Genomic DNA, 40655 nt, shown 5'->3' on the forward strand with positions numbered 1-40655 from the left:
GTTGAACTGTTTCTAGTTGTTGTTCTAACTGTTTTTGTAACTGTTGATAATCTTCAGTTGAAACCATTTCGCCTAACTGTGTTTCTAACAGTTGAACTGTTTCTAGTTGTTGTTCTAACTGTTTTTGTAACTGTTGATAATCTTCAGTTGAAACCATTTCGCCTAACTGTGTTTCTAACAGTTGAACTGTTTCTAGTTGTTGTTCTAACTGTTTTTGCACCTGTTGATAATCTTCAGTTGAAACCATTTCGGCTAACTGTGTTTCTAACAGTTGAACTGTTTCGAGTTGTTGTTCTAACTGTTTTTGTAACTGTTGATAATCTTCAGTTGAAACCATTTCGGCTAACTGTGTTTCTAACAGTTGAACTGTTTCGAGTTGTTGTTCTAACTGTTTTTGTACCTGTTGATAATCTTCAGTTGAAACCATTTCGCCTAACTGAGTTTCGAGTTGGGAGAATTTAGCGAGTTGTTGTTCTAACTGTTTTTGTACCTGTTGATAATCTTCAGTTGGAACCATTTCGGCTAACTGTGTTTCTAACAGTTGAACTGTTTCTAGTTGTTGTTCTAACTGTTTTTGTACCTGTTGATAATCTTCAGTTGAAACCATTTCGGCTAACTGAGTTTCGAGTTGGGAGAATTTAGCGAGTTGTTGTTCTAACTGTTTTTGCACCTGTTGATAATCTTCAGTTGAAACCATTTCGGCTAACTGAGTTTCGAGTTGGGAGAATTTAGCGAGTTGTTGTTCTAAATTGTTAATCGTGTTTGCTTGTTCGTCTGACTGACGTTGAAGCGTTTGATAGCGTTCTTGGAGTTGAACAAAAGCAGTCGTATCTTGATTTTCAGAGGGGTGACTGACTGAGCTTTCGACTTGGGGAGCAACTGAGTTTTCATCGGAACTCACTGCTAAATTGACTGTTTTTGCTTCTGTATTTGTCTCTAGTGTAATTGTTGTTTCATTACCGCTCCCAGAAACATCAAACTGACCTCTAGCAATACGTTCAACAAACTCAGATCGAGATAAACCAAGCTCTCTAGCAATGTCACCCAATCGCTTTGCTCCAGTTGGAGTCAGAGATACCCCGACTTTTACCTTGCTTTCTGAATACAAGGTTGGAACACCGCGTTTTTTCTTTCTTGACATTGCTTTCTCCTCAGCATTTTAACTTTAATACTGTATTCAAAGTATAGTTGCTGATGGGGATCAAAGATTTCTAAGATTTGTAACAACGAGAGAGTCATTTCTTAACCCGAACAAAAGGTTTCCAATTGGATTGAGTCGGTTTAGGCTTGACTGGAAACACTTGCAGCGCATCGTTGGCGACAGACACTTGAACTCGCATTCCAATGGATAAAGCCGCTCCTGCTTTGGTTCGAGCCACAAGTTCTCGTCCAGAGGGAACTTGTAAACAATAGTGAAGTTCTCGTCCTAAAAATTGACGATCTCTTATGATAACAGGTGCATCTTCATCCGGTTGGAGAATAAAATCTTCTTGACGCACCATCAGTTCAACTTGCTCTAAATTGTTGCCATTGCCATTAATTACATTACTATTAATCGCAAAACATCCCAGTTCAGTTTCCCAAACATCACCCCGACGTTGAGCGGGGATAAAGTTAGCCTGGGTGACAAATTCAGCGACAAACCGAGAAGCAGGTTGCTGATAAATTTCTTCAGGAGTGCCACATTGTTCTAAACATCCAGAACGCATCACCGCCACCCAGTCGGAAATCGAAAGCGCTTCTTCTTGATCGTGAGTCACAAATATGGCTGAAGTTCCCGCCGCTTTGATAATTTCTCGCAACTCTTGGCGGAGTCGATGACGAACTTGAACATCAAGATTACTCAACGGTTCATCGAGAAGCACTAAAGCTGGACGAGGCGCCAACGCCCTCGCTAAAGCCACTCGTTGCTGTTGACCCCCGGAGAGTTCGTGAGGATAACGTTCTCCCAAACCCGACAACCCCACTAAAGCGATCGCCTCAGCCACTCGCTGTTTCACTTCGCTACTTGACTTTTTATTGCGACTTTGTAAGCCAAAAGCGACATTTTTCTCTACACTCAAATGAGGAAATAGCGCGTAGTCCTGAAACACCATGCCCACATCTCGCTGTTCTGGAGGGAGCCAACAGTCGGGACTGGCAACGACTTGTTCAGCGATTTTAATCGTTCCGGCTTGCGGTTGCTCAAATCCAGCAATCATTCTCAATAGTGTTGTTTTCCCGCAACCCGACGGCCCTAACAACCCTAAGATGTCCCCTTGGTCTAATGTCAACGTCACCTTTTGAACCGCCGGGATATCTTGGCGCGAGAACTGCTTGCTGACTTCTTCTAGATGTAAAATAACAGACTGACCCATGTTTAACTTGATTAACCCAACTCCTCTATCTAGATTAGCTTATTGCCATTTTAAATCAAAAACTCCCTATTAATACTACTCTCTTTTTAAGATATCTTCTCATTAATATTCTGTAAAGTTTTGTAAACTGTGTTACAAGACCTGAGAAACCGGGTTTCTCAACCCAAAATTAGGCTTTGACATCCTCTCCGCCGTAAACGACGGAGATTCCAAATATCACTATTTGGGCTTCCTCTTTCTACGAGTTGACTTACAAGGGTTGGGTTTCCCCGTCCAAGCAGAGGTCAGTCTCTCGGGAGGCGTTAATTTCCATCTGCCCGACGGTATTTGATAACTGTTTAAGTGCAGATTTTAGAATGTTTTTGGCGGCATTTTCGTCTCGGTCTGCTACATACCCACAGTGAGGACATTTATGAGTTCTCGTACTGAGAGTTTTGACAACCTTTTCACCGCAATTTGAGCAGTTTTGAGATGTGTATGCAGGTTCAACGGCGATCACCGGAACCCCATAAATTCTCCCAAAATATTCCAACCATTCTCTAAATCTGTACCAAGCCGCATCATTAATTGACTTGGCTAGATGATGATTTTTAACCAGATTGCGTATCCGTAGGTTTTCTATTGCTACCAAGTCGTTAGACTGTATGACGTGTTGGGCCTGTTTACAGACCCAATCATTACGTCTGCGCGAAACCTTGAGATGCGACGGCGCTCTATGTGCGGACGCAGGTTCCGCACCCGCACCTCCCCTTCCTAACCGATTTATGGCTTTTTTACGGTTTTGACTTCCCTTTTTTTTTCGAGATAATCGACGTTGCAGTTTTTTAATTCGTCGCTCATCTTTTCTTAGAAAGCGGGGATTGTCTACCTGTATCCCGGTGGAATCGGTGTAGAAATGGTTTAAACCAACATCCAAACCTGTTTGTTTGTTACTGAGTTCTTTGTTTTCCTCTCTGGTGTGGTCTATCAAAAATTGGGCATAATATCCATCGTGCCTTCTAATCACCCTAACTCGTTTAATTTGTTGGAGTTGATAGAAGTGCAAGTCTCGACTACCCCAAAGCTTAAATGTCCCTGCTTGAAACTTGTCGGAAAAGGTTAAATAGCGTCTATCTTCTGAAAGTTTCCATCCCGATGTCTTATACTCAACAGATGCTCTAACTTGATATTTTTTAAACTTGGGAAATCCTTTTCTACCGGATATTTTTTGCCGACAATTCTTATAGAACCTCTCAATGGATGCCCATGCTCTTTCTGCGTGGGCTTGTCGAGCCATAGAATTGAGTTGGTTTACCCAGGGAAAACTAGGATTGTCTGACAGCAGTTTGCAGTAGGCATAAGCATCGTTGCGACTTTGAACTTGACCATTTATCCATGCTTTGATGATGCTGTTGCGAACAAACCTACCAGTACGGATAGCTTCGTCTAACTTTCTGTACTGGTATTGGGTTCCTTGCAGCTTCATTTCATACACAAGCATAGATTATCGGCATCAAGCCACGATAAACTATTGTAGCAGAAAATAATCCGTCGTAAACGACGGGGCTTTAAACCTGCTTCTCTTGGTAAGCTGATGGGAGTTACCAGAAACCGGGTTTCTGATATTGTTAACCAAATTGAGTAAAAAAATGTTTCGGGTTTTTCGCTTTAACGCTTGGACAGCTTTTGTAACGGTTATCGCCCTGCTGATCGCCAGTCCAGTTTTATTTGTTCTCAGCAGTATTTTCACCAATTCTAGCCAAGTTTGGGGTCATTTGGCGGCGACGGTTTTACCGGGTTATCTCAAAAACTCATTGCTTCTGATGTTAGGTGTGGGTTTAGGAGTTTTTCTCATTGGTGTAGGAACGGCTTGGCTGGTAACAATGTGTCGCTTTCCGGGAAGTCGTTGGTTTGAATTTCTCCTATTACTTCCCTTAGCAGCGCCAGCGTATATATTAGCCTATGTCTACACCGAATGGTTAGAATTTTACGGCCCGGTTCAAAGCAGTTTAAGGGCTATTTTTGGTTGGACTGCGGTGGGAGATTATTGGTTTCCGAGTATTCGTTCTATTGGAGGGGCGATCGCTCTTTTAATCTTAACCCTTTATCCCTACGTTTATCTATTAGTAAGGGTATCCTTTTTAGAACAAGCAACCTGTATGTTAGAGGCGAGTCGTTCTCTCGGTTGTAACCCCTGGCGGAGTTTTCTAACCGTTGCTTTACCCCTAGCTCGACCTGCAATTATGGCGGGTTTAGCCCTAGCCTTAATGGAAACGTTAAATGATTTTGGCACCGTTCAATATTTTGGCGTTGATACGTTTACAACTGGCATTTATCGCACTTGGTTCGGCATGGGAGAACGAGTTGCAGCCGCTCAACTGGCTGCCGTTTTGATGCTGTTTATCTTAGGATTAATTTTACTAGAACTTTGGTCACGTCGTCAAGCTAAATATTATCAAAGTAACAGCCGATTTAAACAGTTAAATCCCTTTCAACTTAAAGGCATCAGAGCAGCTTTAGCATTTTTTGCTTGTTTTATTCCGGTATTTTTAGGGTTATTGCTGCCGGGAATATTACTGCTTAAAATGACACTAGAAAATCTACAAACTCTCTTTGATAAACGCTTCTTTGAGTTTGCCGTAAACAGCTTACTGGTGGCGACAATTACCGGAGTTTTAGCGATAGTGATTGCTTTAGTAATGGCTTATGGAGTCCGACTCAAACCCAGTCTAGGAATGCGGTTATCGGTGCAAATTTCGGCGATGGGTTATGCTATACCTGGTTCAGTCATTGCAGTCGGAACCTTAATTCCTTTAGGTCGGTTTGATAATGCTATTGATAGCTTTATGCGCTCAACATTTGGCATATCAACGGGGTTGTTATTGAGTGGAACCATTACCGCTTTAATCTTCGCCTATTTAGTGCGATTTTTAGCCGTTTCTTTTGGTGCCGTGAACTCGAGTTTGAGTAAAATTAAACCCAGTTTAGATGATGCAGCCCGCAGTTTAGGTCACAACCCAACCAGTACCTTAGTCAAAGTTCATACCCCGATAATGTGGGGCGGTTTATTAACAGCAGGAATGCTAACGTTTGTTGATGTAATGAAAGAATTACCTGCAACTTTAGTCGTTAGACCGTTTAATTTTGATACCCTCGCAGTACGAGTTTATAATTTAGCCGCAGATGAACGTTTAGCCGAAGCCGCAGGGCCAGCTTTAGCTTTAGTTGCAGTGGGAATGCTTCCGGTGCTTTTTATGAGTTTAAAAATTGCTCAATCTCGTCATAATTCTGTTGATTTATAGTTGTCTAGCAAGTGAGAAGAAGCAGATATTGATCTGGATAAATTCACCACAAAGACACAAAGACACGAAGATTTTATCTGGGTGTTGTCTATGTTGAGTTAGACAAGAAAGATTTATAGATAGAAATTGAGGTAAACTAAAGTAGGATGGGTGAAAATCAATAACTAAACTGGCCCATTCTGTTGCGCCTAATTTTTACCGATTTGTAATCAAAGAGAGAAACCGGGTTTCTCCTACGAAACCGGGTTTTTGGAGATTAACGTTAGGTTTGGGGATATGTTACTGATTTTTACCGATTTGGATGGAACGTTACTCAACTCGGATGATTATGGCTATGAGGCGGCTTTACCTGTCCTTAAACAACTGCAAACTCTGAATATTCCGGTTATTCCTGTTACTAGCAAAACTCGCTCTGAAGTTGAAGTTTTACGCGAAAAAATGGGATTAACAGATGCGTTTATTGTGGAAAATGGGAGTGCGGTTTTTATTCCGATTTCTCAACAAAATTTAGCTTCTCCCCAAACTCAAAATTGGGGAGATTATGATTTAATGCAGTTTGGCTTTAGTTATGCAGAATCTCGTCAAGGACTCAAGGCTGTAGCAGAGGCTTTAAATCAACCGTTAACAGGGTTTGGGGACTTAACTGAAGCCGAAATTCATCAGTTAACAGGTTTAGCCCCAGAAGATGTAAAACGCGCCAAAGATCGGGAGTTTACTGAACCTTTTATTACCCCGAAAAATTTTACCAGTTTAGAGATTGAACAAACCGTAAACCAGTTAGGATTTCAGGTGGTTGTGGGGGATCGTTTTTCTCATTTAATTGGTCAAGAAGCGGGGAAAGGAAAAGCCGTGCAATGGTTAATTCAACAATACCAAAATCATCAACCGGATGCTAAAATAATTACAGTGGGTTTAGGAAATAGCCCCAATGATTTACCGATGTTAGAAGTTGTCGAAATTCCCGTTATTATCCCTGGGAAAAAATGCCCTCATCCGGGTTTAGAAAATCGGGGTTGGGAAGTCGCCAGCGCATCGGGTTGTCAGGGCTGGGCGAATGCAGTGAGAGAGATTTGCAACTCTTTGAATATTTACTTAAATTAGCGATTAAAATGGCTTGGCTAAACAACTTTCTGCATTAAATTGAAAGCGATTAGCGGCGTTAGTTTCACCGTATAAATTAAACGTAAAAGAAGGTTCATCGCCAACCGCTTCAATATGATGAATGGCATCAGACGTAAAGCTAATAATTTCCCCTTCCTTGAGAATTTTTTCTCCGACTTTTTCGATTTGATCGGGAAAATCTGTAGACGGTTGACGCTTCCAAAAGACATTTTTTTGTTGTCCTTTTAACACTGCGACAATTCCCCAAGTGCCATGATTATGAATGGGAGAACCTCGACCCGGTAAAACCGTTTCTGTTTGTACAGTGAGGGGAAATCCTATCTCATCATACAACATAATAATTGAAGTTCCTGTTTTAGTACAGGGTTCAGGAACTTGGGTTCTCAACCAATAGGAATTGGTGATTAATTGACGAACTAAACGACGTAAATCGGGTAAAAAATCAATCTCTGTCTCACCTTTTTCAGTAGATTGATTAATCCCATCTTCAATTTCAGTCAGAAACCGATGTAAGCGATACTCACTTTTAAGTAAATCCCAATCTCTGGCTGATTCACAGGGTAAACACTGACCATCTTCCCTCACCAGCCAATCCCGATTATTCATAGAATTTCCTTTCAAAAAATAAATAAAAACTTCAGGTGGCTGTTAACAGTGAACTGTTTTCAACAATTAGTTTAGGTTAACGTTTCCTCACTCTTATATCTTAAGACGATAATCTTCAGATGCCTAATTTTTTTACAATCATTTTACGAATCGTTTCAGCCGTTGCGGGGGCTAATAAAACGCCATTGCGATAATGTCCGGTTGCTAACAAAATATTTTCATATCCTGACAAATATTCAATAATCGGTGCAGGTTTTCCATCAGGACGCGGACGCAACCCCGACCATTGACGAATGATTGTTGCTTCCGATAACGCCGGACAAAGCCGAATTGCCCCTTCTAAAACGGGATTAATTTGGGTTTGATCGACTACAATATGATCATCATTCCCTGGAAATTCAACCGTTGCACCCACCCAATATTCAGCATTTCCAAGGGGTACAATATGCACATCATCCCCAGTAATGACAGGTTCTAACTCTCCCAAAGGTTGAGACAATTTTAACTGTACAGCTTGTCCAAGAACCGGACGAATGTTAATCGATTTTTGATGATTTTCTGTGGGAAGAATCGGCGTTGTTCCCAGTCCTGCGGCGATAATGATCCAATCAACATTTATTTCTCCAGCCGTCGTAAATAGTTGCGGACAAATGCGTTGAGTTTCGGTTGTATTAACCGTTTGAAAGGCTTCTACTTTGACCCCAAACTGAAAGTTAACGCCGTTGTGTTCAGCAGCATCAACTAATGCTAAAGTTAAGGCAGTCGGATCAACTTGTCGATCTTGAGGAGAATAAATAGCTGCAATAATATTTTCACAGTTAATTTGAGGATAGTTCGATTTAATTTGAGCCACATCTAACTGTTGTAAATGCCAGCCTTGAGTTTTGCGAATGTTAATGACTTCTTCCCATTTCTGCAAATCTTCTCCCACAAAACACAACATTAAAATGCCTTGACGGTTAAACAAAATCGAACGACCTGTAATATTTTCCAGTTCAGGAATTAACGTTTCATAACGCTTGATACTGGTTTCTCGCATTTGCCAAGCCCGGCCTTTTGTTTTGTGGCTAATCGCTCCCATTAATACCCCTAAAGCCGCTCCTGTGGACGCTTGGCCGGGTGGCTGTTGATCAAGAACTGTTACCGTGAGTTGAGGAATTTGGCTCAGTTCATAGGCAATAGTCGCCCCAACAATTCCACATCCAATCACAACAACATGAGTCATATTATTTTAAATTTTGCTGTATTTTTAATTAAAAATATCAACAATTAACCGCAGAGTCAAACCGATCAATACAGGAGATTCCTATTTCTTGTATTCACCGATATTCATCTGCGGTCAAAGGTTTAATCGTGTTTTACGCTTGAGGAACTAAATCCAAGAAAGCATTGAGATCTTCCAATGCCCCTTGATAATTCAATGAAGCTTGAGAAAGATTTGCTTTTTCTGCCGCTTCTCCAATTTGAAGTAAATGTTCAAACACTTCTCGGCTTAATTGTCGGGCGGGAGGTTGATCATCTGGGAGGAGATTTTTGATTAAATAGTTCATCTCCTGAAGCAAACTTCCCATAGGGCCATGAACAAAATTATTCACCTCAACCCATTTCCGATTATTAATGTAAGCAGGTAATTCACTGGTCATGCGATCGCGCAACCCGATAAGATCAGACTGGTATTTCTGAATTTGTTGGAGTTGAGCCTCGCTGTAAGTTGGGGGTTCTTTAACTTGTGGAGAACCACAACCGACGATAAACGCCATGACAAACGCCAATAGGCAAGACAAAATAGAACGATAACGTTTCATAGCTCAAATTTTTATCAATGTGACATCCTCTACCCGATCTATTGTTGCAGAAATTGCGATCGCCGTGAATAGGAAATAGTTTACACTCACCTAATGTAGGGGCGGGTTCTGTCAAAATGTCTGTCTCTCACTGACAAGCTGCATAAACCTGCCCCCTGACACTCACCAGTGAATGCAGGGGTGGGTTCTGTCAAAAATGTATGTTTCTCACAAATAACCTAAATCTACCCGCCCCTACATCAATTAGGTAGGTTGATATAAATTGTTTGTGGGAAAACACCCATCTGTTGAGAACCCTCCTACATCAGTGATAACGGTTCACTGTTTTGGGGTTTTAAACTGCTTTTCAACTATACTAACCACCAGATCTCTGGGAACAAAGCGTGAGATATTGGCAATAATGTGATTTCCCAAACCCCCTGTGACTAAAGTTGACTGATTTTTCTCTAACGCCTTCAGTGCTTCTACAACCACTTCCTTCGCTGTTACCAGTTTTCCACCTCCCCCCAAGCTTGAGGGAAACTCAGCCGCCTCAAAAAAGTTCGATTCTGTTGGCCCAGGACAAAGCGCTAAAATATGAATGCCTGCATCTTGATTTTCTGCCCATAAAGCCTCGCTGAAATGCAGAACAAAGGCTTTTGTGGACGAATAGATCGACATATAGGGAATGGGTTGATAGCCGGCGATGGAGGCAACATTAATGATCGATCCTGAACCTCGTTGTTGCATCGGTTTCAAGAACAGGTGGCTCAGTTCAACCAATGCGATAACATTGAGTTGGATAATCTTGACCTGTTTTTGTAGATCTCGTTCGACAAACAGGCCGTAATCTCCTAAACCTGCATTATTTACTAAGAGGTCTATTGTGATTCCTTTTTGAGTCACTTCGTCAAAAACGGCTTGGGTTGATCCGGGTTCGGTGAGATCTTTGGCAATAACTTCGGCTTTGATCTGATGTTTTTCCTGAAGTTGTTGGGCGAGTTGATCGAGTTTTTCTTTTGAACGTGCCACTAAAACAAGATTAGTTTTACGGGAGGCTAACTCACGCGCAAAACTTTCACCAATACCAAAGGAAGCTCCTGTAATTAATGCAGTTTTCATTAGATTTGAGTTTTTCAAGTTCGCTTTTAAAAATTTTAACACCCTAACAATTGAGGAATTTTACCTAAGAAACACGATGACAGACACATTCTTGAGAAATAAACAATGGTTTTTTGATCGTTGGGCGCCCAGTTATGATTGTTTGCTGACAACGATATTTTATCAAGCGGTTCATAAGCGGTTGTTAGACTATGCTGAACTCGGCGATCAAGCCAATATTCTCGATCTCGGTTGTGGGACAGGGCGCCTGTTGGATCGGATCGCCAAACAATTTCCCACCGTAACCGCAACCGGAGTCGATCTGTCGAATGAGATGATCTATCAAGCGCGATCGCGAAATCTTTACCCCCAACGCCTGAGTTTTACAACAGCAAATGTGGAGTCTCTCCCCTTTGCAGAACATCAGTTTGATGCGGTATTCTGCACGATTAGTTTCTTACATTATCCTCATCCTCAACAAGTTTTTGCAGAAATTAACCGGATTTTACGTCCGGGTGGGTGTTTTTATTTAGCAGACTATCAGGCTAACGATCAAACTCGCCAAGCCCTAGTTCCTGTTTCTCCGGGTGGACTGCGGTTTTATAGTCGAGTACAACGGGCTGAATTTGGTCAAACAGTGGGATGGTATTGTCAAGGTCATTATCATTTGTTGGGGCCGATTTTGCTGACAAAGTTTCTGAAATTTAATGGAGAAAATAACACAGGATTAAGACCTTGATAAAAACAGAGAAAATTATGCTAAAGTCCAAATAATATCCTCAATTTCTTTCTTTAAAAACCAGGAGATCCCTCAATGACTACTCCGGCTCGTGTTGTTAAAATCGCCGCCAATGAAGTTGGATATACTGAATATCCCCCCGGTAGTAATTCCACGAAATATGGTCAATGGTATGGAATGGATCACGTTCCTTGGTGTGCAGTATTTGTCTCCTATTGCTGTGATCAAGCCGGGATTTCTTTACCCATTCGGACAGCAAAAGGATTCGCTTATTGTCCAGATGGAGTGCGATGGTTTCAATATAAAACTCAGTGGTACTCTCAACCGCAAGTCGGGGATTTAGTGTTTTATTGTTGGCGAGGCGATGGCATTGCCGATCATATCGGTATTGTTGAGTCGGTGAACCCGGATGGCAGTATTATTAGTATTGAGGGAAATACAGGAACTGGCAATGATTCTAACGGCGGACAAGTGATGCGGCGGCGGCGTGATCCAGGGTCGTTTTTAGGTTTTGGTCGTCCCTATGCGATCGCTTTACCGATTCCTCAACCGTCTATTTCCCAACCTCAAAAAGAGCAAGAAAAACCGACCATAACTCCTCCTCCCAAAAAACCCTCAGAAGGCGCAAAAACTGCACCGGAATATCATACTCAATTGATTAATCAATTGCTTGGAAAAGAAAAAGTTAACTAACGGAAAGTCCAGTGTCTAGCGTTGCCGAAATTTTAGCCTTTTGGTTTGGAAGTCCCGAAGATTCAAATTATGGGAAACCTCGAAAAGTTTGGTTTCAGAAAAATTCAGCTTTTGATGAACAAATTAGAAGCCATTTTTTAGCAGATTATGAATTAGCCGCCCAAGGTCAACTTGATTTTTGGAAAGAATCACCCGACAGTTGTTTAGCGTTAATTTTACTCTTTGATCAATTTCCGCGTAATGTATTTCGAGGTCAAGCCCAAGCGTTTGTTACAGATACGAAAGCTTTGGAAATGGCAAAATACGCCGTCAGTCAAGGGTTTGATCGGCCAATGTTACCTGTACAACGTTGGTTCATATATTTACCGTTTGAACACAGTGAAAATTTAGCCGATCAAGAAAAATCTGTTGAGTTAATGCAACAACTGAGTGATGATCCTGATAGTCAATCATCGATTAATTATGCCATTCGTCATTGGGAAATCATCAAACAATTTGGACGTTTTCCCCATCGAAACGCAATTTTAGGACGAGAAAGCACACCCGAAGAAGAAGCATTTTTACAACAACCCGGCTCTTCATTTTAAGATGAAATCCTTAAATGTTTGGTTCCGATAATTGATAGGGAGACAGACAGTAGGAGTAATTAATGAAGTCACCCCTACAACTGTTCACTGTCAAACTGTTCCCGCCTATCAAAAAACGCGCCTTTTGTAGAAAATAGACGCGCTTACTTTGAAAGAATTCGCTTTTTTAAAGCTGTTAATTTTGGTTCTTAAGCAGCTTTTTTCTTGGAACCAACTAGGCGTTCAATACTCATCGCACCGACCCCTAAAATCACCAAAGCCATACCGATAATTTGCTTAAGCGTTAACGCTTCACCAATAATCAAAAAGGCAAATAAAGCCGTTAAAGCAGGGCCAGATGTACCAATAATTGAAGCCAACGCCGCCCCAGCAGAACGAATTGCAAAGTTATTCAACAGATAGCTACAAAGGGTGAGAACACCGAGAACAACTCCACCGATGATTAAACCTTGCCAAAGACTGACATCAACATCCATCCCTAAACTATCAGGTAGGAACATTAAACTCACACAACAGAAGACAAAAATAGAAGCGAAATTCACCAAACTAAACGGAATCGGATGCAATTTTCCGGCTGCCATTTGTGTGAGTAATACATATCCGGCAAAGGCAATCCCCGCACTCATTGCAGCAATAATCCCCACTTGAGTATTCCCCAAGGCTGCCCCAAAAAAGCTAGGAAGACAGAGAATACCCCCGGCTAAAATGATCACCATTGCAGCTACACGAATAAACGTTGGGCGATCGCCAAAGAGTCCCCAAGAAGCCAAAACCGTAACGATAGGATAGATAAAGAAAATTGTAATTGCAATCCCAGTCGGAATCTCTCCGATCGCAATATAGATACACACCTGAGACAAAAACAAAAAGAATCCACTACCGATTACCGTCAAAATCAAAGGAGTATCACGAGACTGAATAAAGCGTTTCATGTCACTCCAGACTGCCGGATATAAAAATGTCGCCACAACAGGCATCAAAGCCATGACCACAATCATTCGCAGCAGTAAAATTAAGAGGGAATTGCCAATTCCGGGCGAGATAATTCCCTCAATCTCAAATAAGCCAAAAATCTGACGGGGAGCAGGGCCTATGAGAATAATTTTGAGACAGACGTTAAACAACGACAATGCAATCGCCGAGAGCAACGCCAAAAATAAACCTAACTGCACAGGGGAACTGGAGTGACTCGCTTGAGTCGGCGGTTTAGAGCCTTTTACCCCGCTTGGTTGAGGACGCACAGGTTCGATAGGCGTTTGGGTTGACGGTTCAGGTTTCCTTTCCCCATCAGCGATAGGAGAACGATCAATTTGTTCTCGCAAGCGGCTAACAACAGTCTCTAACAACATCTCAACCTGTTGTTCGAGGCTTTGCATATGAGATAACCTCTGGGACAAATCGCTTTGGTAACTGCTCAATTCCTGTTGCAGTTCGCGAAACGTATCATTGAGGCTAGTATCTAATACAGCCTCCAACTCCTGAGTGCTTAAATCCGACTTGAGAGATCCCTCCGGTAACAACCCCGATGGGTCTGTTGTCAGCAGGGGCGCGTCAGAAGAGGTTCTCAGACGATTAATCCGTGCAACTAGCTCCCGTTGGAGGTTACTGGCTAAAACTTGAGCAAGCTGTTTCAGCCAGACCTGTTGTTGGGCGTATTGCCGTTCACTCAAAGCTTGGTGGTGTTGGGTTTGTAACTTTTCGTATTGATACTGGAGTTGTTCAATATTTTCAATCAGACGGTTTTTGTCTTTCTGAAGCCGTTGAATATCGGCAGACAATCCCTGTCTGAAATTTTGATTGAATGTTTCGAGTTGCCCAATTAAGGAACTCAAGACAGCTTCGGGTGATTGAGTTTCTCCTGATGATCCAGAAGGTGGCGGTTGATTCTCCTGTATGCCCATTAGCAATTAACCTCTAAATTGATTTCCAGGTTGTAGCTCATCGGCCGCCAGCAGCTCTACGCTGTCCCGCAACTTGTTTCACACAAGGGGTACAAGTAAGAACAGGCAATAATGGCGGGGCGGGATTTGTATTTCCCGCAACTCACTTCAAACTTGGGGTGAAACTGTCACCATCTAATCGTTAGGATACCCTCACGCCATGCCGACTGTGATCGTTTGCCCAACACTGTCCCTACTGACGCCTTGAATTAAAGCGTGTTCGTAGCAGGTCAGAGTGCTGCATCCCGGAGTACCTGATGCCTGGAAGTTGGGGTCTCCCGCAGGAGACTAAGGCGTTCGAGGGCGGACTTTCAACCTATAATAACCCTTAAGGTGCAGTCTTTACAGTGAACAGTTATCAGGGAACACTTATCAGTGAACAGTAACCCAGCGAATGACTACAAAAATTAGACCAGCTAGGGCTGTGGCACTCGGAACAGTGATTAACCAAGCCAAACCAATTGAACGCACGGTGTCTAAGCGAACTGAGCGCCAACCTTGAAGCAATCCAATCCCCAGTACACCCCCGACTAAAGCATGGGAGGTGGAGACAGGTAAACCCAATTTAGAAGCCAGTAATACGGTTGTAGCCGTCGCTAACTCTGCACAAAAACCAGCACTCGGAGTTAGGGAAATAATATTCTCTCCGACTGTCAAAATGACGTTTTTGCCCCAGATGGCTAAACCCGTAACAATTCCAGCGCCCCCTAAGACTAAAATCCACACCGGAACGTCGAAATTTTCCATCGGTATCGAACCTGTATTATTGATGTGAAGAATTACAGCTAGGGGTGCTACTGTATTTCCCACATCGTTCGAGCCATGAGCAAAGGCGACAAAACAAGCACTTAACACCTGAAATTGGGCAAGCAGACGTTCAACGGTGTGTTCTTGAGGGATTTCTGAGCGATCGCTGATCGTCTGTTCGGGTTCTGCAATTTTCGCTTCTAACTGTTGCCAACTCACCCATGTTAAACTTCCGGTTCCCACTAAACCGATAGCAATAGCAAAATCATGGGCGGGGAGTTGCCAACCCCACTGCTGTTGAAAAATACTCTGTATTGAAACACTCAGTTGCGGTAATACCAATACCCCAAATACACTCAAAAGACCAGCACTCAGCCAAGGTATCCACTCTCGGAGTTGTTTGAGGGGTTGACGATGATTGAGAATTCCTTGTCTGATCAGGCTGTAAAATAGAGCCGAGATCGTACCACTCATTAAAGGTGTAATTAGCCAAGTCAAAGAAATGATACCGATGGTTTGCCAGTCTACTGCACCCACTCCGGCGGCAATTGCACTAAAGCCTGCGATCGCTCCGACAACAGCATGAGAAGAAGCAACAGGTAAGCCTTGACTGGTGGCAATTTGCAACCACACTCCTGAAGCGATCAAAACGGATACCATCCCGATCAGCAAGATCTGAGGTTGATGGACAAAGGCTTCTAGATTAAAGATTTCGGTTGCTAATGTTTGGGAAACCCCATGACCAAATAAAACCGCACCTGTAAATTCCAAGATACCCGCCACGATAATCGCTTGTTTGAGGGTGAGTGCTTTGGAACCCACAGAAGTTCCCATCGAGTTGGCAACATCATTGGCACCGAGATTACAAGCAACGTAGAAAGCCAGGAGAGACATCAGGGCTAGGGGCAGAAGTGAGGCGATGGAGTAGTCGAACATAAGATTAAGATTCAGGAGGACTAAAGCGAGTCAAATCCGATTTGATGACGTTTTTCTTTCTTGGGATTGACCAACACTGAAATTCACGACTATAATTTTAGATTGTGAGTTTTGTATGTTACCATGCACGCCCAAGAGATTATCCGCTCCATTGAGATGGCAGAGATTGAGAAGATCAATCAGGAGAACAAGAAAGAACTGCCCCTGATTTACGTCGGCGATACGGTGAAAGTCGGAGTCCGAATTCGAGAAGGTGGAAAAGAGCGGATTCAGCCCTATGAGGGAGTCGTGATCGCCATGCGAAATGGCGGTATTAACGAAACGATTACAGTCCGTCGCGTTTTCCAAGGAGTTGGGGTTGAACGGGTATTTTTGTTGCAGTCTCCTCGGATTGCCAACATCACCATACTGCGTCGGGGTCGAGTCCGTCGGGCGAAGCTGTATTACCTGCGCGATCGCGTTGGTAAGGCGACCCGTGTTAAGCAACGTTTTGATCGTCCCCTTTAAGATTGTAGTGTCTAGTCATAGCCGCGATTGAGTCTACCAACTTTTTCGCAATTTTTGCAGACTGTGCAGCAAATGATGTTATACTGAAGAAAGCGTCAGTAAATTAGCGACAGCGATGCGTCCTTAGTTCAGTTGGTAGAACGCAGGTCTCCAAAACCTGATGTCGGGGGTTCAAGTCCTCCAGGGCGCGCTGAACAATCTCGAGACCCAGGCGGAGTAAAGTTCGTCTGGGTACTTGTTCGGAAATCGCCTGAGCAATGAACCAGCCGCAGCCCCATCTGGCACTCAATCCAATCGGTTAAACCCACTCCCCGAAAAGACTTCAGATTCGTTTGAGATTGATAGCTTGCCGCAGCCCATTTGAGGTGCTATGATAAGCTATTTGAGTTTGTTCAGCCAAACCGAGAAGCGGTCACATTCGAGTAGTGCAAGGGGAAGTTACCGTGGCAAAAAAAGATGAAGCAGGGACTAATCAATCCCCATCGGGGTTTAACGCCGTTGATTTTTTAAAACAAACAAAAGAGGAACTCGATAAAGTCGTCTGGCCTAGTCGTCAGCAGCTTTTTAGCGAATCAGCCGGCGTATTGCTGATGGTGATGCTCTCAGCAACCCTAATTTACCTCGTGGATAACATCTTTCGTTGGGCATCGGGGCAAGTGTTTGGATAACGTTTGCATTTCTTCCAATCAAAGTAGTCGAGACCCATGACAGATTTAGAAGACACACAAGAATATGCAGCAGGCGAACTTCGCTGGTATGCTGTTCAGGTGGCGTCAGGCTGTGAAAAACGAGTCAAAGTCAACTTAGAACAACGGATCAAAACGTTGGACGTTGGCGATCGCATTATTAAAGTTCAGATTCCCCATACCCCCACCATCAAACTCCGTAAAGATGGCTCTCGCCAACAGAGTGAGGAAAAAGTCTTTCCGGGCTATGTGTTGGTGCAGATGAAGTTGAAGTGGAATGGTGATTTTAGCCACTGGGATATAGACGATGAAGCCTGGCAGGTCGTCAAAAACACCCCTCATGTGATCAACTTTGTCGGAGCGGAGCAGAAGCGGAGTAGCAGCCGAGGACGTGGCCATGTCAAACCGTTGCCGCTGAGTTCGACAGAGGTGGAGCGCATCTTCAGGCAGAGCGAACAAACCGAACCTGTTGTTCAGGTGGCAATGGCAGCAGGCGATCATATTATTGTTCTATCAGGCCCCTTCAAAGACTTTGAAGGAGATGTGATTGAAGTGAGTCCAGAGCGCAATAAACTTAAAGCATTACTCTCGATTTTTGGGCGGGATACGCCAGTTGAACTCGAGTTTAATCAAGTGGAAAAACAAGGCTAAATAATGGCAAAAAAGATAGTAGCAGTCATTAAGTTGGCAATCACTGCGGGGAAAGCCAACCCAGCCCCACCTATAGGCCCTGCTTTGGGTCAACATGGGGTGAACATCATGGCGTTTTGCAAAGAATACAACGCCAAAACCGCAGAGAAAGCAGGTCTAGTGGTTCCGGTGGAAATTTCGGTTTATGAAGATCGCAGTTTCACCTTTATTCTCAAAACCCCACCCGCTTCGGTACTGATCAAAAAAGCGCTCGGCATTGAGAAAGGTTCAGGCGAACCTCAAAGCCGAAAAGTCGGTAAACTTTCCCAAGCCCAACTGCGAGAAATCGCAGAAACCAAAATGCCTGACCTCAATGCCAATGACGTTGAAGCGGCGATGAAAATTATAGCTGGAACGGCTCGCAATATGGGCGTCGAAGTCAGTGCCGATTAATGCAAGTCCGTCAAGCCCATTCTACAACTCGTGATTAACGAGTAGCCTGTCAAAATCACAGGGGGAGAAGCCCGACTTCGTTAAGCACCCCAGGAGTAAATAATGTCCAAAAAAATCTCACGTCGATTACAAGAGCTGTCTAAAAAGGTTGAAGATCGAGCTTACGAACCTTTAGAAGCCATTCAATTGCTCAAGGAAACAGCTACAGCCAAATTTACAGAATCGGCAGAAGCTCATATTCGATTGGGAATCGATCCCAAATACACCGATCAACAACTGCGAACCACTGTGACTTTACCCAAAGGAACGGGTCTGACGGTTCGAGTCGCGGTTTTAGCAAAGGGCGAAAAGGTAAATGAAGCCCAGAGTGCAGGTGCCGATATCGTCGGTTCTGAAGATCTGATTAATGATATTCAGAAAGGAATGCTGGATTTTGATTGCTTAATTGCAACACCCGATATGATGCCCCAAGTTGCCAAACTGGGTCGTTTGTTGGGGCCGAAGGGATTGATGCCTTCTCCCAAGGGAGGGACAGTCACGATGGATGTTGCCCAAGCGATTCAAGAATTCAAAGGGGGTAAATTAGAATTCCGGGCTGATCGGACGGGAATCGTTCATGTGATGTTCGGGAAAACGTCCTTCTCGGCTGAAGACTTGCTCGTGAATTTATGTGCCTTGCAAGAATGTATTGATCGCAACCGTCCCTCGGGAGCCAAAGGTCGTTACTGGCGTAGCGTCTATATTTCGGCAACAATGGGGCCATCTATTCCCGTAGATATTTATACCCTACGAGAAACGAAGATCACGGAGACTGCCTAACTCCGAAGGGGGTCAACTCCAACGCTTGGGACCGATTCAAACAAGTTGGGGTTGACATAAGCGATTCCATATAGGATAATGGTATATTGTCAAAAGTTTAATCGAGATCCACAAACTGAAAATCTGGATTAACCGAAGACAGCAGGTGCGAGTCGCTTAATATCCTGCCGAGGTTAGAGGATCAAAAATTTAGGATTAAAGATCAAGCAGCAGACTGCTTAGGTTTTTAGTGATTAGATTTTAAGTCTTCAACCTCGGCTGATCAAGTCGGGGGTTTTTTTATGGCAAATCAACGTTCCCGACTGGATCTGAAGCTTACAGGCTGTCATTGATTCGACCCGATGTAAGTGGATTGTTATCCACAATGGAGATTTAAGACCAATGGGGAGAAGTGTAACCGAAAAGCAAGAGATTGTTGAAGATCTTAAGCAGATGTTGAGCGAGGCTCAACTGGCGTTAATCATTGACTACACGGGTCTGTCTGTTGCTCAAATCACTGATTTGCGAAACCGTCTGCGGGAGACCGGGAGTACGTGCAAAGTCACCAAAAACACCTTCATGCGTAAAGCAATTGAAGGGAATGAAAGTTGGGAGGCGATGCAGGAATTCTTGAGTGGAAGCTCTGCATTTATCTTTGCTCAAGATGATTTCGGTGCGGCGATTAAAGCTTATCAAGCTTTCCAAAAAGACTCTAAAAAAACCGAACTGCGCGGTGGAGTCATGGAAGGTCGAGCTTTGAGTGTGAATGATGTCAAGGCGATCACTGAATTGCCGACGAAGGAAGAACTGATGGCTAAAATTGCAGGCGCCATCAACTCCATTCCGACCAAACTGGCAGTGGGAACCAAAGCAGTCCCGACCAAACTGGCGGTTGGCATCAAAGAAGTACCCGCCTCGCTGGTGCGTGCGATCAAGGCGGTTTCCGAAAAAGAAGATTCTACGGATGCAGCTTAACCGTTCATCAATTCAATTGTTGTTCATTAATTATTGTTTGTCAGGAGTTAACCCATGTCTGCTAAAACCGACGAAATTTTAGAACAGTTAAAATCTCTTTCTCTGCTAGAAGCTTCCGAGTTAGTCAAGCAGATTGAAGAAGCCTTTGGAGTGGATGCTTCTGCCGTAGGTGGCGGTGGGATGATGATGATGGCTCCGGGTCTGGCGGCTCCGGGTGCTGCTGCTGCTGAACCGGAAGAGGAAAAAACCGAATTTGACGTGATCCTCGAAGAGTTTCCCTCTGATAAGAAAATTGCCATTCTCAAAGTGGTCCGTGTTATTACAGGCTTAGGCTTGAAAGAAGCAAAAGACTTAGTTGAAGCCGCACCCAAACCGATTAAAGAAGCAACAACGAAAGAAGACGCAGAAAGCGTGAAAAAGCAGCTTGAAGAAGCAGGCGCTAAAGTGACTGTGAAATAGTTAGTTGTGATTGATTCGCTTTAAATAACGTAGGAGCGGCGTTGCTCCTACGTCCTGTTCGTTTTCTCAGCCTGACTTCACTCAGTCGCGGGACGGGGAGAGGGGGTTGACAGGCTAGGCTATTTTTGGTAGGATAAGTATATTATATAATCGAGATTAAGCAAAAATATTTTTTTTACAACCATCCGATTATATAATAATACCAGAACACAGGCTCAAAAGTCAAGCGGAAAGGCAAAAAAAAAAGGCCGAATTTCAAGGAAAAAGCATTTTTTTTTGAGGTGAAAGTGAGTTAATCGGGAGCAGGTGAACCGTTGAGTCGATCAAAAATATAACGGGACATTTGAGGAAAAATCTCTTCATCCTGGGCGTAAGCGGAACTATTGGCAAAAATGGCTAGGATATAGATCGCTTTGTCATCCATTGTTCTAACGAAAGCAACTTCCTGACGAGAATGACTGGTATAGCCTACTTTTGAGCCAAAATAAATATTAGTGGGTAAAGACTCACCTAAGAACCCTTCAATAGAGTTGGGTTCCTCATCTTTCCAAGCTTCAGGCTTCAAATCTCGGGTGAGGAGATAGGCAATTTTAGTCGAAGCTGTTTCGGAGATGGATTGTTTAGTGTAGATTTCATACAAGAGTCGAGCGGCTTGATCGGTGCTGAATCGGTTTCCACCTGCTAAAAATGAAGTTTTCCAGAGTTGAAAATCCCGTCCAGTCGGTTGTTCTCCCCAATTAGAAATGGGATAATTTTTAGTAGATAATTTAATCCCACTATAACCAGCTTCTCGGAAAAAGAGATTGACTTGATGACGCTTATTAATCCAAGTGTCTAAAGCTTTTCCCTCTAACTTCTCTCCTGATTTTGTAGCGGTAATGGCATCTAAAATCCGACTGGCTGAATCATTATCGGAAATTCGCATCATATTGGATAAATCAATATAATAGGCGGCTTCATCTTTAATGACACCTGCTTCTGAATAGCCGAGGAAAGCGACTAACCAGAATAACTTAGAAACACTGGCTGGAAATCTCAGAATGGTATTGTTGTAACCCGCAAAGCTATGTGTCGCTGAACGACTGACATCAATTAAAGTAATCGATAAAGACTCAGTGGGTAGTTGTTTGCGTTTGGCGAGTTCAACGGTTTGATCGACAATCTTCTGAAGTTCTTCGCTATAAACGAGCTTGGGAGGCTGGAGAACATTGTAAATTGGGTGTGCATCTCGGCGGTCGGGTTTTACCGTCGCCGAAGGAGTCGATGGTTGAGACAATGACAGAACTGTTTTGACTAGGATAACAGCAGTCGAACCGATGAGTGCGATCGCGACAGCAAGTAATAAAACCCGAGCATAGTTAATCCGAAATCGGGGAGTGCGGTGTTTGGGATGAATCAAAGTAATAATATCCTAAGATTCCAGAAAAACAAACAAAAAGCCAAGAGCAAGGCTCTGGCTTTGTAATATATTAACTCCTGCGACACCCGAATCGATATCTGTCTTGCTGATTTGTGATCAAGCGGCAACAACATTGCTAAAGTCACCCGCTAGATAACGTAAAATCGAGTCAACGGTTTCTTGCTTCAGCCATCCCTTGTGAACTGCCGTTTCTCCAAAACGCATTCCAGTTAGGTGTTGTTCGGCTAAGATCGTTTCAATTTGCTGATCATTGAGTAATTTAGCGGTTTTCAGGTAGTGACCGATAGGCTGTTTACGGGACTCCATTGAAATTTTGGGTAAGTGTTCAGCGAAAAAGTCAACGGTTTCCTGATCGACCAATCCCCAGTGGGATAAAATTTCTCCAAATCGCATATTGCTCTGTTCAGCCTGAGCATCCAAAACCATGCTGACTTGATGAGGAGTGATTAAACCTGCTTCTTGTAAGACTTGACCTAATAATGGCATCTGCCAAGTCGGTGTAGCAGAGGGTAAGAGAGAAAACTGAGGAGCGCGGTAAAGATTGAGACGTTGCTTGATCACTAACCACACGAAGGGAAGATCATCAACTAAATACCGTTTCCAGAGTCGCTTGGGTTCACAGGAGAGCCGATAGAACCATTCAATGCCGAGTTCGCTCATCCACTCTGGAGAACGGGGTTTTTCACCCGCTTCAAAGTCAATGGAAGCTCCGATGGCGAGGAATACTTTAATATTTTTGAGTTTGTGCTTGTGCTTAACGATCCATTTTTCTTGCTTGGGAGCGCCTAAGCCAACGGCCAGCACCGTTGCTCCCGAATGGTTAACGCGATCAATTATTCTTTGGCATTCTACTTCATCTTTCTCAAAACCAAAGGGCGGGGAGTAGGTATCAACAACGATTTCCCGTCCGACAATGCTATTGATTTTTTGTTGGGCGCGAGCTGCTACGCCTTCACCCGCACCAAGAAGGAAGATTCTGGTATTTTCACAACTTCCATAATGTCTGTAAAAAGCAGGGAATAGATCAGAGCCGGAAATTTTCTCGCGAATCGGTTGACCCAGAAGGCGAGAAGCATAATATAAAACTTGACTATCGCAAACCCGGTAATCTGAATTTTGATAAATTTGGTAGAATTCCTCGTCTTTTTGAAGATTAATCAGGTGGTCTACGTTGGGTGTGAACACAACACCACCCTGTTGACCTAACTTCTGGAGAAGCTCTTCTTTAGAAAGATTATCAATATGGGCATTCAGAATTTTAACGGTGTTCATAGGTGAAATTATTGTGAATTATTAAAGATAGATTGATGGCTCAGAATAACTCCGTCAATTAAGCAACCTAAACAGATCTATAAATCTTTTAACTTTTTTCAACATCTATCTTGAGTTATACACGTTAGACAGATATTTGAGAAAGCTTTTAGGTGCTAACCTTTCTGCAAGATTTCACTCAATTTTGGTGCTTTGCATAAGTTAATTATAAGATCATTTATTGTAAAGATACTAGGTGTTTTTGTAAAGTTCCGACCCTTGATCTGTAAAGTTTCGGTAAAGAGCGAGTGATCAATTAGACATTGCGAAGAAACGCATATCATTGGATCTCAGTAAGTAATTGACATCCAGTATACACTTGCATCCGTATATTCCTCCGATTCTACTGATCTTCACGGTTTTGATAGACATCAGACATCCACCGCGATCGCTTTTGAGGGACACAGGGGTACTCCAACGGATGAAGATCCCTTGCATAAATTTGATGGCAATCCCAGATCAAACAGTACACCCTCAAATTCACTTTTATAATGCTAACCCAAGCGAAGCCAAGATGTCCCACTTGCTCTGTGCCTTCTCGGTTAAACTTAAAGCATCTTCGGGTTTCCAGCCCACAACAACAGCCAACTGAGATGCCACTACAGAGGAGAGCGAGCGCTGTGGATCAACAAATCAAAGGCTTAATTGAGCAAGTCTACCAATTTGAACGGACTAGCCCCCAAGCACGCAAAGCCCTAACTCGACTGTTAATTTTCGTCCAGCGACATCCGGATTTATACCGATCCTCCCATCCCGACTATTCGGAGGCTCTTAATCGTACCCTAGAATGGATGTGCAGAAATCTTCAAAGCTTTGAACCCCGTTCTGCTTCTATCGAACAAAGCCTGATTCGCTGGATTAATGGTTATCTTAAATGGCGGGTGCGAGATTTGTATAGTCCAGACAGTTATTATCAACGTCACGTTAGCTTAGATGAACGTATTATTAACAGTGGTCAAGAATCAACGACTCGGATAGATCGATTGGTTGATGAAAATACCATCACAGGTATTGAAGGATGGATCGAAGAAAGTCAAAAAACAAGACGTTTGAGTATTGGGGATGCTGTTTGGGAGTATATCGAACAAGATCCCGAAAATCTGCTCAAAAGTTGTTATCCCAAAAAACAACCCGAATGTCACTGTCAAATTTTAGCAAAACGATTACTTTTGCAACAACCGCCTCAGAAAATTTCTGAGATCGCCCGAGAATATAATATAAGCAATCAAACACTTTACTCTCACTGGAAGCGCAAATGTCTTCCGTTGTTACAAACAATTTCTGATCAAATTAGTCAACGCTTTGGACTTGAAAAATGAATCTGATTCTCTCTTTGACTTTACCTGTTCCCGTCAGCCAAGATGCTCACCGTTTTGCCCGACAATTTGCTCTTGAACAAGCCACACCGGAAAAAGGAAAACAAGTTTATCTCAATACATTAGCGGTTGTGGCGCTGCGAGACTATCTGCGGTGGCTGTCAATTTCTACAGGAATTGATCAAGGTGATTGTTGGCAGCCGGCGAAAAGAGCGATGTTTAATGTAGCTGACTTGGTTTTACCCCATTTAGGCAAACTGGAATGTATTCCAATTTTACCCAACCAAAACTATTTAGAAATTCCGACAGAAGTCGCTGATCAGCGTTTAGGTTATATTGCCGTTCAGTTTAGCGAGGAACTCAAACAGGTTGAATTATTAGGGTTTGTTCCAGCCCAAGAAATCAGCCATCCTCCAGAACAGATTCCACTCAGTAAGCTTCATTCCCTTGATGATTTGATTGATCATCTTAATTGGCATCGCAAATGGGCGAATTTGTGGCAAGATCTTTCTCAACCGGAATGGCAACCTCTCGAACTGTTACCCTCTCCGAATACCAGAAGTTTAAAAGCAACAAGACAACCCATGAGAAATTTTTTAAAACTTGAGTCTTTAGAACAAAGCTTTATTCGAGGAAAGGTGATTGAATGGGAAAATAATAACACAAAGTTAGCCTTTTTGCTAAGGGTAAAAGTCAGTGAACAGTCAACCGAAGAAGTTCATGTTAACATCAGACTTGATTCCTTTAGTGAAGAGTCAACCGAAGAAGTTGACGTCAAAATGGGAGTTAATTCCCGTTACTCCTTGGGAGAAAACACTTATTTGCCTGCGGGCTTGGAGGTTAGTGTACTCGATGAATCTGGAGTCGTTTGTATGCAGAATAAAGCCGGAGAAGCCGATCAGTGGATTGAATTAGAATTCGGGTGTCAACCGCAGGAAAAATTCAGTCTACAAATTCTTTTAAACGAAAATAAGATGATCGAAAATTTTCAGGTTTAAACAATTGAACAGGGGGAATTCTATGACAGTTATCAAGGTTTTAGTTTTTTGGGATCAGGGAGTCAATAAATTTCGAGTTCGGCTGGCTCAGAGTGATGGTCAAATTAATTCACTGGATGGTTATTTGCCTGCTTTACCGCCTCACTTAGAGGTCTCACAACCGCTCGAATCCTCCAATTATCGCCAATCTGCTTATAGTCAATGGCAGTATTCTTATCGTCAGTTTGACGCCGTTCGTAAAGTTTGCAGCCGGATTAATCCCAAAAAAAGCCTCACGGATTCGGAAGCTAGAGAAATCACTTCTCAGCAAAAAGAATCAGTGATTAAGAGTTTAAATGAATGGCTAAACTGTCAGGATTCAAGTTGGCAACCGATTCGAGATGAATTAATTGCGGTTCTCAGCCACTTACAAAAAACTGGACAGGAAGCCCGTCTTTTTCTCGATACAGAACATCCTCAACTGCGTCGTCTTCCTTGGCAAGAATGGGATTTATTTAAACATCGTTTTCCTCAAGCTGAAGTTTCAATTCGTCTGCAAACAAGCCTAACAAAAATTCAACCGATTCGCCAAGACGCTCAAGTTAAAGTGCTAGCTGTAATTGGTAAAAGTGATGGCATTAATACTCAGTTTGATGAAGAAGTGATTAAAGCGTTAGAGAAAAAAAATGCACAAGTCACGGTTTTAAAGCAGCCCCATCGAGAAGAAGTTTCACAAGCCTTGCGAGAAGAAAAAGGTTATCATTTATTTGTTTTTTCGGGTCATAGTTCTTCCCATCCCGATGGAACGATTGGTAGTATTGAATTAAAGGATCAACATTCCCTTGAAATTGAGGAGTTTAAAAGCGCGTTTGGAAAAGCAATTAAACAAGGATTACAACTCGCTATTTTCAATTCTTGTGATGGTTTAGGACTCGCCCACCAACTGGCTGAGTTAGGTTTACCTCGAAGTATTGTGATGCGAGAACCAATTCCTGATGAAGTTGCGGTGAAGTTTTTGAAGTATTTTTTTGAAGAATTTACGAACAAAAAGTCTCTTTTTCATTCTATTCATCTTTCGAGAGAACGACTGATCGAGTATGGTTTTGAAAAGTCTTATCCCGGTGTGTCTTGGCTTCCTACGCTTTGTGTACAGGAAGTAACGCTTTCAACATCACTAACTTGGCAAGATTTTATTAAACAAAAACCACTCCATGAAGCTTGGGTAAAACCGTTGGGGGTAATAGCAAGTTTAGCAATTGTGACGATTGTTGCTCAGACTTTATACAGAGTGGTACGTCAACCTGATCTGATTCCGTTATCCCCTTCGCTAGAAAATAAAATGAGTCAAGGCGAAAAACTTCTAATTTCATCTAATACAAACCCGCATAAAGAAGCAGGAATTGTTGACTACAAGAATCAAGATTTTGGAGGTGCAATAGACAATTTTATTAAAGCACTGAATCAAAATCCTAATGATCCGGAAACCGTCATTTATTTGAATAATGCGATCGCTCAACAAAAAGTCGTAACTAATACGGGAAACAAAGTTGAAATTGCCGTCAGTGTACCCATTAGCAAGGAGCCTAATGTTTCGCAAGAAATGTTACGGGGTGTCGCTCAAGCTCAAACTCAGATTAATTGTGGTTTAAAGGAACTTCAGCAGGCTATTACACAACTGCAAACACAATTTAACTGCTCAAAAGGGATCAATGAAACCTTTTTACAGGTAACAATTGCCAATGATGAATATCAGCCTGAAGTTGCAGAAAAAGTCGCTCAAGCTTTTGCAAAAAATCTAAATATCTTAGCGGTAATTGGTCATTTTTCGAGTGATATGACACTCCGAGCTGGAGAGATTTATGATAAACATAAATTAGTGGCTATTTCTCCCACCAGCACTTCAGTGGAGTTGTCTAATATCAGTAGTCCTTATATTTTTCGGACGGTTCCAAATGATAGAGTTGCGGCTCAACAGTTGTTTGAATATATGCGTAAACAACTCGCAGAATATGCACAAGTAGCGGTTGCTTATGTTCCGGGAAATGCCTATAGTGAATCCCTTTTCAGTGAGTTTGAGAAGTTACTTTCTTCTAATTCTTTTGTTCATAAGTGTGACTTATCGAGTAGTTTTTTTAGTGCAGGAGACTGTGTAGAAAATGCAAAACAGCAGGGTGCTGAAGTCTTATTATTAGTTCCAGCGACGGATGAAACGCTCACTAAAGTCATTGGAATTATCAACAATACCAATGGAGATTTAAAACTTTTAGGGGGAGATTCTGTCTATAACCCGAGAACTTTAAAAGATGCAGGTGAACAGGCTTTCAAGGGAAGTCTTGCAATAGCAGTTCCCTGGCATCGTAGCCCATACTCTGATTTTTCCCAACAAGCTCAAGACTTTTGGAAAGCCTCTATAAACTGGCGAACAGCAACTACATATGATGCCACTCAAGCTATCATTCAAGCCCTAAGTGAAAGCCGGGAAAATTTCAGTCGTCGTCAGCTTCATCAAAAACTTTCGAGTCCTAATTTTTTTGCTAAAGGAGCAGAAGGAAAGATTTATTTTGATGAGTATGGTTATTTTCAATCGACTGAGAATGTGTTAGTAGAGGTTCAAGAGAGTGGAAAAGAAAACTATATCTTTGAAAAAATTGAATAAAACACTTATTTTCCCTCAAGTTTAGAAGTTCACAGTACATTTTAGTTCTTTTTAGAGGTGAGTAGGTTTAGTCAAAACTTGGGAAGAACTCAAAAATACTGAATTTCCACAGGTTAACAGTACAATGTATCCTCATAAAAATCTTCACAGGAGATAGGAATTACATCTTGAAAACCCAAACTTTCGAGATAGGATTTCCAACCTATGGGATGATCTTCAACGTGTAAATTCCCGAGTAAACAAGCAACATTGGCAATCCAAGGAAGGGTTGAAATCCGATATCCCTGCCAATTCACTGCTACGAATAACCAGTCGGGTAGGTTATTAATATCTAATTGAATTGAGGGTTCATAACTTGCCCTAAAATAGTAAATTTTGCCAAGATTTGACATTTTTAACTGATTGAACTCCCGTCAACATTCGTCAAATTAACATTATAAATGACAAGTTACCGAACGTAGGAAGCCCCGTTAATATCAATCGTGGTTCCAGTTGTATGGGGGGATAAACCTGATGCTAAAAACGCCACAACATAACCCACATCTTCGGGAGATGCCATTTCGCCTATAGGAATATCTTTGGTTAGATTTGCTTCTCCATAGGTTTGAATTGCTGTATCAATAATCCGTTCAGTGCGAACAAAACCGGGAGCGATCGCATAGGCTAAAATATTATCTTTAGCGAATCCTCTGGCTATGCTTCGAGTCAGAGAAATCACTCCTCCTTTGGAAGCGGCATAATGAATATAGTCGGGTGTATCGCCTCGAAAAGCGGCACGACTGGCAATATTAATGATGATTCCGCCGCTTTGTTGCTGAAAATGATGAATCGCTTCTCGACACAAATCAGCCACAGCAATTAAGTTAACCTGAAGCGTTTGTTGCCAAGTTTGGTTCCAAGTTTCGAGTTGATCATTAATACTCGCGGGAATAATTATTCCGGCATTATTCACAATTACATCAATTTTTCCTTTCCATGAAATCGCCTGTTTCCATAACTCAATCGCTGCATTTTTCTCCGCTAAATCAGCTTGAACTAAATAACAAGCATCTTCCCCTAAAGCTTGTAAAATTTCTGTAGCTTTCTGCTGACTCTTTCCATAGTGCAGAATCACATCTGCCCCGGCTTGGTTTAATATTTTGACTGTAGCGGCGCCAATTCCCTGACTTCCGCCTGTTACCAAAATCACTTTACCGCTCAAATCAATCATTCTTTTTTACTCACAGGTTGTTGCTCTAAATTTTGATAGAAAGCCAGTAATCATACAATAATTACTGACTTTTTAATCTCCAAAATCAGCTTTGACTGACAGCTAATCGAGTGAATAATCGACGAATTTCTCCCATCCAGAGAACGATAGAAGTTCCGCCAATAATAATCAGCCAGTGTGTTAAAGATAGAGGTACGGTTCTAAACACTTGTCCACCAAACTGTACAATGATAATTTGACCGATTAAAATCAACAGAGCAATGCCAATAAAATTCCAATTCGTGGCTAAATTAGAAAAAACAGACTCTTTCAAGCCAAAACATTTGGCGTTAAACAAATTCCAAAATTGCAACATGACAAACGTTGTAAAAAACAGCGAAAGTTCATAGGGCGTAGTCGCATTATCCCGTTGAATATAAAGCAAAAACCCAGCCAGTAATAGGAGAAAAATCGGCCCAACAGTGAAAATACTGATCGCCATTGGTTTAGAAATAATAAACGCTTGGGAATCTCGAGGCGGCATTTCCATCACCTTTTGACTCGGCGGTTCTGTGGCTAACGCTAAGGCAGCAAAGGTATCCATAATTAAGTTGACCCAGAGTAATTGAGTCACCGTTAAGGGTAAATCAATCCCAATAAACGGCCCTAACAAGGCAATCCCACAAGCAGCGACATTAATAGTTAGCTGAAACAGAATAAATTTCTGAATGTTTTGATAAAGTGATCGCCCCCATAATACCGCTCGTTCAACACTAGCAAAAGAATTATCAAGTAAGATAATATCGCTGGCTTCTTTACTAACAAATGTTCCACTTCCCATCGCTAAACCGACTTGTGCTTGGGATAACGCCGCCGCATCATTTGTTCCATCTCCGGTTACTGCTACGACTTCACCCATTGCTTGTAAAAGTTGTACAATCCGTTGTTTATCTTGTGGACGAGCGCGAGCAATGACTTTAGCATTTTTCAGCACAAATTTGGCAGTTTCATCATCCATCAAACGCAACTGCGAACCCGTGATAAAAGCATCGGGACTCTCATCTTGAGTGGCAATCCCAATTTGTTGAGCGATTTGTTGAGCCGTCAATAAACTATCACCCGTGATCATTTTGACATCAATTCCGGCACTCAAACACAATCGTACCGCATCAGGAACTTCCGGTCTAACGGGGTCAGCAATGGCAACAAATCCCAACCAAATCATGTCTTCATGTTCTTCAAGATTGACATCTTGTTGGTGCATTGTGGGTTCGGCAATATAAGCAAATGCCAGGGTTCTTTTTCCCATTGCTTCGTACAGTCTCAACTCTTCTATGAGTTCTTTTCTTTCTTCGGGTCGAATAACGCTCACGCCTGCTGGAGTCAAAATTTTATCGCAGTGAGAGAGTAAAATATCGGGAGCGCCTTTAATATGCAAAACAGAACGACCTGTAGAGGGAGAAATACCCAAAGTTGTCATGTACTTGCGTTCGGAGGTAAATGCAAGTTGATGGGTGACAACAAACTGTTCGCGACTGGTGACATAATCAACGTTAAAATTGCCTAACCACAATAATAAAGCGCCTTCTGTGGGGTTTCCTAAAGGGTGAGAAGCTTCTCCGGGATGACGTTCTAAGTTGGCGGTACTGTTGGCGGTTATTGCTTCAATGAGTAGCGGATTTTCTTTAAGAGGAGTGTTCCATAAACAAGGAAAATCATAGTTACTAACCTGCATTTGATTGAGCGTTAAAGTCCCTGTTTTATCTGAACAAATCACCGTCGCCGCCCCAATGGTTTCGCAGGCGTGCATTCGTCGTACTAGGTTATTTTGTTTTGCCATTTTATCCATACTGTAGCCCAGACTGAGGGTAACACTCAGAGGCAATCCTTCTGGTACGGCCACTACAATGACAGCAACGGCAATCATAAAATAGGTGAGAAATTCAGCCGCAACAGAGGCGGGTATCCACTGCGTTGGAGAACCGGATATCCAGTTGAACCCGTAGCCGATTCCAATACTTGAAGCAAAAATGAGTAATCCGAATCCAAAGGTTTTTAACCACTCAATCCAGTTATTTTCTGCCAATTCCTCCGGGAGTTCGATCTCATATCCGGCAAATTCTAAACCATCATAAACGATGGGCAACCAAACCGGAATTAAAGCAATTGTTAGACTGATGATTAGGGAGCTAATGATGTACCATTGAGAGAAATTAAGAGCGAGTTCACCTGTGATAATTCCTCTAACAACCAAAGCAATATCAATCAAAATTGCGATCGCTAATCCTAATACACCGATGAGTTTGCTTAAGCCATCAAGTTGTTGATTTAAAGGCGTTTCAACATCGTTAGGATCAGCAACTGAACGAGCCGTTTTACCGATTTCAGTGTGATCACCAACGGCTGTAATTTGAAGAATACCATGTCCATCTGTGACATAGGTTCCCCGAAAAACCTGATCGGGAGGATAGGCTATATCTTCATGCCAATCATCAGAAGTAGCGAAGGCGACTTTGTTGACTGAGGCGGACTCTCCGGTTAAGTTTGCTTCATTAACTTTCATGGAAACTGCATCTAAAATTCGAGCATCAGCCGGAATTTCATCGCCCAATTCAACCAAGACAATATCACCCACTACAATGTCTTTTTTGGGGACGGTTGTATAGCTATCATCTCGAATCACATTGATGGGAACTTCATCATTAATTTGATTGAGGATATTAAATTCTTGATTGGCTTTATATTCATTGATAAAAGCAACCGTTGTTGCCAGTATAATCGCTACAATAATACCAAATCCTTCGAGAGCATTTCCTTCAAAAATACCCACGCTAATGGCGATCACTGCGGCAACAATCAGAATCCGAATAATTGGATCATCAAACTTTTCTAAAAATTGTTTCCAAATGGGATCACGTTCTGGCGGTGTGAGAATATTAACGCCGTGAGTTTGGCGACTTGCCTCAACTTCTGCGGATGTTAGTCCTTTGAGGTGGTTCATGTCTTTTGCCGAATTTGTAAGAGGTTTTCTAGATAACGCTTGAGTGTAAATGCACGACCTTGATATCAATCGCTTCTGATTTAGACAGATCGATGAATCTCAAACCAGGGAGGGTTTTCCAGTTCACAGTCTGAAGGGTCAGTCAGTTATGAATGGATAAAGTGCGGTATACTAACTTGTTTATTCAGCGTAGCAGAATTGCAGAAAAATTGTAACATCGTGAACGTTTTTGCTCTAAGGTCATAGGTATAAATTCCTTATACTTACCATGAGCTGACCTAAAGGGAGAGGAATTCTTTTCAGCCAGTTCAGTCATTAAAGTATTTAAAAATTCAACGTTTTTCGCTCATTAAATTTCAGGTGATTTTTAGCTTTCCACCCAATTTAGCCCTATAGACTCATTCTCTAAATTATTTAATTTTTTGGAAAAATAAACAGTATCATAATTATCAAAATGAGATTTTAACTGGCGCTTAGTCATTGAGCTGTTTCTGATCAAACGCCCTCGATTTATTGAGGAAATTTTTCATCGGGAGAACTTGTAGACTGATGATCTGTCTTCTGATAATCATTTTAAATGATCATGGGAAAATATATTTTTTTGTTAAGTTTTGCATTTTTGTTAAGTTTTTTGGTATGTCCCTCCTTTCCCCAAGTTAACCCGGCTATTCCGGCTGAGTTTAGCTTAATTCAAACTGTTACTGGGATTAAACTTTATCGTAATCCTAAAGGTGATTTTATTCAAGTCATCGACCTGAGTCAAGGAGCATCTATTGAACTACTTTTAGGTGAACCCGTCGGGGAAGGGGAAGCTGCGGCTTATGGGGGTGAAAATCCTCTGTTTCAACGTCAAACGCTGCAACAATTTTGGTTAGAATTTTCTCAAACTTTTGGTGAAAAAGCATTTTCAGTTTATAATGGTCAGTTTTTTAACCTCAAAAACCCCAGCGCGTTGGCTTTTCCGGTTCAAGTGAAGGGAAAATTAATCACGACAGGTTATGCTGGAAATACTGAATTTCCAGGAGAAAAAGTAGTTTTAGGACTTGTAGAAAATTGGGCTGATATTCTTCCATTTTCAGAAGACAGCAATTTTCAAAAAGATTCATTTTCCTTTGATCACGCAATTGTTGGAATTCGAGAAGATGGCGGCACAAAAACCGTTGAATGGTATTCAAAAGAACCGTTAAAAGAACGACCCCGAACATTTATGGGTGTTGCTAACTTTTCCCATATTTTTATTTTAACGTCTCCCGGAAAAACTCAAGGAGATGCCGCTAAAATTTTAAAAGCGTTTGGTGCAGAAAAAGTGATGATGCTGGATGGTGGGGGTTCCACTCAACTGATAATCAAAGGAATAGATTTTGTTTCTTCCAGTGACCCAACACCTCGAACGATTCCCCAAGCCATAGGAGTATTTGAAGGTCAAAAAAAGGGAGAATAATTTTATTTTTCTCCCAAATATAAGATGAATTTTAGTATTTAATTCTTACGATTTTTTAGCCAACTATCAACAGAAAGATAGTTAAAGCTATAACCCGATAACAAGATAAAAAACACGATACAGTAAATTAACTGTGAAGATGCTGTATCCCATTTCTGAAGTAAACACACGCCAAACATTAACGGCAACATTAACGTAAAACCTGCAATAATTGCATTACGAGTCTGTAACCCGATAATCATTAAAACTCCTGAGATTAATTCAACAATGGGAATAAAAAAGGCAGGAATTGAAATCATAAATTCAGGCACTGGTAATCCTTCATACAAAGCCACTTGTGAGGCGACAAAGCCGGGAATATTGCCAATTCGGACTAACCCATGCACCATAAAGTTAATCCCAAATACCAGACGCAAAAGAGTATAAGCTAAGATGATATCCTGACGACGAAGGAGAATAGGAGTTTCGTTAAGTTTCATGGTTCAACTGAGAGTAGATGTTGGTTTTATTGACTGATTTCCCTCAGTTTAGGTTCAAATATGGCGATCGCAATTTATCCCCAACCTATTTTAAGTGTTGATTTAAAAAGGTAATGGTCTTTTTCCAAGCATCTTCAGCCGCTTCTGCATTATAACGAGTACCCGAGGGATTTGCAAAGGCATGATCCGCATTTTCATAGATATAAATTTCGGGTGACTTTCCAACTTGTTTTAAAGCGGCTTCAAACTGACGAACTGTTTCGACTGAAGGATTATTATCGAGTTCGGCAAAAATCCCTAAAATCGGCATTTTTAAAGCTTTAAGCTGATTCGGGTTGGTTTCAATTCCGCCACCATAATAAATCACCGTTGCATCCAACTCTTCAGGAAAGAGTAAGGCGGTATTCAGTGACCAAGTTCCGCCAAAACACCAACCAATACTCGCAATTTTTGGAGCTTTTTTATCTTGAGACAAATATTGATAGGCTTGACGAATATTGTTTTTCAAAGGTTGTTCATTATTTCGGGCTGCTGTGACTAATTCTCTGGCTTTTTCAGGATTGTCTGCAACTTCTCCCCCATACAAATCAACAGCTAAAGCCACATAGCCTTCTCCGGCAAGTCGTGAGGTCATGCTTTTAATATTATCATTTAATCCCCACCATTCATGGATGACAATTAAAGCAGGTAAAGATTCTTTTGCTTCCGTAGGACGAGCGAGATATCCGACTAAATCTTGATTGTTTAAACGTCCGTAAGTGACTGATTCTGTTTCTACAGGTTGACTCGGTTCAACGGCTACGAGGGGAGAAGAAAGGGGAAGATCATGCTGATGAGATCTCCACATTTGAGTAACACCATCTGGGGTGAGGCTATGACTCGCATCACCGGAATATTGACTTCCCCACAGAATTATCCCTAAAAACGTTAACAAAGCCAGTCCTAAGAATTTACGCATGAGAGTTTGATCCAAGTTTTACAGTTCAGAGTTTAGCGCATCCGGCTAATTTTTTCAGGGAATAGCGATGATCCGCAATCACTGAACCCTCGAACATACCCTCACTCTAATATTGATTTAGATAAAAATAAAACCGGGGTAACAATAATTACATCTAGAAACAGAGCTTTGTGTTAATTCTTAAATTAATTTAACAAGAAAAATTTTAATAAACTCAAAACAAAAAAAACTAGACTCAGCCGAATTTTAATGAGATAATTAACTTATACTAATGCTTAGGAGATCTGTGATGATCAAGCCTCGTATTCTCTGGGGAACCTTAGCCTTACTTTTAAGCTTCAGTTTACCCGTTAACGCTCAAAATTGTACCCCTTTAGCAGTGGTCAAAGGGGAAGGAACATCGGTGACAAAACGAGTCTCTCCCCCAAATGCAGGTGTTCTTCCGTTTGTTCCCGTCGGATTTCGGGGAAATTGGGATACTGACTTTGCGATCGCAGGAACTTCCAGCTATCGCTACTTTGTTGGCACAATTCAATCCGCCTCTGAAGACCCTGCTAATTTTAGAGTTCAAATGTTTCTCAAATATAGTGATGGAACAGCCGATAGAGTCTTTAATGAAACCGTGAGATTACAACCCAATGAATCCCAACAAATGACAGGTCGTCCTCGTCCGGGTAATCTTCCTTTTCAAGTTAACTTAAATGTAGGTGGGAAGAATGCAATCGGACATAGTTACACCATTCAGGTTGAAGGTTGTCAATAAAATTGTCCAGAAAAATCAGTAGTTATGTACTCCCTAGAGACGTACTTTGGCGCGTCTCTTCTGTTAATATCCTATAAATTGCATAGGCTGAGTTAGCTTAGAAATAAGTAGAAGTAGTAGAGAGTATGTTGCTGTTGTTCGGTTAATTTACCTTTCAATACTGATGAAAGTGGGTTTAAAAATGACGAATGTATCTAGAGATTTAATTAAACAGTCAATCCGACTAAGTTTAACCTTGTGGGTTTATTTGATACCTTTATCAGATGTTGGAGTGGCTGAGTCTAGTTATAAAAATGTACCTAAGTTGCAACAGTCTGAAACAATTTCCCAAAATGATGAAACCGCTACAGAAGCACAACAGCTTTTTAATGAAGCCGAAAAACTCGCCAAGCAAAGAACTATTCCATGCTAGAGAAATTTATCAGGAAATTTCCGATTCTTCTGATTTTAATAATTTTACTGCGCGTCAAGCCGAAGCAAAACTCTTAAGTGTTACAGCTTCTTATTGGTGGTCAGATAATCAAAAAAAAGCGTTAGAATTTCACAATCAAGCCTTAAAAATTTACCAAGAAATTGGGGATAAACAGGGAGAAGCACTGGCTCTCCGGAGCGGGGGTGATAATTATGGTCGGCTAGAAGATAGACAAAAACAATTAGAGTTTTACACGCAAGCATTGACTATTTATCAGGAAATTGGTGATAGCGTTGGGGAAGCTAATTGAAATCTTCTTTCTTCTATTTAAGTGATATTGATCCCAGTTACATGGCGATCGCTATGAGTTTGCAGACACGCCCTAGTCCCGACTAATATCACCTTGAGTGTTGCTGAAATGGAACTGGTAGCGGCGATGAACCGAGAACAGCGATTGAAATTAGCCTTGGCTCCTGTCGTGGACAAATACGATTACATCCTGATCGACTGTCCGCCCAGTCTGGGACTCCTCGCCATCTTGGGTTTAGCTGCTGCTACCCATTGACACTCCCATCAGCAGATTACAAAAGGATTTTGCTAGATTCTGCCAGAATTAGGTAGAATTCCAACATACCTAATCACTATGCAAAGACTACCAGTCCTACAGTTATGACTCTAGCAGAGCAGAAAATTAAAATTACCTATATCTTCACGCACCATATTCGTTGGGTTCCCTTTGAATTAGTAGCTAAATATATCGATAAGGATCAGTTCGCAATTGACTATGTCATTCTGAATGAAGGAGACCCAATTATTTCATTTTTAAACGAGCTTAATATCCCATGTACGGTCACTTCCTATGGAGATTACAGTAATACCCCAGAAGTCGTCAAATTTATCTATGAACATTTGATTAGAAATAAGACTGATATTGTTCAAACTCATTGGTTCGCAGGAAGTTTGGCGGGAATGCAAGCCGCTTACTACGCCCATGTTCCAGTCCGAATCTTCTACAGGGAACATCCTTCGATTAAATTCTATACACGTCATGCTCCCAGCAAACATCGCTTAATATGGGACTGTGCTACTAATATTATTGGTGCGACCCAATCCTGTAAACAAGGTATGATAGAAGATGGCATCCCCGATCATAAAATTACACTTATACCCTTTGGATTTGATCTCAATGAATTTGAGAATGTAGATTCTTCGCGCATTGAAAAATTGCGATCCAAGTATTTACCCAATCATAATGGCCCCGTTATTGGTGTGGCGGCTAGATACGTTCGATGGAAAGGAGTTGAATACACGATTGAAGCACACAAAAAGGTTCTAGAAGCTTATCCTAATGCAGTTTTGGTTCTTTCGGGAACACATACAAATCGGGCTGATATAGAAGAAAAAATGCGTCAAGCACGGGAAGAAGACATAGTTGCACCTCAGTACCAAGATATTATTAGTATTACAGAAAAGTTATCCGAATTACCCGATCATAGCTATATTGAAATCCCATTTGAAGAGGATCTCTTTGCCCTGTTCAGATTATTTGATGTTTTTGTTCATGTGCCGACTAATCCTTTTCAAGAGACGTTTGGCTTGGTCTATGTAGAGGCAATGCTTTCTAAAGTTCCATCGGTGATTACACTGGCAGGTAGTGCTTTAGATCATGCTGTACACAAAGAGAATGCCTGGGTTGTTGATTACAAGAATAGCGATCAAATCACCCAGGGCATACTCGCACTCTTAAGTGATTCTGTCCTCAGAGAAAATATCATTAATAATGCTTTTCTCTGCGCCCAACAATACGACATTAAGAATCACATCCAATGTCTTGAAGAATTCTATGTATCTGAGTTTCAAAAGAGAAAAGGTTAAGCCTGTAAATTATGCCAACCTCTGTTAGGGGCGACAGATTCCGAACACTCTAAGTTTTCTGGAAAAGTATCAGTCTAAATCTTGATTCCCAAACGAACTTCCTTATCAATACGTTTCAGCATTGGGCTGGGTACTTGCTGGAAATATTCATCGGTGGCTTTACGCGCTCCAGCCCAAGCACCATAGTCATCAATAATCAAAACACCTCCTATCGAGAGTCGAGGGTAGAGATGCTGAAATTCAGCGGCAGTAGATTCGTACCAATCCGTATCTAGACGCAAAATAGAAATAGCTTGTGGTGTGGTTGTCTTCAACGTTTCCACAACATCCCCTTGCACAAACTCAATCTCAAACTCAAAATTATGTGCGGAGAAAGTGGTTTTAACTTCTTCGAGTAAAGCGTAGCACCAGCCAATATCATCCGAATATTTTTCCATCATGTCAAAACCAACATTTCCCCGTTTATCCACATCAACTTCGGTGGGGGCTGTCATACCCTTAAACGTGTCATACAGATATACCTTCCGATCGCTGACGTTTCGCGCCTTCATAATCAAAGCTGCTAATAACGCACTTCCTCCTCTCCAAACACCACACTCAACAATATCACCGGGTATGTTGCGATCAATGATGTAGTTCGTCGCCGTATAAAGTGCAAAAAGTGCCTCCTTACTGGTCATTGTGTAGGGCAATACTTGCTCAAATAAATCCAGGAATACCGGATCTTTATCAATATCGGGTGTGACCTGATCTGTTATGGTCGTTTGATGCTTAGTAGAAAAAACAATCGTGCGCTCGATAGTCATGGTAATAAAGGATAGGAATGGTTTAGCAGGGTGAAAGTTCTAAAGCTTTTATGATTGACTAGGAAATCATCGGTCTAGATCTTGATCCCAAGGCGGACTTCCTTATCAATCCGGATCAACATTGGCCCTGGCACTTCACGGAAGTAGTCATCCGTGGCTTTGCGCGATCCCGCCCAAACACCATAGTCATCAATAATCAGAACCCCTGCGGTCGAGAGTCGAGGGTAAAGAAGCTCAAACTCAAGAGCGGTCGATTCGTACCAATCTGTATCTAGACGCAAAACAGAGATAGTTTCTGGTTGAGTTTTTTTCAAGGTTTCCATCACATCTCCTTGGACAAACTCAATCTCAAATTCAAAGTTGTGTTCGGAGAACGCTTTTTGAACATCTTCCAATGAAGCGTAGCACCAGCCAACATCATCCCCATATTGTTCCATCATTTCCAAGCCAGTCCGGCCATATTTATCCACATCAAATTCGGTGGGGGTTGGCATTCCCTCAAAGGTGTCATATAGGTACAACTTCCGGTCTTTAACGCCCCGCATTTTGAGAACTAGAGCAGCCAATAATGCGCTTCCTCCTCTCCAAACACCGCACTCCACGATATCACCGGGTATGTTGCGATCGAGGACATAGTTCATCGCTGTATACAGTGCAAAGAGTGCCTCTACGCTAGTCATTGTATAGGGTTTGACCTGCTCAAATAAATCCATGAAAACCGAATCTTTGCCCATATCCGGCGTGATCGTATCTTTCATGGTGACTTGATGCTTGGTGGAAAAAACGATAAGGCGATCGCCAGTAATATTCAAGTTCATAATGATTGAGAGATAGTTTGACAAGATATTATGCTCCGCGCTGGCAAGGGAGCAGGGGAGCAGGGGGAAGAAAAAACCACTATTTGAGCAGGTTTTTTTCTCTAGTCCCAACAATTGACATACTCCCCATAGCTAAAGCTAGGGGATTCTTAACTACAGTTAATTCCTGGTTCAGTGACACCACTTATTAATTCAGATTTCTCCTCATTAACAGAGGTGGAAGTCTCCCCAAGCGTTTCCTCGAACGAGGCAGTTTCCGAATGCCCTTCGGTACTGTATTGTTGATACTCGCTACCCAGAATACTCATGCCCTTCTTCAGAATATTAAGTGCCGCATTAGTATCTCGACAAATTTCTGTATGACATTTAGGGCATTTGTGAGTCCGGGTGCTGAGTGATTTCTTCACCCTCAATCCACAGTTAGAACAATCGGCAGAGGTGAAATGTGGGCTAACAGAAACAACTGCTTTATCCCAAATTTTTCCAAAATAGTTTAACCATTGGGTGAATTGATACCAACTCGCGTCTGAAATCGACTTAGCTAAATGATGGTTCTTGACCATATTTTGTATCTTTAGGTCTTCGTACACCACGACATCGTTAGATGTCACGACGCACCGGGCTAACTTCACAGCCCAGTCTTTACGTTGGCGTTGAACCTTCAAATGTGCTTTCCCCAGTCTTTTTCGAGATTTGTGGTAGTTATTTGATTGGGGCTTTTTACCCTTGACAAACTTCCTAGATAGTCGTCGCTGTAGCTTTTTAATTCGCTTTTCAGATGACCTTAAATACTTGGGATAGATGGCTGCATTGTCGTTAGTGTCTTTGTAGA

Annotated in this window: 39 protein-coding genes, 1 tRNA gene, 1 pseudogene and 1 other annotated feature; of the genes and pseudogenes, 22 read left to right on the plus strand and 19 right to left on the minus strand. The window is 42.0% G+C overall.

Going from position 1 to position 40655, the window contains the following annotated elements; translation table 11 throughout:
- From VB836_RS09135 to VB836_RS09145, 3 genes are all read right to left on the minus strand, one after another.
- Window positions 1–1141 (minus strand): hypothetical protein (locus VB836_RS09135; RefSeq protein ID WP_323219079.1); only part of this gene is annotated, 1141 nt, incomplete at its 3' end.
- Between the two features lie 94 nt (window positions 1142–1235).
- Complete coding sequence (locus tag VB836_RS09140) at window positions 1236–2357, minus strand: ABC transporter ATP-binding protein (RefSeq protein WP_046276549.1); 1122 nt, start codon at window positions 2355–2357, stop codon at window positions 1236–1238.
- 250 nt (window positions 2358–2607) lie between these two features.
- Window positions 2608–3837 carry an RNA-guided endonuclease InsQ/TnpB family protein gene (locus tag VB836_RS09145; protein ID WP_407659606.1) on the minus strand — a complete coding sequence of 410 codons (1230 nt, stop codon included), beginning with the start codon at window positions 3835–3837 and terminating at the stop codon, window positions 2608–2610.
- A 148-nt stretch (window positions 3838–3985) separates the two neighbouring features.
- Between VB836_RS09145 and VB836_RS09150 the strand changes: the two genes are divergently transcribed.
- On the plus strand, window positions 3986–5638 hold the full coding sequence (locus VB836_RS09150) for an ABC transporter permease (RefSeq protein ID WP_323219081.1): 1653 nt from the start codon (window positions 3986–3988) through the stop codon (window positions 5636–5638).
- A gap of 276 nt (window positions 5639–5914) precedes the next feature.
- A complete protein-coding gene (locus VB836_RS09155; RefSeq protein ID WP_323219082.1) occupies window positions 5915–6739 on the plus strand; it encodes an HAD-IIB family hydrolase in 825 nt (274 codons plus the stop codon).
- A 3-nt stretch (window positions 6740–6742) separates the two neighbouring features.
- On the opposite strand, the gene VB836_RS09160 is transcribed toward VB836_RS09155, so the two are convergent.
- The 4 genes from VB836_RS09160 to VB836_RS09175 all read right to left on the minus strand — a co-directional run bounded on the left by VB836_RS09160 (window position 6743) and on the right by VB836_RS09175 (window position 10272).
- Complete coding sequence (locus VB836_RS09160; RefSeq protein ID WP_046276552.1) at window positions 6743–7366, minus strand: cysteine dioxygenase family protein; 624 nt, start codon at window positions 7364–7366, stop codon at window positions 6743–6745.
- 115 nt (window positions 7367–7481) lie between these two features.
- Complete coding sequence (locus VB836_RS09165) at window positions 7482–8591, minus strand: NAD(P)/FAD-dependent oxidoreductase (RefSeq protein ID WP_323219084.1); 1110 nt, start codon at window positions 8589–8591, stop codon at window positions 7482–7484.
- A gap of 133 nt (window positions 8592–8724) precedes the next feature.
- A complete protein-coding gene (gene psbQ / locus VB836_RS09170) occupies window positions 8725–9171 on the minus strand; it encodes a photosystem II protein PsbQ (RefSeq protein ID WP_046276554.1) in 447 nt (148 codons plus the stop codon).
- A 318-nt stretch (window positions 9172–9489) separates the two neighbouring features.
- Window positions 9490–10272 carry an SDR family NAD(P)-dependent oxidoreductase gene (locus tag VB836_RS09175; RefSeq protein WP_323219086.1) on the minus strand — a complete coding sequence of 261 codons (783 nt, stop codon included), beginning with the start codon at window positions 10270–10272 and terminating at the stop codon, window positions 9490–9492.
- A 76-nt stretch (window positions 10273–10348) separates the two neighbouring features.
- Here VB836_RS09175 and VB836_RS09180 point away from each other — a divergent pair, with 76 nt between their 5' ends.
- The 3 genes from VB836_RS09180 (at window position 10349) to VB836_RS09190 (ending at window position 12270) form a co-directional block, all read left to right on the plus strand.
- Complete coding sequence (locus VB836_RS09180) at window positions 10349–10990, plus strand: class I SAM-dependent methyltransferase (protein ID WP_323219088.1); 642 nt, start codon at window positions 10349–10351, stop codon at window positions 10988–10990.
- 75 nt (window positions 10991–11065) lie between these two features.
- Window positions 11066–11683, plus strand: a complete 618-nt coding sequence (locus tag VB836_RS09185) for a CHAP domain-containing protein (RefSeq protein ID WP_323219089.1) — start codon at window positions 11066–11068, stop codon at window positions 11681–11683.
- A gap of 11 nt (window positions 11684–11694) precedes the next feature.
- Entirely contained in the window at window positions 11695–12270 is a 576-nt protein-coding gene (locus VB836_RS09190; protein ID WP_323219090.1) for a DUF924 family protein, read from the plus strand.
- Window positions 12271–12458: 188 nt separating this feature from the next.
- Here the strand turns inward: VB836_RS09190 and VB836_RS09195 are convergent, their stop codons facing one another.
- Both VB836_RS09195 and VB836_RS09200 read right to left on the minus strand, forming a co-directional pair.
- Window positions 12459–14171, minus strand: a complete 1713-nt coding sequence (locus VB836_RS09195; RefSeq protein WP_323219092.1) for an EamA family transporter — start codon at window positions 14169–14171, stop codon at window positions 12459–12461.
- A gap of 411 nt (window positions 14172–14582) precedes the next feature.
- Window positions 14583–15893, minus strand: a complete 1311-nt coding sequence (locus VB836_RS09200) for an inorganic phosphate transporter (RefSeq protein ID WP_323219093.1) — start codon at window positions 15891–15893, stop codon at window positions 14583–14585.
- 123 nt (window positions 15894–16016) lie between these two features.
- Here VB836_RS09200 and rplS point away from each other — a divergent pair, with 123 nt between their 5' ends.
- The 8 genes from rplS to rplL all read left to right on the plus strand — a co-directional run bounded on the left by rplS (window position 16017) and on the right by rplL (window position 20401).
- Window positions 16017–16400: a 50S ribosomal protein L19 gene (rplS, locus tag VB836_RS09205; protein ID WP_046278666.1), complete on the plus strand. Its 384-nt coding sequence runs from the start codon at window positions 16017–16019 to the stop codon at window positions 16398–16400.
- A gap of 117 nt (window positions 16401–16517) precedes the next feature.
- A tRNA-Trp gene (locus VB836_RS09210) sits at window positions 16518–16590 on the plus strand.
- 253 nt (window positions 16591–16843) lie between these two features.
- Window positions 16844–17068, plus strand: coding sequence for a preprotein translocase subunit SecE (secE, locus tag VB836_RS09215; RefSeq protein WP_046278669.1), 225 nt, complete (start codon window positions 16844–16846; stop codon window positions 17066–17068).
- Between the two features lie 36 nt (window positions 17069–17104).
- Entirely contained in the window at window positions 17105–17737 is a 633-nt protein-coding gene (gene nusG / locus VB836_RS09220) for a transcription termination/antitermination protein NusG (RefSeq protein WP_046278665.1), read from the plus strand.
- A 3-nt stretch (window positions 17738–17740) separates the two neighbouring features.
- On the plus strand, window positions 17741–18169 hold the full coding sequence (rplK, locus tag VB836_RS09225) for a 50S ribosomal protein L11 (RefSeq protein WP_046278664.1): 429 nt from the start codon (window positions 17741–17743) through the stop codon (window positions 18167–18169).
- A gap of 102 nt (window positions 18170–18271) precedes the next feature.
- Window positions 18272–18988 (plus strand): 50S ribosomal protein L1, encoded by a 717-nt coding sequence (rplA, locus tag VB836_RS09230; protein WP_046278663.1) that lies wholly within the window; start codon window positions 18272–18274, stop codon window positions 18986–18988.
- 114 nt (window positions 18989–19102) lie between these two features.
- Window positions 19103–19277 (plus strand) — a sequence feature (ribosomal protein L10 leader region).
- A 92-nt stretch (window positions 19278–19369) separates the two neighbouring features.
- Window positions 19370–19942: a 50S ribosomal protein L10 gene (rplJ, locus tag VB836_RS09235; RefSeq protein ID WP_046278662.1), complete on the plus strand. Its 573-nt coding sequence runs from the start codon at window positions 19370–19372 to the stop codon at window positions 19940–19942.
- A 54-nt stretch (window positions 19943–19996) separates the two neighbouring features.
- Window positions 19997–20401, plus strand: a complete 405-nt coding sequence (gene rplL, locus VB836_RS09240) for a 50S ribosomal protein L7/L12 (protein WP_046278661.1) — start codon at window positions 19997–19999, stop codon at window positions 20399–20401.
- 292 nt (window positions 20402–20693) lie between these two features.
- On the opposite strand, the gene VB836_RS09245 is transcribed toward rplL, so the two are convergent.
- On the minus strand, window positions 20694–21800 hold the full coding sequence (locus VB836_RS09245; protein WP_323219094.1) for a serine hydrolase: 1107 nt from the start codon (window positions 21798–21800) through the stop codon (window positions 20694–20696).
- A 117-nt stretch (window positions 21801–21917) separates the two neighbouring features.
- Window positions 21918–23093: a WecB/TagA/CpsF family glycosyltransferase gene (locus VB836_RS09250; protein WP_323219095.1), complete on the minus strand. Its 1176-nt coding sequence runs from the start codon at window positions 23091–23093 to the stop codon at window positions 21918–21920.
- A 659-nt stretch (window positions 23094–23752) separates the two neighbouring features.
- Between VB836_RS09250 and VB836_RS09255 the strand changes: the two genes are divergently transcribed.
- Genes VB836_RS09255 through VB836_RS09265 form a run of 3 tightly spaced genes read left to right on the plus strand, consistent with a single transcriptional unit; the run spans window position 23753 to window position 28081 of the window.
- The gene (locus VB836_RS09255; protein WP_323219096.1) at window positions 23753–24451 is read left to right on the plus strand and encodes a hypothetical protein; all 699 of its coding nucleotides are present in this window, start codon (window positions 23753–23755) and stop codon (window positions 24449–24451) included.
- Window positions 24448–25446 carry a DUF1822 family protein gene (locus VB836_RS09260; RefSeq protein ID WP_323219097.1) on the plus strand — a complete coding sequence of 333 codons (999 nt, stop codon included), beginning with the start codon at window positions 24448–24450 and terminating at the stop codon, window positions 25444–25446. The genes VB836_RS09255 and VB836_RS09260 overlap by 4 nt, the downstream gene beginning before the upstream one ends.
- A 22-nt stretch (window positions 25447–25468) precedes the next feature.
- A complete protein-coding gene (locus VB836_RS09265; RefSeq protein ID WP_323219098.1) occupies window positions 25469–28081 on the plus strand; it encodes an ABC transporter substrate-binding protein in 2613 nt (870 codons plus the stop codon).
- Window positions 28082–28194: 113 nt separating this feature from the next.
- Here the strand turns inward: VB836_RS09265 and VB836_RS09270 are convergent, their stop codons facing one another.
- The 3 genes from VB836_RS09270 to VB836_RS09280 all read right to left on the minus strand — a co-directional run bounded on the left by VB836_RS09270 (window position 28195) and on the right by VB836_RS09280 (window position 32271).
- Window positions 28195–28473 carry a hypothetical protein gene (locus VB836_RS09270; protein ID WP_323219099.1) on the minus strand — a complete coding sequence of 93 codons (279 nt, stop codon included), beginning with the start codon at window positions 28471–28473 and terminating at the stop codon, window positions 28195–28197.
- A gap of 56 nt (window positions 28474–28529) precedes the next feature.
- Window positions 28530–29291 carry an SDR family NAD(P)-dependent oxidoreductase gene (locus VB836_RS09275; RefSeq protein ID WP_323219100.1) on the minus strand — a complete coding sequence of 254 codons (762 nt, stop codon included), beginning with the start codon at window positions 29289–29291 and terminating at the stop codon, window positions 28530–28532.
- Window positions 29292–29376: 85 nt separating this feature from the next.
- On the minus strand, window positions 29377–32271 hold the full coding sequence (locus tag VB836_RS09280; RefSeq protein WP_323219101.1) for a calcium-translocating P-type ATPase, PMCA-type: 2895 nt from the start codon (window positions 32269–32271) through the stop codon (window positions 29377–29379).
- A 583-nt stretch (window positions 32272–32854) separates the two neighbouring features.
- Here VB836_RS09280 and VB836_RS09285 point away from each other — a divergent pair.
- Window positions 32855–33712, plus strand: a complete 858-nt coding sequence (locus tag VB836_RS09285) for a phosphodiester glycosidase family protein (RefSeq protein ID WP_323219102.1) — start codon at window positions 32855–32857, stop codon at window positions 33710–33712.
- Window positions 33713–33750: 38 nt separating this feature from the next.
- On the opposite strand, the gene VB836_RS09290 is transcribed toward VB836_RS09285, so the two are convergent.
- Both VB836_RS09290 and VB836_RS09295 read right to left on the minus strand, forming a co-directional pair.
- On the minus strand, window positions 33751–34191 hold the full coding sequence (locus VB836_RS09290; protein WP_323219103.1) for a DoxX family protein: 441 nt from the start codon (window positions 34189–34191) through the stop codon (window positions 33751–33753).
- A gap of 85 nt (window positions 34192–34276) precedes the next feature.
- Window positions 34277–35149 carry a dienelactone hydrolase family protein gene (locus tag VB836_RS09295; protein WP_046276508.1) on the minus strand — a complete coding sequence of 291 codons (873 nt, stop codon included), beginning with the start codon at window positions 35147–35149 and terminating at the stop codon, window positions 34277–34279.
- A 289-nt stretch (window positions 35150–35438) separates the two neighbouring features.
- Between VB836_RS09295 and VB836_RS09300 the strand changes: the two genes are divergently transcribed.
- The 5 genes and pseudogenes from VB836_RS09300 to VB836_RS09320 all read left to right on the plus strand — a co-directional run bounded on the left by VB836_RS09300 (window position 35439) and on the right by VB836_RS09320 (window position 38199).
- Window positions 35439–35912: a hypothetical protein gene (locus tag VB836_RS09300; protein ID WP_323219105.1), complete on the plus strand. Its 474-nt coding sequence runs from the start codon at window positions 35439–35441 to the stop codon at window positions 35910–35912.
- A gap of 181 nt (window positions 35913–36093) precedes the next feature.
- A complete protein-coding gene (locus tag VB836_RS09305) occupies window positions 36094–36324 on the plus strand; it encodes a hypothetical protein (protein WP_323219106.1) in 231 nt (76 codons plus the stop codon).
- A complete protein-coding gene (locus VB836_RS09310; protein WP_323219107.1) occupies window positions 36281–36634 on the plus strand; it encodes a tetratricopeptide repeat protein in 354 nt (117 codons plus the stop codon). Before VB836_RS09305 ends, VB836_RS09310 begins: the two co-directional genes overlap by 44 nt.
- A gap of 78 nt (window positions 36635–36712) precedes the next feature.
- Window positions 36713–36889: pseudogene (locus tag VB836_RS09315) on the plus strand (AAA family ATPase); the annotation flags it as partial.
- Window positions 36890–36993: 104 nt separating this feature from the next.
- Entirely contained in the window at window positions 36994–38199 is a 1206-nt protein-coding gene (locus VB836_RS09320) for a glycosyltransferase family 4 protein (protein WP_323219108.1), read from the plus strand.
- Window positions 38200–38273: 74 nt separating this feature from the next.
- Here the strand turns inward: VB836_RS09320 and VB836_RS09325 are convergent, their stop codons facing one another.
- The 3 genes from VB836_RS09325 to VB836_RS09335 form a co-directional block, all read right to left on the minus strand.
- Entirely contained in the window at window positions 38274–39005 is a 732-nt protein-coding gene (locus VB836_RS09325; RefSeq protein WP_323219109.1) for a TylF/MycF/NovP-related O-methyltransferase, read from the minus strand.
- Window positions 39006–39079: 74 nt separating this feature from the next.
- Window positions 39080–39823 (minus strand): TylF/MycF/NovP-related O-methyltransferase, encoded by a 744-nt coding sequence (locus VB836_RS09330; RefSeq protein WP_046278920.1) that lies wholly within the window; start codon window positions 39821–39823, stop codon window positions 39080–39082.
- Window positions 39824–39972: 149 nt separating this feature from the next.
- A partial coding sequence (locus tag VB836_RS09335; RefSeq protein ID WP_323219110.1) for an RNA-guided endonuclease InsQ/TnpB family protein occupies window positions 39973–40655 on the minus strand: 683 nt, incomplete at its 5' end.

The organism is Limnoraphis robusta BA-68 BA1, assembly GCF_034932365.1.
Taxonomy (GTDB): domain Bacteria; phylum Cyanobacteriota; class Cyanobacteriia; order Cyanobacteriales; family Microcoleaceae; genus Capilliphycus; species Capilliphycus robustus.

Excerpts from the sequence above, each read along its gene's own strand:
- VB836_RS09310 (WP_323219107.1), top strand. The coding sequence starts at position 36,281 with ATGAAGCCGAAAAACTCGCCAAGCAAAGAACTATTCCATGCTAGAGAA.
- VB836_RS09195 (WP_323219092.1), bottom strand. The coding sequence starts at position 14,171 with ATGGGCATACAGGAGAATCAACCGCCACCTTCTGGATCATCAGGAGAA.
- VB836_RS09295 (WP_046276508.1), bottom strand. The coding sequence starts at position 35,149 with ATGCGTAAATTCTTAGGACTGGCTTTGTTAACGTTTTTAGGGATAATT.
- VB836_RS09260 (WP_323219097.1), top strand. The coding sequence starts at position 24,448 with ATGAATCTGATTCTCTCTTTGACTTTACCTGTTCCCGTCAGCCAAGAT.
- VB836_RS09270 (WP_323219099.1), bottom strand. The coding sequence starts at position 28,473 with ATGTCAAATCTTGGCAAAATTTACTATTTTAGGGCAAGTTATGAACCC.
- VB836_RS09250 (WP_323219095.1), bottom strand. The coding sequence starts at position 23,093 with ATGAACACCGTTAAAATTCTGAATGCCCATATTGATAATCTTTCTAAA.
- VB836_RS09150 (WP_323219081.1), top strand. The coding sequence starts at position 3,986 with ATGTTTCGGGTTTTTCGCTTTAACGCTTGGACAGCTTTTGTAACGGTT.
- VB836_RS09290 (WP_323219103.1), bottom strand. The coding sequence starts at position 34,191 with ATGAAACTTAACGAAACTCCTATTCTCCTTCGTCGTCAGGATATCATC.
- VB836_RS09180 (WP_323219088.1), top strand. The coding sequence starts at position 10,349 with ATGACAGACACATTCTTGAGAAATAAACAATGGTTTTTTGATCGTTGG.
- VB836_RS09280 (WP_323219101.1), bottom strand. The coding sequence starts at position 32,271 with ATGAACCACCTCAAAGGACTAACATCCGCAGAAGTTGAGGCAAGTCGC.
- VB836_RS09330 (WP_046278920.1), bottom strand. The coding sequence starts at position 39,823 with ATGAACTTGAATATTACTGGCGATCGCCTTATCGTTTTTTCCACCAAG.
- rplJ (WP_046278662.1), top strand. The coding sequence starts at position 19,370 with ATGGGGAGAAGTGTAACCGAAAAGCAAGAGATTGTTGAAGATCTTAAG.
- VB836_RS09305 (WP_323219106.1), top strand. The coding sequence starts at position 36,094 with ATGACGAATGTATCTAGAGATTTAATTAAACAGTCAATCCGACTAAGT.
- rplA (WP_046278663.1), top strand. The coding sequence starts at position 18,272 with ATGTCCAAAAAAATCTCACGTCGATTACAAGAGCTGTCTAAAAAGGTT.
- rplK (WP_046278664.1), top strand. The coding sequence starts at position 17,741 with ATGGCAAAAAAGATAGTAGCAGTCATTAAGTTGGCAATCACTGCGGGG.
- rplL (WP_046278661.1), top strand. The coding sequence starts at position 19,997 with ATGTCTGCTAAAACCGACGAAATTTTAGAACAGTTAAAATCTCTTTCT.
- VB836_RS09200 (WP_323219093.1), bottom strand. The coding sequence starts at position 15,893 with ATGTTCGACTACTCCATCGCCTCACTTCTGCCCCTAGCCCTGATGTCT.
- nusG (WP_046278665.1), top strand. The coding sequence starts at position 17,105 with ATGACAGATTTAGAAGACACACAAGAATATGCAGCAGGCGAACTTCGC.
- rplS (WP_046278666.1), top strand. The coding sequence starts at position 16,017 with ATGCACGCCCAAGAGATTATCCGCTCCATTGAGATGGCAGAGATTGAG.
- VB836_RS09285 (WP_323219102.1), top strand. The coding sequence starts at position 32,855 with ATGGGAAAATATATTTTTTTGTTAAGTTTTGCATTTTTGTTAAGTTTT.
- VB836_RS09175 (WP_323219086.1), bottom strand. The coding sequence starts at position 10,272 with ATGAAAACTGCATTAATTACAGGAGCTTCCTTTGGTATTGGTGAAAGT.
- VB836_RS09275 (WP_323219100.1), bottom strand. The coding sequence starts at position 29,291 with ATGATTGATTTGAGCGGTAAAGTGATTTTGGTAACAGGCGGAAGTCAG.
- VB836_RS09140 (WP_046276549.1), bottom strand. The coding sequence starts at position 2,357 with ATGGGTCAGTCTGTTATTTTACATCTAGAAGAAGTCAGCAAGCAGTTC.
- VB836_RS09155 (WP_323219082.1), top strand. The coding sequence starts at position 5,915 with ATGTTACTGATTTTTACCGATTTGGATGGAACGTTACTCAACTCGGAT.
- VB836_RS09165 (WP_323219084.1), bottom strand. The coding sequence starts at position 8,591 with ATGACTCATGTTGTTGTGATTGGATGTGGAATTGTTGGGGCGACTATT.
- VB836_RS09300 (WP_323219105.1), top strand. The coding sequence starts at position 35,439 with ATGATCAAGCCTCGTATTCTCTGGGGAACCTTAGCCTTACTTTTAAGC.
- VB836_RS09265 (WP_323219098.1), top strand. The coding sequence starts at position 25,469 with ATGACAGTTATCAAGGTTTTAGTTTTTTGGGATCAGGGAGTCAATAAA.
- psbQ (WP_046276554.1), bottom strand. The coding sequence starts at position 9,171 with ATGAAACGTTATCGTTCTATTTTGTCTTGCCTATTGGCGTTTGTCATG.
- VB836_RS09325 (WP_323219109.1), bottom strand. The coding sequence starts at position 39,005 with ATGACTATCGAGCGCACGATTGTTTTTTCTACTAAGCATCAAACGACC.
- VB836_RS09145 (WP_407659606.1), bottom strand. The coding sequence starts at position 3,837 with ATGCTTGTGTATGAAATGAAGCTGCAAGGAACCCAATACCAGTACAGA.
- VB836_RS09320 (WP_323219108.1), top strand. The coding sequence starts at position 36,994 with ATGACTCTAGCAGAGCAGAAAATTAAAATTACCTATATCTTCACGCAC.
- VB836_RS09160 (WP_046276552.1), bottom strand. The coding sequence starts at position 7,366 with ATGAATAATCGGGATTGGCTGGTGAGGGAAGATGGTCAGTGTTTACCC.
- VB836_RS09185 (WP_323219089.1), top strand. The coding sequence starts at position 11,066 with ATGACTACTCCGGCTCGTGTTGTTAAAATCGCCGCCAATGAAGTTGGA.